The 56,818-nt window shown below is 46.5% G+C and carries 57 protein-coding genes and 1 tRNA gene (1 of these 58 cut by a window edge); 36 read left to right on the forward strand and 22 right to left on the reverse strand.

From position 1 onward, the window contains the following. On the forward strand, positions 1-257 hold a 257-nt coding region (locus Q0537_RS03850), incomplete at its 5' end, for a hypothetical protein (protein ID WP_299225248.1). On the opposite strand, the gene Q0537_RS03855 is transcribed toward Q0537_RS03850, so the two are convergent. From Q0537_RS03855 to Q0537_RS03865, 3 genes are all read right to left on the reverse strand, one after another. Beyond that, positions 223-537 (reverse strand): hypothetical protein, encoded by a 315-nt coding sequence (locus Q0537_RS03855; protein WP_299225250.1) that lies wholly within the window; start codon positions 535-537, stop codon positions 223-225. The two genes, Q0537_RS03850 and Q0537_RS03855, sit on opposite strands and share 35 nt — an antisense overlap. Before the next feature lie 350 nt (positions 538-887). Continuing rightward, the gene (locus Q0537_RS03860) at positions 888-1,037 is read right to left on the reverse strand and encodes a hypothetical protein (RefSeq protein WP_299225252.1); all 150 of its coding nucleotides are present in this window, start codon (positions 1,035-1,037) and stop codon (positions 888-890) included. Positions 1,038-1,286: 249 nt separating this feature from the next. After that, positions 1,287-2,552, reverse strand: a complete 1,266-nt coding sequence (locus Q0537_RS03865; RefSeq protein ID WP_299225253.1) for a 3-isopropylmalate dehydratase large subunit — start codon at positions 2,550-2,552, stop codon at positions 1,287-1,289. A gap of 97 nt (positions 2,553-2,649) precedes the next feature. Here Q0537_RS03865 and Q0537_RS03870 point away from each other — a divergent pair, with 97 nt between their 5' ends. The 14 genes from Q0537_RS03870 (at position 2,650) to Q0537_RS03935 (ending at position 14,614) form a co-directional block, all read left to right on the forward strand. After that, positions 2,650-3,174: a nitroreductase family protein gene (locus Q0537_RS03870; protein ID WP_299225256.1), complete on the forward strand. Its 525-nt coding sequence runs from the start codon at positions 2,650-2,652 to the stop codon at positions 3,172-3,174. 5 nt (positions 3,175-3,179) lie between these two features. Beyond that, on the forward strand, positions 3,180-4,502 hold the full coding sequence (locus Q0537_RS03875) for an NFACT RNA binding domain-containing protein (RefSeq protein WP_299225258.1): 1,323 nt from the start codon (positions 3,180-3,182) through the stop codon (positions 4,500-4,502). Positions 4,503-4,551: 49 nt separating this feature from the next. Continuing rightward, on the forward strand, positions 4,552-5,316 hold the full coding sequence (locus Q0537_RS03880; RefSeq protein WP_005872778.1) for a phosphatidate cytidylyltransferase: 765 nt from the start codon (positions 4,552-4,554) through the stop codon (positions 5,314-5,316). After that, positions 5,310-6,410 (forward strand): 1-deoxy-D-xylulose-5-phosphate reductoisomerase, encoded by a 1,101-nt coding sequence (gene dxr, locus Q0537_RS03885; protein WP_299225260.1) that lies wholly within the window; start codon positions 5,310-5,312, stop codon positions 6,408-6,410. The genes Q0537_RS03880 and dxr overlap by 7 nt, the downstream gene beginning before the upstream one ends. Before the next feature lie 77 nt (positions 6,411-6,487). Beyond that, the gene (locus Q0537_RS03890) at positions 6,488-7,075 is read left to right on the forward strand and encodes a hypothetical protein (protein WP_299225262.1); all 588 of its coding nucleotides are present in this window, start codon (positions 6,488-6,490) and stop codon (positions 7,073-7,075) included. Positions 7,076-7,080: 5 nt separating this feature from the next. Further along, positions 7,081-7,434, forward strand: a complete 354-nt coding sequence (locus tag Q0537_RS03895) for a DUF3137 domain-containing protein (RefSeq protein ID WP_299225365.1) — start codon at positions 7,081-7,083, stop codon at positions 7,432-7,434. Positions 7,435-7,811: 377 nt separating this feature from the next. Further along, positions 7,812-7,887, forward strand: a tRNA-Val gene (locus tag Q0537_RS03900). A 189-nt stretch (positions 7,888-8,076) separates the two neighbouring features. Further along, a complete protein-coding gene (locus tag Q0537_RS03905) occupies positions 8,077-8,199 on the forward strand; it encodes a hypothetical protein (RefSeq protein WP_299225264.1) in 123 nt (40 codons plus the stop codon). Positions 8,200-8,415: 216 nt separating this feature from the next. Next, complete coding sequence (locus Q0537_RS03910) at positions 8,416-8,970, forward strand: hypothetical protein (protein WP_299225266.1); 555 nt, start codon at positions 8,416-8,418, stop codon at positions 8,968-8,970. Positions 8,971-9,156: 186 nt separating this feature from the next. Further along, a complete protein-coding gene (locus tag Q0537_RS03915) occupies positions 9,157-9,729 on the forward strand; it encodes a hypothetical protein (protein ID WP_299225268.1) in 573 nt (190 codons plus the stop codon). 821 nt (positions 9,730-10,550) lie between these two features. Then, positions 10,551-12,620: a TonB-dependent receptor gene (locus Q0537_RS03920; protein ID WP_299225270.1), complete on the forward strand. Its 2,070-nt coding sequence runs from the start codon at positions 10,551-10,553 to the stop codon at positions 12,618-12,620. A 119-nt stretch (positions 12,621-12,739) separates the two neighbouring features. Further along, entirely contained in the window at positions 12,740-13,531 is a 792-nt protein-coding gene (locus tag Q0537_RS03925; RefSeq protein ID WP_299225272.1) for a class I SAM-dependent methyltransferase, read from the forward strand. A gap of 139 nt (positions 13,532-13,670) precedes the next feature. Continuing rightward, the gene (locus tag Q0537_RS03930; protein ID WP_299225274.1) at positions 13,671-13,796 is read left to right on the forward strand and encodes a hypothetical protein; all 126 of its coding nucleotides are present in this window, start codon (positions 13,671-13,673) and stop codon (positions 13,794-13,796) included. Between the two features lie 59 nt (positions 13,797-13,855). Then, positions 13,856-14,614, forward strand: a complete 759-nt coding sequence (locus Q0537_RS03935; RefSeq protein WP_299225276.1) for a DUF996 domain-containing protein — start codon at positions 13,856-13,858, stop codon at positions 14,612-14,614. A gap of 122 nt (positions 14,615-14,736) precedes the next feature. Here Q0537_RS03935 and Q0537_RS10390 read toward each other — a convergent pair whose 3' ends face one another. Genes Q0537_RS10390 through Q0537_RS03945 form a run of 3 tightly spaced genes read right to left on the reverse strand, consistent with a single transcriptional unit; the run spans position 14,737 to position 16,476 of the window. Next, entirely contained in the window at positions 14,737-15,228 is a 492-nt protein-coding gene (locus Q0537_RS10390; protein ID WP_366811220.1) for a hypothetical protein, read from the reverse strand. Next, positions 15,225-15,866 carry a hypothetical protein gene (locus Q0537_RS10395; RefSeq protein WP_366811221.1) on the reverse strand — a complete coding sequence of 214 codons (642 nt, stop codon included), beginning with the start codon at positions 15,864-15,866 and terminating at the stop codon, positions 15,225-15,227. The genes Q0537_RS10390 and Q0537_RS10395 overlap by 4 nt, the downstream gene beginning before the upstream one ends. A gap of 55 nt (positions 15,867-15,921) precedes the next feature. Continuing rightward, the gene (locus Q0537_RS03945) at positions 15,922-16,476 is read right to left on the reverse strand and encodes a manganese efflux pump MntP family protein (protein ID WP_299225278.1); all 555 of its coding nucleotides are present in this window, start codon (positions 16,474-16,476) and stop codon (positions 15,922-15,924) included. Positions 16,477-16,562: 86 nt separating this feature from the next. Between Q0537_RS03945 and Q0537_RS03950 the strand changes: the two genes are divergently transcribed. Then, entirely contained in the window at positions 16,563-17,192 is a 630-nt protein-coding gene (locus Q0537_RS03950) for a hypothetical protein (protein ID WP_299225280.1), read from the forward strand. 45 nt (positions 17,193-17,237) lie between these two features. Further along, on the forward strand, positions 17,238-19,127 hold the full coding sequence (locus Q0537_RS03955; protein ID WP_299225282.1) for a DMT family transporter: 1,890 nt from the start codon (positions 17,238-17,240) through the stop codon (positions 19,125-19,127). On the opposite strand, the gene Q0537_RS03960 is transcribed toward Q0537_RS03955, so the two are convergent. After that, entirely contained in the window at positions 19,071-19,874 is an 804-nt protein-coding gene (locus Q0537_RS03960; RefSeq protein WP_299225284.1) for a metal ABC transporter permease, read from the reverse strand. The two genes, Q0537_RS03955 and Q0537_RS03960, sit on opposite strands and share 57 nt — an antisense overlap. Continuing rightward, positions 19,867-20,634: an ABC transporter ATP-binding protein gene (locus Q0537_RS03965; protein ID WP_299225286.1), complete on the reverse strand. Its 768-nt coding sequence runs from the start codon at positions 20,632-20,634 to the stop codon at positions 19,867-19,869. Before Q0537_RS03965 ends, Q0537_RS03960 begins: the two co-directional genes overlap by 8 nt. Positions 20,635-20,733: 99 nt before the next feature. Here Q0537_RS03965 and Q0537_RS03970 point away from each other — a divergent pair, with 99 nt between their 5' ends. From Q0537_RS03970 to Q0537_RS03980, 3 genes are read left to right on the forward strand one after another with little or no spacing between them, the layout of a single operon-like run. Continuing rightward, entirely contained in the window at positions 20,734-21,642 is a 909-nt protein-coding gene (locus tag Q0537_RS03970) for a class I SAM-dependent methyltransferase (RefSeq protein ID WP_299225288.1), read from the forward strand. Beyond that, a complete protein-coding gene (locus tag Q0537_RS03975; protein ID WP_299225290.1) occupies positions 21,605-22,477 on the forward strand; it encodes a cytochrome c peroxidase in 873 nt (290 codons plus the stop codon). The genes Q0537_RS03970 and Q0537_RS03975 overlap by 38 nt, the downstream gene beginning before the upstream one ends. Then, entirely contained in the window at positions 22,467-24,887 is a 2,421-nt protein-coding gene (locus Q0537_RS03980) for a GGDEF domain-containing phosphodiesterase (RefSeq protein WP_299225292.1), read from the forward strand. Before Q0537_RS03975 ends, Q0537_RS03980 begins: the two co-directional genes overlap by 11 nt. A gap of 573 nt (positions 24,888-25,460) precedes the next feature. On the opposite strand, the gene Q0537_RS03985 is transcribed toward Q0537_RS03980, so the two are convergent. From Q0537_RS03985 to Q0537_RS04000, 4 genes are all read right to left on the reverse strand, one after another. Beyond that, on the reverse strand, positions 25,461-26,984 hold the full coding sequence (locus tag Q0537_RS03985; RefSeq protein ID WP_299225294.1) for a succinate CoA transferase: 1,524 nt from the start codon (positions 26,982-26,984) through the stop codon (positions 25,461-25,463). Between the two features lie 990 nt (positions 26,985-27,974). Next, the gene (locus Q0537_RS03990; protein WP_299225297.1) at positions 27,975-28,493 is read right to left on the reverse strand and encodes a hypothetical protein; all 519 of its coding nucleotides are present in this window, start codon (positions 28,491-28,493) and stop codon (positions 27,975-27,977) included. A 138-nt stretch (positions 28,494-28,631) separates the two neighbouring features. Further along, a complete protein-coding gene (locus Q0537_RS03995; RefSeq protein ID WP_299225299.1) occupies positions 28,632-29,189 on the reverse strand; it encodes a sel1 repeat family protein in 558 nt (185 codons plus the stop codon). 138 nt (positions 29,190-29,327) lie between these two features. Next, positions 29,328-29,759 carry a redoxin gene (locus tag Q0537_RS04000; protein ID WP_299225301.1) on the reverse strand — a complete coding sequence of 144 codons (432 nt, stop codon included), beginning with the start codon at positions 29,757-29,759 and terminating at the stop codon, positions 29,328-29,330. A gap of 346 nt (positions 29,760-30,105) precedes the next feature. Here Q0537_RS04000 and Q0537_RS04005 point away from each other — a divergent pair, with 346 nt between their 5' ends. Further along, positions 30,106-30,840: a hypothetical protein gene (locus tag Q0537_RS04005; protein WP_299225303.1), complete on the forward strand. Its 735-nt coding sequence runs from the start codon at positions 30,106-30,108 to the stop codon at positions 30,838-30,840. Between the two features lie 81 nt (positions 30,841-30,921). Here Q0537_RS04005 and Q0537_RS04010 read toward each other — a convergent pair whose 3' ends face one another. After that, positions 30,922-31,932 carry a DUF475 domain-containing protein gene (locus Q0537_RS04010; RefSeq protein WP_299225305.1) on the reverse strand — a complete coding sequence of 337 codons (1,011 nt, stop codon included), beginning with the start codon at positions 31,930-31,932 and terminating at the stop codon, positions 30,922-30,924. 87 nt (positions 31,933-32,019) lie between these two features. Between Q0537_RS04010 and Q0537_RS04015 the strand changes: the two genes are divergently transcribed. The 8 genes from Q0537_RS04015 to Q0537_RS04050 all read left to right on the forward strand — a co-directional run bounded on the left by Q0537_RS04015 (position 32,020) and on the right by Q0537_RS04050 (position 38,793). After that, positions 32,020-33,339: a Na+/H+ antiporter NhaC family protein gene (locus Q0537_RS04015; RefSeq protein ID WP_299225306.1), complete on the forward strand. Its 1,320-nt coding sequence runs from the start codon at positions 32,020-32,022 to the stop codon at positions 33,337-33,339. A gap of 241 nt (positions 33,340-33,580) precedes the next feature. After that, the gene (locus Q0537_RS04020) at positions 33,581-34,024 is read left to right on the forward strand and encodes a copper resistance protein CopD (protein ID WP_299225308.1); all 444 of its coding nucleotides are present in this window, start codon (positions 33,581-33,583) and stop codon (positions 34,022-34,024) included. 597 nt (positions 34,025-34,621) lie between these two features. Next, the gene (locus tag Q0537_RS04025; protein WP_297943219.1) at positions 34,622-35,431 is read left to right on the forward strand and encodes a transporter substrate-binding domain-containing protein; all 810 of its coding nucleotides are present in this window, start codon (positions 34,622-34,624) and stop codon (positions 35,429-35,431) included. Positions 35,432-35,452: 21 nt separating this feature from the next. Next, positions 35,453-36,256 (forward strand): transporter substrate-binding domain-containing protein, encoded by an 804-nt coding sequence (locus tag Q0537_RS04030; RefSeq protein ID WP_299225310.1) that lies wholly within the window; start codon positions 35,453-35,455, stop codon positions 36,254-36,256. Positions 36,257-36,321: 65 nt separating this feature from the next. Beyond that, on the forward strand, positions 36,322-37,125 hold the full coding sequence (locus Q0537_RS04035; RefSeq protein WP_299225313.1) for a transporter substrate-binding domain-containing protein: 804 nt from the start codon (positions 36,322-36,324) through the stop codon (positions 37,123-37,125). A 15-nt stretch (positions 37,126-37,140) separates the two neighbouring features. Continuing rightward, entirely contained in the window at positions 37,141-37,944 is an 804-nt protein-coding gene (locus Q0537_RS04040) for a transporter substrate-binding domain-containing protein (protein WP_299225315.1), read from the forward strand. 21 nt (positions 37,945-37,965) lie between these two features. Then, complete coding sequence (locus Q0537_RS04045; protein ID WP_299225317.1) at positions 37,966-38,472, forward strand: hypothetical protein; 507 nt, start codon at positions 37,966-37,968, stop codon at positions 38,470-38,472. Between the two features lie 18 nt (positions 38,473-38,490). Further along, complete coding sequence (locus Q0537_RS04050; protein ID WP_299225319.1) at positions 38,491-38,793, forward strand: hypothetical protein; 303 nt, start codon at positions 38,491-38,493, stop codon at positions 38,791-38,793. A gap of 106 nt (positions 38,794-38,899) precedes the next feature. Here Q0537_RS04050 and Q0537_RS04055 read toward each other — a convergent pair whose 3' ends face one another. From Q0537_RS04055 to Q0537_RS04080, 6 genes are all read right to left on the reverse strand, one after another. Then, a complete protein-coding gene (locus Q0537_RS04055) occupies positions 38,900-39,073 on the reverse strand; it encodes a hypothetical protein (RefSeq protein WP_299225321.1) in 174 nt (57 codons plus the stop codon). 60 nt (positions 39,074-39,133) lie between these two features. Then, entirely contained in the window at positions 39,134-39,337 is a 204-nt protein-coding gene (locus Q0537_RS04060) for a hypothetical protein (protein ID WP_299225323.1), read from the reverse strand. Positions 39,338-39,485: 148 nt separating this feature from the next. Continuing rightward, complete coding sequence (locus Q0537_RS04065) at positions 39,486-40,424, reverse strand: D-2-hydroxyacid dehydrogenase (protein WP_299225325.1); 939 nt, start codon at positions 40,422-40,424, stop codon at positions 39,486-39,488. A 579-nt stretch (positions 40,425-41,003) separates the two neighbouring features. Next, positions 41,004-42,188 carry a glutathionylspermidine synthase family protein gene (locus Q0537_RS04070; RefSeq protein ID WP_299225327.1) on the reverse strand — a complete coding sequence of 395 codons (1,185 nt, stop codon included), beginning with the start codon at positions 42,186-42,188 and terminating at the stop codon, positions 41,004-41,006. Positions 42,189-42,557: 369 nt separating this feature from the next. Further along, positions 42,558-43,145, reverse strand: a complete 588-nt coding sequence (locus Q0537_RS04075) for a UPF0323 family lipoprotein (protein WP_297996142.1) — start codon at positions 43,143-43,145, stop codon at positions 42,558-42,560. After that, positions 43,142-43,777, reverse strand: a complete 636-nt coding sequence (locus Q0537_RS04080) for a DNA-binding protein (protein ID WP_299225329.1) — start codon at positions 43,775-43,777, stop codon at positions 43,142-43,144. Before Q0537_RS04080 ends, Q0537_RS04075 begins: the two co-directional genes overlap by 4 nt. 278 nt (positions 43,778-44,055) lie before the next feature. Here Q0537_RS04080 and Q0537_RS04085 point away from each other — a divergent pair, with 278 nt between their 5' ends. Beyond that, positions 44,056-44,679: a TetR/AcrR family transcriptional regulator gene (locus tag Q0537_RS04085; RefSeq protein WP_297897019.1), complete on the forward strand. Its 624-nt coding sequence runs from the start codon at positions 44,056-44,058 to the stop codon at positions 44,677-44,679. Between the two features lie 335 nt (positions 44,680-45,014). Then, the gene (locus tag Q0537_RS04090; protein ID WP_299225331.1) at positions 45,015-46,355 is read left to right on the forward strand and encodes an FAD-dependent oxidoreductase; all 1,341 of its coding nucleotides are present in this window, start codon (positions 45,015-45,017) and stop codon (positions 46,353-46,355) included. Between the two features lie 203 nt (positions 46,356-46,558). On the opposite strand, the gene Q0537_RS04095 is transcribed toward Q0537_RS04090, so the two are convergent. The 3 genes from Q0537_RS04095 to Q0537_RS04105 form a co-directional block, all read right to left on the reverse strand. Beyond that, entirely contained in the window at positions 46,559-47,116 is a 558-nt protein-coding gene (locus Q0537_RS04095) for a hypothetical protein (protein ID WP_299225333.1), read from the reverse strand. Between the two features lie 31 nt (positions 47,117-47,147). Beyond that, on the reverse strand, positions 47,148-47,876 hold the full coding sequence (locus Q0537_RS04100; protein WP_299225335.1) for a hypothetical protein: 729 nt from the start codon (positions 47,874-47,876) through the stop codon (positions 47,148-47,150). 121 nt (positions 47,877-47,997) lie between these two features. Continuing rightward, a complete protein-coding gene (locus Q0537_RS04105; protein WP_299225336.1) occupies positions 47,998-48,324 on the reverse strand; it encodes a hypothetical protein in 327 nt (108 codons plus the stop codon). Positions 48,325-49,595: 1,271 nt separating this feature from the next. On the opposite strand from Q0537_RS04105, the gene Q0537_RS04110 reads away from it, so the two are divergent. From Q0537_RS04110 to Q0537_RS04130, 5 genes are all read left to right on the forward strand, one after another. Next, positions 49,596-50,441, forward strand: coding sequence for a universal stress protein (locus tag Q0537_RS04110; RefSeq protein WP_299225338.1), 846 nt, complete (start codon positions 49,596-49,598; stop codon positions 50,439-50,441). A 290-nt stretch (positions 50,442-50,731) separates the two neighbouring features. Continuing rightward, positions 50,732-53,101 (forward strand): TonB-dependent siderophore receptor, encoded by a 2,370-nt coding sequence (locus Q0537_RS04115; RefSeq protein WP_299225340.1) that lies wholly within the window; start codon positions 50,732-50,734, stop codon positions 53,099-53,101. Positions 53,102-53,485: 384 nt separating this feature from the next. Next, positions 53,486-55,663 (forward strand): SbmA/BacA-like family transporter, encoded by a 2,178-nt coding sequence (locus tag Q0537_RS04120; protein ID WP_299225342.1) that lies wholly within the window; start codon positions 53,486-53,488, stop codon positions 55,661-55,663. Positions 55,664-56,155: 492 nt separating this feature from the next. Then, positions 56,156-56,284, forward strand: a complete 129-nt coding sequence (locus Q0537_RS04125) for a hypothetical protein (RefSeq protein WP_299225344.1) — start codon at positions 56,156-56,158, stop codon at positions 56,282-56,284. Positions 56,285-56,546: 262 nt separating this feature from the next. Then, positions 56,547-56,818: the 5' portion of a chemotaxis protein gene (locus Q0537_RS04130; protein WP_299225346.1), read on the forward strand. Its footprint extends 217 nt past the window's final position; the window shows 272 of its 489 coding nt (coding positions 1-272); it begins with the start codon at positions 56,547-56,549; its stop codon lies off the right edge, out of view.

The following is a 56,818-nucleotide window of genomic DNA, read 5'->3' on the forward strand; positions in this document are numbered from 1 at the left end:
ATAAGTTATGGGGTCTTCTTAAAACAATTGTTAATGAAACTCACGATTCAAGAATAAGTGAATTTATTATAGCTATAGAACCATACGTTAATGATTTTTCAAAAATAGACTTAACCGGAGAGACATTTAGATATCCATACAACCAAGATTATACCAAAAAGCATTTGGAAAATATGTCCGTAATTGGTTTATATAATTTTTATCACAAATTTAATAAATTATCTAAATATATGACTGATTTTGACTGTTTATTTTAAACTGATTTATTGCATAGACTTTTTGTTTAAGATACAATTCAATATAATGTCTTGCAGAAAATAAGATTGGGTATATAGCCGTATCAACATACCAATAATTAGCATTTTCTGGAACATCTTTGCGGCAATTGACGGATTTTAAAACCGATTCAAGCATCACCAGGGTGGCTGCCTGATAACCATGGATATAAGTATTAATATTTATCCATCCGTTATTGCCTACACAAGCATTATAGTCAACGTTATCTTGTTCCTTTTGAAATAAGTTAGCAGTCTTCATTTGTTGCCTTTCTTAATATAATATACATTTGAGAACCTTTATTGCTTTTTTGACTCCTTTTTGTCATTATCTGGTGCCTGGACTATTTCGCCTGCCTTCAGTATTTCCTAAAGGCTGCAGAGCCAGTAGAGCAAATACATCTGTCAAAATCAGAATACAAAATTTAAGCAGTAAAATTACCAATTTATAAAATCTAGAGCTGATTTTTGCAGCCGCAAACCAAGTTTGCTTTAACAAAGTGACAAAATATTTAATTTTATCTAGCATTGATTAAATTTAAATCCACTCATAAGCCTTAAAATTTTACAGATCTCGCCAGCGCTAAATTTAGCCGAGCGATTTAATCAAATTTACTTTGCCAGCTCAAAAATATCTTTGATATTTTCCTTCGTATAGAGCTTGTCTTTGCGCCAGTTTACCGCGTAGTCGTGGGCTAAATTTACCACCTTGTCTAGAGTTTCGCCCTCTATGCCGACGATTTTTATGGCAAACGAGGTCAAATTTCGCCTACCCGCGAGTAAAGTCTACGTATTTCGGGTGATCGCAGCCAGTTTGCTAGCAGGCCCTGTCGCACATCTGCACTTAGTCGCAGCCTGCTTGATTTTTTCGCTGGGCTGCCGTATTTCTCACTACATACGTGGCTCTTGCTGTGTTTATGGTGCTTGACATCTACACCGCGATCAAACAATCAAGTCCACTAAGTCGCATATAAACAAACCACATTGCCATTAAGTTTTAAATTCTAAATTTTACAAATCCCTCGGGTCGGCGATCTTGCCTGCGACGGCGCTGGCTGCGGCGACGGCGGAGTTTGCCAGATATACTTCGCTGCTGCGATCTCCCATGCGGCCGACAAAATTTCGATTAGTCGTGCTTACGCAGCGCTCGCCCACGCCTAAAATCCCCATATATCCGCCCAGGCACGCGCCGCAGGTCGGGTTGCTCACGACCGCGCCCGCCTCGACGAAAATATCCCAGAGCCCCTCTTTTTGCGCGGCCAAAGCAATCTTTTGCGTCGCAGGCGTGATGATGAGGCGGGTTTTGCGCGCAACCTTGCGACCTTTTAAAATTTGCGCGGCGATCCGCAGATCGGAGAGCCTGCCGTTGGTGCAGCTGCCGATAAAGACCTGATCGACGGCGATATCATCGCGCACCGCCTCGCGCACGCTCTTGCCGTTGCTAGGCAGAAACGGATACGCAATCACCGGATCAAGCTTGCTAACGTCGATCTGCAAAATTTGCTCATAGTTCGCGCCCTCGTCGGAGTAGTGAAATTTCGGCTCGGCGCGCAAGCTTTTATCCGCCAAAAATTCCTTCGTGATCTCATCGACCGCGACGATGCCGCTCTTGCCACCCGCTTCGATCGCCATATTGCAAAGCGAAAATCTGCTATCCATATCCAGATACTCCAGCGCGTCGCCGCAGAACTCTAAAGCCTTATAGCGCGCGCCGTCCACGCCGATGAGGCGGATCACTTCTAGGATCAGATCCTTGCCGTAGATGTGCTGCGCGGGCTTGCCGTGAAAAATTACTTTGATAGTAGGCGGTACTTTAAACCAGTTCCTGCCCGTTATCATCGCAAAAGCAAGATCGGTGCTGCCCATACCGGTCGCAAATGCCCCCAGCGCGCCGTGGGTACAGGTGTGGCTGTCCGCGCCGATGATGACGTCGCCGGGCACTACGAGCCCCTTTTCAGGCATCAGCGCGTGCTCGATACCCATATCTTTTTCGTCGAAATAGTTTTTCAAATCGTGCTTGTAAGCAAACTCGCGTGAAATTTTAGCTTGGTTTGCGCTTAAAATGTCTTTCGTAGGGATGTAGTGATCCATCACGATCGCAAAGCCGTCCGGGTTGGCGAGCTTTTTTGCGCCGCTAAGCTCAAACTGCTTGATCGAAATCGGCGTCGTGATGTCGTTGCCGATGACCATATCGATGGCGCTTTCGATGATCTGTCCCGCAAAAACCGCCTCGCCCACGTGCTCGCTAAAAATTTTCTCCGTGATCGTCTGCTTCATAAAATCTCCTTCGTATCGGTTAAATTTGCGCGATTTTAGCTAAAAAATCATAAATTTTTGCAATTTTATGTATAATTGAGCCGCAAGGAGCGAGACGATGGAAATTTTAGATATTTTTGCAAACCGCAGAAGTGTAAGAAAATACGCGCAGGGACCGCTTGAGGACGAGGCACTGGATAAAATTTTAAAAGCGGGCCTGCTTGCGCCGTCGGGGCATGCACGCCGCCCGTGGGAGTTCATCCTCGTGCGCGATAAACGGATGCTTGAGCGACTAAGCGCGTGCCGCAGCAGCGGAGCGAATATGCTAAAACAGGCTGCGGCCGCGATCGTCGTGATCGCAGATGAGCAGAAGCAGGACGTCTGGATCGAGGACTGCTCGGTAGCGCTAGGCTACATGCACCTTGCCGCAAGCGCACTAAATCTCGGTAGCTGCTGGGTGCAGGTAAGATTGCGCGCCGCTGCGGACGGACGCAGCTGCGAGGAGTTTTTGCGCGAGGCGCTGGGCTTTCCGCTAAATTTCAAAGCAGAAGCGATACTAGCCCTCGGCGTGCTGCAACGGCACCCGAGCCCGCACGATCTGCAGAAGCTAAATTTAAGCAAAATCCACAAAGAGAAATTTTAACGCATATGAAGTATCAAAACTTAATTCAAATTTGCGACTATCTACGCGCCAAACGCTTCCTTTCGCACATTAAACGCGTAGGAGATAACCTTTTTAAAGTCTGTTTTGACGGCAATGAGACGCTGTTTTTCGATATGAATAAATCGGGCTGCAATATCCACGAAAATGACGCTTTTACCGAAGGCAAGGTTTACGCGGCGCCCTTTGATGTGCTACTTGCCAAGCGCTTCGTAAAATCGCGCATCACTTCCGTTAGCGTGCCAGAAAATAATAGAATTCTATGCCTTAGCGTGAGCCAAAACGCAAGCTACAAAACCCAAAGCTCAAATATCTACTTCGAATTTACCGGGCGCTTTACAAACGTAATAATCACCGATGAAAACGATGTGATTTTAGAGGCGCTGCGGCACTTCGAGACGGAATTTAGACAGATCAAGGTAGGAAGAAAGCTCCGCCATCTGCCGCCTGCAAATATTAAAGAAGCCCCCGTGCCAAAAATTTCGGACTTTAGGGCATTTTTTCGCGCGGAATTTAACGCGCTAAATGCGGATCGCTTAAACTCACTCAAATCCGCAAAAATCACGGCGCTAAATAAAAAGCTAGACTCGGTGCGTGAGGCTTTAGACTCTTTGCAAAGCAGCGCCGAACTACTGCGAAGCGCCGAGCTTTTAGGTGCGAAAGCCGCCTTGCTAAAAGAAAATATCTATAAAATTCCAACTAGCGCGCGAGAATTTACGCTGCAAAAAGGAGATGCCAAAGCGGTAGAATTTAAGCTACAAAAGCCCGCAAGCGCCGCTTTAGGCGAGCTTTACTCCGAGGCAAAGCGTATGCGCCAAAAGGCTGCTAATATCCATATCGAAGAGCAAAATTTAAAGGAGAAACTCGCGTTTTATGAGAATTTAAAATCGCTCATTCTCGCCGCACAGGATGCACACGAGATCGAAATTCTAATGCCTAAGCGCACACAAACTAGGCAAAAAAGCAAGGAAAAAAATAGCGAATATGTAGCGAGCTTTTATCTCGGGGATTTTAAAATCAGCGTCGGTAAAAACGAAAAAGGCAATGAGTTCTTACTAAAAAATAGCTCCAAATCCGACTATTGGTTTCATCTTAAGGATATTCCAAGTGCACACGTCATCGTAAAGACAAATAAGCAAAATCTAAGCGAAGAGGTGATTGAATTCGCCGCTAAAATTTGCGTGAGCTTCAGTGCAAGCGGCAGCGGAAAATATCTCGTCGATTACACTAAACGTCAAAATGTCAAAATCAACGAAGGTGCTTTCGTAAACTACGTAAATTTTAAAACAATCAGCGTTTTAAAGCCGTAATAAGCGAGCTTGCGATATAATTGCTCAAAATAAATTCCAAGGAAATTCTATGAAGCAAAGAATAATCACGGCAAGCATTTTACTCGCCGTATTTTTGGCTCTAATTCTCATAAACGCCAGGTGGCTAAATTTCGCCGTATTTGCGCTGATACTCGTGCTTGCGTTTTTTGAAAGCCTCAAGTTATGGGGTCTAGAGGAAACTAGCAAAAAGTGGCTCGCGCTGGCGATCGCGTTTTTTGCATTGCTACCATTTACGCAGACCGACGAACCTTTCGTCTCAGCGCTAAAAGTTAGCATCCTGATGATCCTATGCGTCGCCTCTGTCGTAGCCTTTACCAAGGGCCCTAGCCTGAAGATCACGCTTCCTTTCATCTATCCCGTTGCGCCGATATTTTTTATGTGGGCGGCCTATGATGATTTCGGGGAAGTTTTTCACTTCGTTTGGCTGATCTTTATTATCGTAGCTAGCGATAGCGGCGCATATTTTATCGGAAGAGCCTTTGGCAAAACTCCGCTAAGCGCTAGCTCGCCAAATAAAACCGTAGAAGGCGTGCTAGGTGGTCTTGCGCTCGCGCTTATAGTTAGCCTCATTTATGCGCGCATCTTTACCAATATGCCACCGCTTGAAATTTTAGGAAAAACCATCATCATAGCAATTTTTGGCGTATTCGGCGATCTGTTTGAAAGCTACCTAAAACGCGCGGCGGGTCTTAAAGACAGCGGCGCGCTCTTTCCCGGACACGGCGGGATTTTAGACCGCATCGACGGCTATATGTTCGGCGCGATCGCGATGGCGATAGTCTATTCATGGTAGTTTTAGGCTCTACGGGCTCTATCGGCACAAACACCCTAGACGTAGCCGCTCGCAGCGGCAGTATGATCGAAGCGCTTAGCTGCGGGCGCAATATCAAGCTTTTAAACGAACAGATCGCAAAATTTCACCCAAAGCTCGTCTGTATCGCGGACGCGCAGCAAAAAAGCGAGGTAGATCACGAGCGCGTATTTTGCGGCGCAGATGGAATTTTGCAGATGCTTGCGGAGTGCAAAAGCACGACCGTGGTAAACGCTCTCGTAGGCTTTGCGGGCATGATGCCCAGCCTAAAAACCCAAGAGCTCGGCAAAAGGCTCTGTCTAGCTAACAAAGAAAGCCTCGTCGTCGGCGGGAAATTTCTGCAAACGGATAAAATTTACCCGATCGACAGCGAGCATTTCGGACTGAAATTTTTACTTAGCAACGCCAAAATCCCCGTTTCGCGCCTAATCATCACGGCTAGCGGCGGCGCATTTTACGACGTGCCGCTAACGCAGCTAGGCTCGCTCACGCCGCAAAACGCCCTCAAGCACCCCAACTGGAAGATGGGCGCGAAGATCACGATCGACAGCGCTACGATGGCGAATAAGCTCTTTGAGGTGATCGAGGCGTTTTGGCTCTACGGCATGCGCGAGATCGATGCGCTTATCGAGCGCACCTCGCAGATCCACGCGCTGGTCGAATTTGCGGACGGCTCTACGACGGCGCATATTAGCAGGGCCGATATGCGGCTAGCCATCGCGCACGCACTGCTTGGCGGCGACGTACGGGAGCAGATCACCGCGCCCGTGGATCTGTGCGCCCTGCGGCCGATAGAGCTTAAACCGATCGACGAGATGAAATTTCAAATCTTTACCCTCAAAGACGCGCTGTTAGCGAATCCCGATCTCGGCGTCGTCATCAACGCCGCAAACGAAGCGGGCGTAAATGCATTTTTGCAGCAGCGGTGCCGCTTCGCCGACATTGCGCGCGTAGTACTAAAGTGCGCGGAGAAATTTAACTCGCCTAGCGTAACGGACGCGGACGCGCTTACGGCGGTGGATGCGAGCGTGCGAGCGTATGCAAACGAGCTGCTGAAATTTAACGGGGAGCTTTAAGCCTAGCTTTGCCTGCTTAAATTTAGAGTTTAAATTTGAGCTATCTTGCCGCAAGCGGTGAAATTTAGGATCGAAAATTGTTGGACGTACAAACTATCGTAAATTTGGAAAAAGAGCGCCGCAAGCTGCTGCAAAGCCGTATAAAATGGAAAATAATAAGCCTGCTTAAAGCCTGTGCGATATTTATCCCGCTGATTTGTTTGATGATATACAAGGTCCGCGGAGAGAAAATATCTTTTGAGCTGCTATCGGAAATTTTATTTGATCTAATAATGCTGTACTTTGCATATAGGTTCTTTTACGAAAAAACCTACAAAGTCAAAACGCGAGAATTCGCGCTACAATACAAAGCCCTCTACATAGCACCCTACGTCGAAAATCTAGGATACAAATACAACAGATTCGGTGCCATAGCTTTGGAACAAGATATTGAGCATAGCGGGCTTTTTGGAGAATACGCGAACTTTGGCGGAGATGATTTGATATTCGGAAACATAGACGGCGTAGATTTTAGCTTCGGCGATATTTGGCTATCAAAAGACTTCGATAAAAAATTTTTGGTTTTGGCGTCTAAAAAGAAATACATTGAACCGTTCCAGGGTCTTTTTTTCGTGGCGGATTTTCATAAAAAGATCGATCTGATGTTTTTATTCTCCCCAGCATAACGAAGCTGCAAACCTTCGCCTCCGAAAGCAATGCGTGGCTTCGCAAGATGGATAACGCAAAATTCGACAAATCCTTCGCGGTCTATGCGAAAGACCCGCTCGCCGCTGCGTATGTGCTAACGCCGGCGCTGATGGAGAAAATTTTATTTTTAAAAGTGCTTACGAAATCATACATTGAACTTAGCTTCAGAAAAAACAAAATTTATATAAAAATACCTCGTCTATACGATAGCTTTGAGCCTGATCTAAGTAAGCCGATACGAGGCGACAAGCTCGCGAGCAAGATACAAATCGATCTGGACGCGATGCTACAAATCGTAAAAATTCTAAAGCTGAATGAAAAAATTTGGACGTCTTAACGGGCGCAAGGCGGAGCGAGGCAAGCGGGCGAAATAAGACAGGGCAAGGCAAGTAGATGAAACGAGGCGGGGCGGGGAAAAGCGACTAGATAAAACAAAGCGGAGCAGAATAGGCTGCTGAGGCAAAACACGCGAGCGCCGCGCAAGCGCGATAAAATTCCGCACGGGATTGCGAAATTTTAGTAATAGGATAAAATTCCGCGCGGGATTGCGGCAAAATCGTGAAATTTCGCGTAGAATTTCGACGGGATTTGATGTCGCGGCGAAATCTTGTATAGAATTTCGGCAAGGGTAAATAGAATTTCGGCGGAATTTTACGAAAAATTAAAATTTGCTTGCTATTGAGAGATTTTTTTGATATACTGCCGTTTCTTTTTGGCCCCGTAACTCAGTTGGTAGAGTGTCACCTTGACATGGTGGAAGTCGTTGGTTCAAGTCCAATCGGGACCACCATTTAAGCTATTTTTAAGTTTTAATCACTTCATTTTCGCGCACAGCTCTTATCTTAAATTTAGTTATTCCAACCCCTTTCATTTTTATTTTAGATATAATTTTTCCAAAATACTACGAGATCGATTAGCCGATCGATGAGGTAAATTCATTCGCCAACCGATTAAATTTAAAAAGGAGTATCGGCGATATATGGGACAGTGTGTTATAAAAACCTTAGACTACTGCGCAGAAAAGGGACTGCAGCTACAATGGGAAAAGGACTTCGCGATCTCCGTCAATGCTCTAGGAAACGAAGTTACTATAAGGGCGTAAAAGCGGACTTATATCTCTTGCCAGGCATTTGCTTACTTTAGCGCAAGATTCTGCGCCGAAACATTCGCATATACATCTGGATGAGTATAATTCGCTTGAGGAGGGCTCGGCGGAACTTATATTGGAGAAAATATGAATACGAATAGCATCAATGTAGATGGAAAAAGTTATTATCCTCCGCGATTGAAGTGACGGGATCATATTTGACGGCGCTCGATGAATAACGGCGTAGTGCGTGAAAAGGAGAATAAATCAGTGCTACCGAATAAAATTTATATAAAAGACGATCCTCTAACTATCGATGACGAACTTATGGGGCATGAGTATCATAAATTAGATATTAAAATTCTAGAAGACAAAAAGCTTGTGGTTTTGGGTTTTACTACGAATTTGGCTATGTATTATTTCGCAAAAAACATTTTAACATCATCGTATAATGAAAGGGTCTCATACCTAGAGCTTTTTCCTTATGATACAGTGAACGGAGTGCGATTTGCAAAAAATAGCGCTCAACTATGCATAGATATAGAGAAATTTATCAAAATGGACGAAGCGGAGTGTTATATAGTGGACGATATGGGTGAGTATAAATTTGAGCTGGATTTTAAAACATTCTACCAAAGCGTTACATTTTATTTCCCTAATACGGAGGATTACATAAATTTCGCCAAATATCTGCTAAGTATGAGTATCTACAATAGAAAAAATAGGGTAAAATTTTATAGCGAAGATTATACGTTGATTTTACAATATTCCAGGTTTGTTATATGAGAAATTTCGAACTATCAAAAATAAAATTTCTCTCATAGAGCCAAAATTTAAGGATCAGACGGCATGACGCAAAACACGATGAATGAAGCAGATCGTAACGAAAAGGAGCGGCAAAATGCTAGATAGAATCGGCTCCTGTTGTATCGGCATGATGGCAACTATCTCAAAAGCCTATAGGAATAAAAAATGAGCGCTAGAATAGGTTTAATACTTTTGGGTGCATTTTTTGTATTTGAAAGTATTCTTGGCTGCTTTAGCGGAAAGATGTATTTTAAATACCGAGGCTGGAGCGCAGTTGAGCCGGTCTATATTATCAAAATTTTTATCATCGGCGTATTGTTTGTTTCTGCAGGAATTTTCATAAACAAAAAAATAGGTAGAGTGATTAATGCCTTGATAGGCTTAAACCTTTTAATAATATCTATAGAAATTTTTACAACGCAAGATCCCACAGGAATACAAAGCAAAATCGGATATCCTTTTCTTATCTCGGGATTTTTGGTTTTACTTATTAGTATCTCGTTTTTTTACCTCGCCTTCCGCTCTGAAAAGAACATAAAAAGATATCCGAAGTATATGTGGTGTAAGGACTGCTTTAAATTTTACATGTACGAGGACGTCAAAGATACGGATCAAATTTGCCCGGACTGCGGCAAAAAGCTTACGGAGTATAATGACGGCGACTACTGGCGAAGAAACGCTCCTCATCAAGGCGCTAAAACTCCGAAGATCAAAAAGCGTAAATTTAAAAAGCGATGAAATTTTGATTTGTTATAGAGGAATATATAAAAATGCTAAATAGAATTTTTGCGCTAATCGGCTTTTTTGCTTTTTTCGCATGGGGACTGGTGGCCGCTTTATTGGGAAAAGTCGATATAAAGCCTGGCTTTATGGCATCGGTAAAATTCGATAGCTCGCATCTGCGTATCATCATAGGAATTTTATGCTTTGCGGCGTGCGCTTTCTTTTTATATCTCGCCTTTCGCTCCGAAAAAAAGCATAAAATATTATCCTAAATTTATGCGTTGCAAAGGGTGCCTTAAATTTTATAATTTCTCGGACGTTAAAGATAGGAGTGTTTGCCCTAAATGCGGAGGCGAGCTGCAAGATTATGCCGAGATAGAAAAGTGGAATCAAGCGGAAAAGAATAAAAAGCTTGAGAAATATTTTAAATTTGAAAAAGAGTGGCTAAAGAGGGTGAGTCATGATAAAAATAATTGATGCGCAAGCAAAATCAAAAAGGCCATATGGAAAAAAATGAGCACTAGGATAGGTTTAATACTTTTGGTCGCATTTTAGACGGGTATGATTTTAGGGATTTGGCTAAATTTCAAAATTTCAGCTAGATCCGCTTTGCGAATTTGCCTTTTTAAAAAAACGCTGCTAAAGAATCTAAATTTAAAACTGAAATTTTATCGCGCCCAGCAAAACGCTCGAAATTAAAATTTCATCCAATCTCCGCCTAAATTTTAAAAAATCTATCTTTAATCTTTGAAATTTATTATTATTTAATCAAGAGGAATTATAATATAGCATTTGCAAATCATTCGCAAAATTCTAATTTTAAATAGGAGAGAGTGATGTTTAAGAAATTTTATCTTTCAAATGCCGCGATCGCGCTAAGTTTGTGCGCCGCATTGCAACTAAACGGATCCGAAAACAACGCTACGTCCGCAAATATCGCGCCTAGCGCGAGAGCCGTAAATTCCGCAGCTCCTAAAAACGCTTCCGGCGCGAACGCCACAAAGCTGGGTACCATCGTAGTTACCGCGACAGGTTTTGAGGACACGCTTAAAAACGAGGTTCGCAACGTCTCCGTTATCACCGCGGAGGATACGGAAAACCGCGGTTACCGTGATCTGCGTGAGATTTTAGAAAAGGCGCCTGGGGTTAGCTTTAACGGCAGATCGGTTGATCTACGCGGGCAGGGCGCGAAGGCCAATACCTCCGTCAAGGTCCTTCTTAACGGAGTCGCGCTCAATATGATTGACACGACGCCGACGACCATCCCGATCGATTTAGTTCCGATCGAAGATATCGAGCGCGTGGAGATCATCCCTGGCGGCGGTAGCGTGCTTTACGGCAGCGGCACCAGCGGCGGTGTGATAAATATTATCACAAAAAAGGGCGTCAGATACCCGTACGCCAATATCTCGACCAAGATCGCGTCGTATAACTACAATGATCTAAATTTAGGCGTTGGCGGCAGCGTGAGCGACAATCTGTTTCTAAAAACCGCCGTTAAGGGCTTTAAGCAGCGCGGATACCGCAAGGGCGAAAGAGAGCGAGGTTACTATACATCATTTGGACTAAATTACAAAATTTCAGATGATCAAAGCCTATCTTTTAATCCCAGCTTTTATCGCGCTAGGACGCATGATGTACCGGGTTTAGGGCTTGCCAAACTTAAAGCGGATCGCCGCCAGCAGGGAGGCGAGAGAACCTTTACTAAAAGCACACGATTAAATTTTGACTTGGATTATGCGGTGAAATTTGGCGATAGATTTGAAGCAAATTTACAGCCTTATTATCAAGATATTAGAATTTTGCAAAAGGGCTTTGTAATGAAAGATCGCAAAGAAGGGGCGAATTTAAAGGGCAAGTTTACCTATGATAACGACGAGCTCATAGCGGGATATGATTATCTTAAAAATAAGGGCTTCCGCAGGATCGATTTTAATACCGCAATAAATCCTATGATGAGCCTTTCACAACTTACGATCTTTGATATGCAAAAACAGACGCACTCGGTTTATGCCTTAGAAAAGCACGACTTTACGGAGCTATTTTCGCTTAGTGCGGGCGGGCGCTTTGAACGCGCCGAATACAAAGTAGATCGCGAGGTCTCTACGACGATGCGTAGGATGGGGCGCATCTTTCACACTCAAGACAGCACGCACGTAACGGACGATAAAAACAACTATGCGTTTGAGATCACGCCGAATTTTAAATATTCTAAAGACGGCAATGTCTATTTTAAATTTGAGCGAGGCTATATCTCGCCGGGTCCTAATCAGCTCATCGATAAGCTAAGTTCTAGCGGCCCTTACGTGCTTAATAACCTCAAATCCGAAACCTTTAAAACCTACGAGATCGGCATGAAGGATCTAATCTATGGGCAATACGTAAGCGCTACGATCTTTTGGACCGATACGAAAAACGAGATCGTAAACGAGCTACTCGGTAGCGGCTTTAATAGCGGTTGGCATTTCATCAATATCGACGAGACGCGCCGCAAGGGCGTGGAGCTGTATGCGGAGCAAAGTCTGCTTTCAAATTTAAAGCTCAGCGAGACCTTTTCATACGTGGACGCCAAGATCCAATCCGGCGCGAATAAAGGCAAGCAGGTTCCGCTAGTGGAGCGCTCGAAGTTCGTTTTGGGCGTCGATTATGAGCCGATTAGAAATTTAACGCTGATGAGCGATTTTAAATATTTCTCATCATCGCACGACGCCAACCACGATAGGATCGATTCGCGCACGATCGTAGATCTGGGCGCTGCGTACCGCTTCGCAAGCGGATTTTTGATAAGCGCCGGAGTCAAAAACGTCTTTGACGAGGAGTATAATTACAACCAAAATTTACGCGCAGACGTCTATACTCCGGCTCCCGGGCGCAACTACTACGTGGAGTTTAAATACGCCTATTAGCGCGCGTTTAAATTTAAGCGAGGTTTGAGCTGCGAAATTTAAAATTTACGGGCGGAATTTAAAATTTCGCCGCGACGTGCTTTGCCGCCGCGAGATTAAATTTAATAAAAGGAGCAAAGATGAAACCGGACTATAAAAACTGGGTGCCTAAGGGCATGATCGCGAGCTTTGCCGCAGGTGCGGGCATAGCGTTAGTTTTGTTTTTGATTTTCGGCGTTTGCGGCGCTTTTGTTGGCGGCGTGCTGAGGTGGTTTCTTGCGGGGCTTTTCGGCGCAGCGGCGCTGGTTTTGATCGGCTTTACGATCTACTGCGTCGTGTGGTACCGCACGTTTGATTACGGCGGCAAACGTCAGCTCTCTCGCGCGATCGTAGAGGGCACGGCAAAATACGTAGATCTACCTGAGGGCGGGCGCGGGCTAGACGTAGGCTGCGGCAGCGGCGCGCTAACGATCGCCGTGGCTAAGCGCAACCCGCACGCATCGGTGCTAGGCGTCGATCGCTGGGGCTTTGAGTATGCGTCTTTTAACAAGCAGCTGTGCGAATCCAATGCGCGCGCCGAAGGGGTGCAGAACATCGGCTTCGAGCAGGCCGACGCCACGCAGCTACCCTTTGAGGACGGCAGTTTCGATGCGGTTACAAGCAACTACGTCTATCACAACATCATGCGCAAGGACCGCCAGGCGCTGCTTTTAGAGACGCTCCGCGTGCTTAAAAAGGGCGGCAGCTTCGCAATCCACGATCTTTTCTCGCGCGGAAACTACGGCGATATGGACGCTTTCATAGCGCGACTTAAAGAGCAGGGCTATGAGCAGCTCGAGCTCATAGACACGACGCAGGGGCTTTTTATGGGCCCGCGCGAAGCCAAATGGCTGATGTTAGGCAGCTCAAAGCTTCTGGTGGGCAAAAAATAAAAAGCCTTTGTAAATTTTGAAATTTGAGTTAATTTAGAATTCCTAGGCGACGGATTTAAATTTAAGGCCGATCGCTTTTATGAAATTTCGCTTTTAAATTTTGAAATTTTATGTTTTGGGCGTGCGGCACGGCGTGAGTTTGCGCGTAGAATTACGCTATGATAAGATTAAAATTTCACGCTGCGAAAGAGCAGTGAGTAAGACGATCCTTCGGGTAAATTTGACCGCGGATAAAGCGGATTTGATGCTGAACTACTATCTTTAAGATAAGCTTTTGTTTAAAAATATATAATTCACATTTCATTTAATTTCAAAGGAGAAACTGTGAAAGGAACTATTTTGGCTAAGGGCATTATCCTTGCCGCAGATGAGAGCCGCTACTCATACCAGCAAGAGGATGTGAAATCGGCAAATGAGGAAGGCAAACCAGTCGTTTTGAGTCAAGGCGATGAAGTTGATTTTATCGCAGAGGGGCAAACTGCAAAGGAGATATACCTTACAAAAACAAAGCTCATTAACGTAGATTTCTCTAATTTTTCTCTTGGGGATGATAATTTATCAACCATCAGAACGCTTGGACTAGCGGGATCGGCGCTACCGATTTTAGGCGTTATTCCGTTTATCGGTTTAGTTTTCGTTATCGCAGGTTTTATATGTATATTGCTCGCTATCATCAAGCTTTCAAATAAAGCTGCCAGCCCTACGCTTAAGAAAAACTACATCATTTATCTAGTAGCCACCGTCGTAGCGACCATACTTATCTTTATAGGTGCGACTATGGGGGTGTTTGCGCTGATAGGCGCGAGCGCTAAATATGGCAGTGCTAGCGGTATCGGCATAGCCATCGGCGTCATTTTCTTCATCGCCGGCATAATCGGTATGATTTATGCGTTTTTTAAAGAATTCCAAGTTTATAATGAGCTTTCAAGAATATCGGGCGATAAATTTTTCCTCTATTACTTCATTTGCACGGTCGTCGGTGCGCTAACGGTCGCTATCGTTATCGGATATTTTATACTGTTAGCGGCGTTTATCTTACAAATCATCGCTTGGTATAGATTGCGAGAGATTAAGGCGGCTTAAATTTTTGTATTTTTGATCGGCAGGTAAATTTACGCAAACAAAACCCCGCCGATAAATTTTAATTTTGCGAGTTTATGCGCAAATCCGCATTGTAAATTTAATGGCTCCGTGATATTTTAAATTTAAACGCGATATAGACTAAAGCAGCCGTAGTCGGTGCGCACGGCCAAAACTTCCTCGCCGTTTATGCGCTCAAATTTCGCCTCGCAGCGCTTCACGACGTGCGAGAGCTCGAAGCTAAGCTGCAAATTACCGCTTTTTAGATCGATGATGCGGGCTTTGTCGTAATTAATCAATGCGAGCCGTGAAACGTCCGCACTAATGCAAAGCTCGTCCGCCTCGGCGCATTCAGCTCGTAGCCACGCAGGATTAAGCCACTCGCCGCTTGCAACGTCAATGCAAACTAGCTTGCTCGCGTAGCGCTCCTTGCCCAGCACCGAGCCGTCCGCCAAAAAGCAAATTTTATCAAAAATGCCGAAATCGCCTTTTATCTCGTTTAAAATTTCGCCGTTTAGCGTGCTTAAAATTTTGATCTCGTTTTGTTTGCAATGAAGCGCCAGCCGCGCGCCGTCATCGCTAATCGCGGCGCACAAGGTCGGTGTATAGCTTTTCATTCGGATCTGTACTCGGCTAGAGGCGAAATCTCGTCGCCGCGCAAAGTAAAAATTTGACCGAACATCGCAAACGACGCCATATCTTTCGCCGCACAAACGAAACTCGTAAATTCTTTGCTATTTTTAAAGCTCAACCATTGAGAGAGATCGCTAAATTCGCCGCTTGCGGGATCAAATTTAAAGATAAAATGATCCAGATCCAAAAGCAAAACCTCACCCGCACGCTCCGCCCGCCATGCAAGCGGCTTTGGCAGGACGATCTGCTGCTTTACGGCGCCGCTCGCGTCCAGCCTGATGAGAAAGTCATCCAGCGCGCCGCCCTCTTTGTAGCCGCCGCATTTATAGACGAAAAGATCGTCTCCCGTGCCCGCAAAGGCCAGCGCGCCCGTGTAACCGCCGCCGATATAGATGTGCAAACTCGCCTCGCCCGCTTTGGCGTCTGCGTTTTGCAGGACGTAGCCTTTCTTTAGGCTCTCCCACTCCTTTTTCACGCAGGCTTTTTGCGCCTCGTCCGCGCCGGCAAACTCCTTTTGCGTCTGCCTCGTTTTGCCGTTTTTGACGCTCTCGCTGATTAAAATTTTGCCCTCGACGCGCAAATTTAATCGGTCGCCGCTGGTTAAATTTATCAAATTTTTCATTTTCGCTCCTGCGGATTGTTTTGAAAATTATCGCAAAAACCCGCTTAAAGGCCGCCTAAATATCGATAACGCCGAGGTGCGAGAGCAAAATTTTAACCCCGATTAGGATCAAAATCGCGCCGCCTAAAACGAGCGCCTTTGAGTGCAGGTATTCGCCCGTTAGCTTGCCTGCGTAGCACGCCGCGACACACAGCGCGAAGCAGACGAGCCCGATTACGCAACAGGCGTAAAGGATGTTTATCTCGCCAAAGGCAAAGGTCACGCCCACGGCTATAGCATCGATGCTGGTAGCGATCGCACCCAGCACCAGCTCCTTCGTGCTTAGGCGTAGAGCTGGCTCGTCCTGCTCGCGGCGGGATTCCGCGATCATCTTGACGCCTAAAAACGATAAAATTCCAAACGCGACGAAGTGATCGATCTGCGCGATAAATTTTACGAAATTTATCCCCAAAGCGTAGCCCGCAAGCGGCATTATAAACTGAGCCGCCGCGTAGAAAAACGCGATGCGCACGATCTGCGCAAATTTAAAATTCGGATATTTCGCGCCGTTTGAGATACTAAGCGCGACGCTGTCCATCGCAAGCGCAAAAGCGATGAGTAAAAGCTCCATATTTAGCCCTTTTGGTATTATAAAAGCGTTGATTATACATTAAAATTTCTGAAATAAAATGAACAATCTTAAATCGGGAAAAAGCCTTGCTTAAAAATCTAATTCTTTGCCTTTTGCCGCTCATAGCGGCTGCGAGTTGGGAAGAGGTCGCCGTAAAGGGGCTGGACGTAGTCATCAGCGCAAACGTGGGCGATAGCGAAAATTTCAAAAGCTCGCTAAGTACTCTGATCGAACGCGCTGCAAATGAGTACGAACGCACTGGCGTACAGGATTACGAGCTTGATCTGCCTAGCTACATTACCGAGCGTGCGGGCAAAAAAAGCATCGCCGTGCAAAATATGCGCCGCCTGGCCACTCAAAAGCTAAATCCGGCGATCGAGCCGCTAAAAAATTTGATACTTACTAAAATCAAAGAGATGCCCGAGGCCGATACCAAGGCGGTTATGAGCGGCGAAGTGCTGTTTAGCCACTATCTACGCACAAACGCCTTTGATGAAATTTACGATATTTTGCTGCCGTTCGCGCGCGCTCTGGGCTCGGACGCGGGCTTTGCCAAAAGCTACAAAAACGCCGTGGGCAAGGAGATTGCGGATGATTTCGGCAGCGAATTCAGTAGCGCCTTCATCAACGAAAGCTTTGATTTTTTGAGCAAAAACGAAAGGGAGTTTCGCAAAAACTCGGGCGCGATTTTAAACGCGATAAAGACGGTCAGATAGGCGCGCAACTACGATAAGATCTCGGCGAAATTCTACTTTAAATTTATGAAAAATTCTATCTCGGAGCTCGCGGAAAATTTTAATTCAAAATCCGCTTTAAATTTTATTTTAGATCCGGTGCGCGAGCGCGCGAAAAACACAGCTTTAAATTCTGCTTCAAATGTGGCGTTTACGTGCGCGAAAAATACAGCGCCTGGCGGTGCGGTAAATTTCGCTCCCGCTCCCTACCTCAAAAGAAATTTCAAATTTCAAGACGCGGCCGCCGAGTTAAATTTCATCTGCAAAAGAAATTTAAAATTTTATCCCGTTTCGGTCGGTTTTGCCGTATGCAATCGTGCCTCGGCCAGTTTTGCCGCGCGCAATCTCGTCGCGCTCTATTCCGCTCCGCGCGTCAAAAATCCAGGGAGAAAATTCGCTTTAAATTCCGCGGCTATTGCGCTAAATTTAAAGCCCGCGCAGGATATGAGCCGCACCGAAAATAAAGCTTTAAATTCTGCAAAATCTCCCGAAACAAATCCTTGCGAAAATTCCGCAAGAAATTTCAAGCGAAATTTTATATTAAATTTTACGGAAAATTCCATTCATAGCGGCGCAAATAGCGCGAGTTCGCTAAGCCGTGCAAGCGTCGTAGACGATCCAAATTTAAGCTCTGCAAAAAGCCTTGCTGACGCCCATACGCGACGCTCAAAGAAAAATTTTACTGGGGTTCTTGCAAACGATCCGGACTCCGCTCATACGCCGCAGAGCTTTGGATTGAAAAATTTTGAGGCGCGGAATTTTGCGAAGAAATCCAATTCGGCACAGAATTCTAGCTCCGCTCGAAGCTTAAATTCCGCGCAGAATTTCGATTTCGCGCAAAGCTCTGATTCTACGCAGAGCCCTGCTGCTGCGCAAAATTCTGCCTCTACGCAAAACTGCACGCAAAGCTCGAATTCCGCGCAGAGTTTCGGGCAAAATTCTAATTCCGTGCAAAGCCGCGCGCAAAACCCCGTTCCGCCTAGCAGGCTGTGGGACCTGGGGCTACTTTTCGTGGCGATCGTTTGGGGATGCACTTTCGTGCCGGTTCAGCGCGCGCTGCATAGCGGCGACGTTTTTAGCTTTTTGTTTTGGCGCTTTTTGGCGGCGAGCATTTTTACTTACCTCGCCTGCCTGCGCTTCGGCGTCAAATTTGACCGCGGCACGATAGGGCGGGGCGTGTTTTGCGGGCTGATGCTGTTTTGCGATTTTTCCTGCCAGACCATAGCGCTTGATTATGCGCTATCATCGACGGTGGCGTTTATTTTGGGGCTAAATGTCGTCATCGTGCCCTTTTTGATGCTTGCGTTTTTCAGCAAAAAGATCGGTGCTAGCGCCTTTGGCGGCGCGGTCGTGGCGCTTTTGGGGCTGTATTTTTTAAGCGGAGCAAGCGGCGCGGTGGGATTTGGCATAGGTGAGCGGTTGACGCTGATTTCGGCGTTTGCATACGCGCTTCACATCGTATTTACGGGCGTCTGTGCGCGCAAAAGCAATCTCTACGGCTTTGTGATCGTGCAGTTTATCTGCGTCTGCGTCTGCGCGCTGATCGCGGCGGTTTTCACTCCGCACGCGGAATTTGAAGGCGAGATAAAGGTGCTAGGAAATTTAATCTTTTCGCCGAGCTTCGACTTCGTTTTTGCGCTGGTTTTGACCTCGATCTTTGCCACTGTCGCGGCGTTTGTGATTCAAACAATGGCGCAAAACCGCGGCGTAAGCGAGATAAAAACGGTGCTGATTTTCGCGCTGGAGCCCGTAAGCGCGGGCATTATGGGGTATGCTTTCGGTGAGAAGCTAAGCGCGCTTCAAATTTTGGGTGCGGCGCTGATACTCGCGGGCATCCTGCTTAGCGAGCTGGGCGGGATTTTAGGCGCGAAGTTTGCTAAAGACCGAGCTTGCGAAAAAGCAGACCGAGGCGACTAGGATGATCGAAGCGCCGCTGGTTAGATTGAGCTTAAAGCTCAAAATAAGCCCCGCCGCGCAGAAAAGCGCTGATAGCGCGCAGCTTATCGCCATCATCGAGCCTAAGTTTTTTGAAATTTTTTCGGCGATAAAGGGCGGGATCGTCATCAGCGAGATCACTAAGATTAGTCCTACGATCTGAATCGACGCGACCACCGCGAGGCTCGCCATCACCACGAGGACATAGTAAAAGACGCTCGTATTTACCCCACGCAGCAGGGCGAATTCCTTATCGAAGCTGATCGCTAAAAACTGCCTGTAAAAGCACGCCGTAAGCGCCGCAAACGTCGCGTCGCAAATGCCGATGAAGATTAAATTTTCGTGATTTATCGCTAAGATCGAGCCGAATAAAAAGCTCATCAGATCGGATTTGTACCCAGGCGTGAGATCGGCGAATATTATCCCCAGCGCCATTCCAAACGCCCATATCGCGCCGATTACGGCATCGAAGCGCTCGGTATTTCGCAGCGTGACGTAGGCGATGAGCAGCCCCAAAAACAGCGCAAATACGCTAGCTCCCAGTACGGGCGAGATGCCTAAAAATAGCGCGATGCCGATGCCGCCGTATGCGCCGTGCGCGATGCCGCCTGCTATGAAGCTCATGCGATTTATCACGACTAAAGAGCCCACGACGCCGCAGACTATACTGACCAAAAGCCCGCCGAGTAGGGCGTTTTGCATGAAATCATAGGATAGAATTTCAGCCATTTTTGCACTCCTTGCAGCAGCATTCGTTAAGCGCGAGATCGACGGCGCAAAAGTGCCCGTGCTCGCGTCGCAGGTGATCTAAAAATTCCGCTCTGCCCCCCGGATCGATCTCGTGGGTGTGCGCCGAGCCGTTTGCGACGTAAAGCGCGCGGTTTGCGTAGTTTAGCGCGAGTTGCACGTCGTGGCTGATTAAAATTATGCCGCAGCCGCCCTCGTTTAGGGATTTTAAAAGCTCGTAAATTTGAACCTGCCCCATCGTATCTATGCTCGCTAGCGGCTCGTCAAGAAGTAAAATTTTAGCCTTCGCGCACAGCGCCCGCGCGATGTAAACGCGCTGTCTCTGCCCGCCGCTAAGCTCGCTGATACGGCAGTCAGCTAAGCTTTGCATACCTACGCGCTCCAAGGCTTGCATGGCTTGCTCGCGCTCGGATTTTGAGTAAAAGCCGAAAATTTTCTTATCTATCAGCCCCATTAAAACGACTTCGAGCACGCTGATGGGAAAGCTTTTGTTTATCGCGATGAACTGCGGTACGTAGCCCATTTGCGCCCTGGCAAGCGCGGGCGATCTGCCTAAAATTTCGATCGTGCCCGAGCTTGGTTGTAGCAGCCCCAAAAGCAGCTTCAAAAGGGTGCTTTTGCCGCCGCCGTTGGGCCCGAAAATCGCCAAAAAATCGCGCAGCTCGTAGCTTAAGTTTATATCTTTTAAAATTTCGCGTTTTTCGTAAGCAAAGTTTAAATTTTTTATCGTCACGTCCGCCATGAACGCCCTTTCGCCTAGATTTTGAAAGCATTTATTATAGCCCAAATTCGGAAAAATTGCCAAATTTTGCTATTATTACAAAAAATTTAAAGGCAAGCGGTGGAGAAAATCGGCGAAAAAACACATGAAAATAGCTGGGATAAAAAGTCCGAAAGTTACGCTAAATTTAGCGGCGAGTTAGGAGATTTCGGCAAGCGGGTGTTTGAGATACTGCGCGGCTGGGGGGTGAGCTTTGCGGGTAAAAGCGTGCTTGACGTGGGCGCCGGTACGGGGGTTTACTCGCTGTATCTCGCGTCGCTGGGCGCCAAGGTCACGGCGATCGATAGCTCGGAGGGGATGCTGCGCGAGCTAAGGCGCAGCGCGGGGGAGTTTGGCATCAGCTTGCAAAACGTATTAAATTTAAGCTTTGCGGAGTTTTGCGAGCGGCTGAGCCGCGATGGTTTTGCAAATGCGGCGGGCGAAAATTTTAAAATTTATCCGCGCTCGCAGAGCGAAATTTCAAATGTGCAAGCTCAAGAAGTCCGGGCTTTAAATTTAAAAGACGCTGCGAGCAAAACCCACGAGAGCGAAAATTTTAAAATTCCCGCAGTTTTTGATATCGCGTTTCTTACGATGAGCCCTGCACTGAAGAGCACGGAGGATTTTGAGGCGTTTTTGGCTTTAGGCGAGCGAAAAATTTATCTAAACTGGGCGAGCGAGCGCAATTCATCGATGCTTGCGCCGCTTTTTGAGCGCTTTGGCACGGGGCATAAAAGACTTGCTACCGCCGCCGAAAAGTTCGAGGCGCTACTAAAGACGCGCGACATCAAATTTAAAAGCGAAATTTTAACTGAAAAGCGCGAGCAAAAACGCAGCCTGCAAGAAGCTGTGCAAAACGCCGCATGGCACCTACATATGGACGGCGCGAAGGCCAGTGAGCGCGAGATCGAGGAGATTTTGAAAAAGCGGGCTAAAGGCGGGATGATAAGCGATGAGATCGAAGCGAGTTTTAAGCTGTTTTATATTTAGCCTGGCGCCGCTTTTGGGGCTTTGCGGCAATCTTTTCTCGCCGCTTGAGATGCCTAAATACGACCCGCAAAAGGCGCGGCTGGGCGCAAAAATTTTTACTGACGTAAGATTTAGCAGCAAAGGCCGCTCCTGCGAAAGTTGCCACAACTTCTATCTAAACGATTCGGGTGCTTCGGTGCGCGATGGACGCGTGCCTACGCTCATAAATTCTTATTATTTTGATCGCTACTTGGGCGATTATAATTTCGCGGGCTTTGAAGCGCGGATCGCGGCATCGGTTTTTAGCGAGAATGAACTGGATGCGAGCGAAGATAGAATTTTAGAGCTTATCAGGAAGAATTTAGCCTACAAGCAGGCTTTTGAAAGTGCTTACGGCGAGGCGAATACGGCGAACTTCATTGATGCGTTGAAGGAATTTTTAAAGTCCAAAACGGCGATAAATTCCAAATTTGACCGATTTTTGCGCGGCGAGGTTAAGCTAAATGATGCCGAATATAACGGATATGTGCTTTTTGTGCGGCTATGCTCGGCATGTCACAACGGCGTTAGCCTAGGCACCGGCAGCTTTACTAAAATTCGTCCAAGTTCAGAAGAGGAGGATGTGCCTAGGCATAGGTTCACTTCCGACGGATTTGAGTTGCGCCGCGTGCCTAGCTTGCGCAATATCACGCAAACCGCGCCTTACGTAAACGGGCAGATGGATTTGCGTCTTGCGGTGCGGCAGATTGCAAAGGATCTGCTAAAATACGATCTTAGCGATGGGGAGCTTGATGCTTTGATGAGCTTTTTGGCTACACTTAAGGGCGAGATGACGGAGGCGCAGGATGAAAGATAAGATAATGTGGACTTTGATGGTGGGGATTATGATATTAGGCATAATCATCGCCGGGAATTATTTCTCGTCGCTAAGAGATGTAGCGAGATTTAGCACGATTTCGCGCGAGCTAGCTTTGATCGATAATGCCGATAACCGCCTAAATATATTATTTGATGCAAAAATCGCAAGAAGGGACTTTTCGATTGCAAATGCCGATATGCGCGGCATCTATCAGGTGCTGCAAGCTCTGCAAAAAGACAAAATCATCGATAAAATCGGACTTAGCAGCGATGTGCGCGCGATCGGAAGCGCTTTTAGCGATAAAATTTCACTTTTGGACGAGCTTGGGGCTTTAAATTCGCAGAATTTAATCCTTTTTCAAAGTCTGCAGCAAAAATTTTTATCCAGTGGCACAAATGCGCAAAGAGCAAATCTCTACTCTCAAATTTTAGGGCTTAATTATAAAAATCGCTCCGAGATCTCTGCTTTAAAAAGTGCGCTAGAAAACGCAGATGCGTCAAGCCCCGACGAAGCTGCGTTTATAGGAATTGCGCGGCAAATTTTAAGGAATTTTGAGCGGCAAAATATCATCGTAAGCGATAATCTCTCGTTGCTCAACGAGCGCTTCGCAAGCCTGCGCGAGCGATTTTCTTACGCTAGTGAGGAATTCTACGGCTCGTTTATGCAAATGACGATGCTTTACACGGCGGTGTTTTTGTCGTTTTTACTGCTTACTTACATCATAAATTCCGATGCTTTGCGTAGTAAACGCGCCCTTGCGCCCTATCGCGCGCTATGCGAGCAAGCAGGCGAAGCGATAGTTTTAGCAGATCAGAGCTTTAAAATTTTATACGCTAATAAAAGCGCGCTTAGCTTAAGCGGCTACGAACAAAGCGAGCTGGAAGGAAGCGATCTTGGAGTTTTGATGCCCAAAGATAAGGGGACCGAACTTCCTGCGATGGTAAATAAAAGCGCCAAAGATACGCGCCTGCTCCGTAAAAACGGCGAACTAGCCGATGTGGGCCTAAGGCTAGCAAATATCGCGGCTGCATCCAAGCCGCCGCTATATGCGCTTTACGCTCATGACATCGGCGAGCGCGAGATTATGAAGCTAGCTCTTGCGAACGCGAAGGAGAGCTTAAACAATCAAGTCTATATCGATCATCTTACGGGCCAGGGCAACGAAGCAGCGCTATACGAGCTAATAAACGCCGAAAAAACGGGCGTAGCGATCTACATAACTATCGTAAATTTTGCAAATTTACGGCTTTTTTACAAGGCGGAGACGACGAATGAAATTCTGCGCTCATTTGCGCGCACGCTTGCGATGTGTATCGAATCGCACGAGATCAAAGCCAGTATCTTTCGCATCCAATCGGATGAGTTTTGCCTATTTTACGAGGGACTAAATGTCGCGCGCGACGTGGAGATCATAAATAAATACTTCACCGACAAGGTTTTTAATCTCCATACGACCGAGGGCTTTGCCTCCGCGCCTTTAAATATCACGATGGGCGTAAGCGAGCGTGCCGACGTAGCGGGCGGCGCGAATAGGGTCTTTCAGGCGGTTATGGCGATGTATGAGGCGCAGAGCAAAAACGAGCACGTGGGCTTTTACTCGCGTCCAAATGCGATTGAGGAAAAATATCTGCAAAATCAGATTATGATCAACACTATTCAAAACGCGATCAAGAAAAATCAAGTCTTTGTGCTTGTCCAGCCCATATTTGATATCACCCACCGCGATCCTAGTGGTAACACCTACGGCACCGAGGGCGGTGATTATGTCCCGTTAGTATATGAAATTCTAATCCGTCTAATCGACCGCTCGGGCAAGACGCGCTGCCCGGGTGAGTTTATCGATATCGCAAAGCAAACCTCGCTCTACATACCGCTAACTCAGGTAGTAATAAACGAAGCTTTTCGCTTGCTAGACCGCTTCGCGGGAACTTGCTTTAGCATAAATCTTTCATATTTTGACATCGCAAACGAAGGTATCAAGGAGCTTTTAGAGCGCAAGCTCGCATCCAGCCCAAATGCTTCAAATCTATTTATTGAAATTTTAGAAAGCGAGGAATTTGACGATTACGAGAGCCTTAGAAGCTTCATCGCCGTAGCCAAAAATTACGGCTGCAAGGTCGCGATAGACGATTTTGGCAGCGGATACTCCAACTACTATAGAATTTTAACTCTCGACGTGGATTACATAAAGATCGACGGAGCGCTCATCAAAAACATCGCAAACGACAAAAACTCGCGCGCTATCGTCGAAACCATCGCTAACTTCGCGTGCAAGCAGGGCTACGAGCTCATCGCCGAATACGTAGAAAACCACGAAATTTCAATTATCTTAGAAGAGATGGGGATTAAATATATGCAGGGCTACTTCTACAGCAAGCCGATGGAGCCTTCGAGGATAAAATTCTAATCTCATCTCGCTGCGACTTTATAGACCGCCTTTTTAAATTTATAGCCCAAAGATCGCATTCGTAAGGCGATAAATTCTGATTTAGCAAGCCGCTGCTTTAATACGGAATTTATCTTGGCAAATACTGCGCGAAATTTATTGCGAACTTATGGCGCACCTTATAAGCTAGGATTGCCGTAAAAGCTTGCGCATGGCAAATGAAATGAGAGCTAAATTTAAAATTTAATGGCGGATCTATGGACGAAATTTTGCGAAGTTCAAAATTTTAAAATTTTAAGCCATAGAATTTTAAAATTTGAAATGCGCGAGCTGCAAATTTAAGGCTAAATTTTAAAATTCCGTAGCGATAAAATTTTAAATTCCGCGCCTTAAACCCGCCTGCAAATTTTAAAATTTTACGGCGCAAATTTCGATCTATTCGTTTTATAACATTTCGCGCGAGCTTTACAAAATAAAATTTTAGTGCGCCTCGCTCTAAATAACGATAGAGCTTTCAAATGCAGGCGGAATTTTAAGTGCAAACTTCCCGCTTCAGCAAAAATGGGTTTAAGCTTTAGGCTTTAGCGCATTAGCTCAAGCAAATTCGCTCCAAGCCTTCATGCTCCCCGTATCCTTAAATCTTTGATGCCACGACAGCGCCTCGCTTAGGATGTGCGGAGTATGCCCAGCACAGGGCTGCGCACATGCCCGCTCAAAATAATCTCTCAGTGCGTCTTGGTAAGTGGGATGTGCGATACTTATCATCGCGCGAGCCCGCTCACGAGGGCATTTACCGCGCAGATCGGCGATACCGTATTCGGTGATGATGACCTGGGTGTCGTGCTCAGTATGATCGACGTGGCTTACGAATGGCACGATAGCGCTGATTGCGCCGCCTTTAGCGAGCGATGGGCTCAAAAATAGCGACAAATATCCGTTGCGAGCGAAGTCACCGCTACCGCCAATACCGTTTTTCATCTGCGAACCCATGACGTTAGTGGAGTTTACGTTGCCGTAGATGTCCGCCTCTAGCATGCCATTCATCGATACGACGCCGAGCTTTCTGATGAGCGCTGGCGAGTTGGAGACATCTTGCGAACGCAGTATGATGTGCTTGCGGTAGAAATCGATGTTTTTTTGAAATTCCTCGACACCTGCGGGGCTAAGCGATAGCGCCGTGGCACTTGCAGTGCCTACGACGCCTCTTTTGATGAGATCTAGCATGCCGTCTTGGATCACCTCGGAGTAGCATTGCAGCCCTTGATAGCCAGCATTTTGTAGTGAGCTAAGCACGGCATTGGCGACGTTGCCGATGCCCGATTGTAGCGGCAGTAGCTTCTTTGCGGGAAGTCTGCCACAAGCCTCCTCGTTTTTTAAGAATTTTACGACGTTGCGGCCGATCGCACTTGAAATTTCATCCACGGCGGTAAAATTATTGACGCGATCATGCGTCCTAGCCTCTATTACAGCGACTACTTTGGCAGGATCTACATGCATATAGGGGCTGCCTACACGATCGCCTACGTGCTTGATCGGCAGATCCTCAGCATGCGGCGGCAGGCGCAGATCCGTAACGTCGTGAATGCCCTCCAGCTCAAGCGGCTGATAGTAATTCACTTCTAAAATAACGCGATCGGCGATATCGAGCCAGGCTTGATTATTGCCTAGCGACGTGGACGGCACGAGCTCGCCGCTTTCTTTAATCGCCACTACTTCGATCACAGCAAAGTTTAGATGCGGAAAAAAGCCCGCCTTAAGCTGCGCGGCAAGGCTTGATAGATGCACGTCCGTGTATCGCACGGCGCCGCTATTTATCGCACGGCGCATATCGGCATCCGTAAAAAACGGCACGCGAAAGCTCACGGCACCTGCTTTTGCCAAAACTCCGTCTAAAAGCGGATCGGTCGATGCGCCTGTAAAAATTTCGATTTGATAGGGCTCGCCTTTTTCGTGCAGCGCTGTCACTCGTTGTGCCAGAGCTTGTGGTAGCGCTAGCGCGCAGCCCGCCCCAACAAAGCCGCTAAAGCCCACCGATGCGCCGTTTGGGATCAGCTCGCAGGCTTTCTCGGCGCTCATAACTTTTGATTTTAGATATTCGTTTTGCACGCGTGAGTTCATTTTCCGTCCTAGCCGTGATTTGGGCGAAATTATAATATTTTTGCGCTAAATTTCAAAATCTAAAATTTCGTGCACGAGCTAGGCCATAGAGCAAAATATGAGGCGCGATCGGTTGGGATACGCCGCAAACGCTTCCGATCAGACTTTTTGCTTCGGCGGTTTGCAATACCCACTTGCGCGAGCACCCCGTAAATAGGGTTTTAAGCGTGATTAGAGCTTAGTCTGATGGTCTCGCTGCGATACTGCAAACAACTTATCGCGCGCCGAATTTTGCGGAATTTAGGCGCAAAATTTACGCATAATTTGTGGCCGCGATATTTAAATTTAAGCTTCCTTTTGCAATTTAATCGCTCGCCGCACTCAAATTTAAATCCCCGCCTCGCAATTTTAAAATGGATGTTTTGAAATTTATCGCTCGTGACGTTTAAATTCCGCGCCTAACACAAGCCTTGAACTCATATTTGAAATTACATCGCTTGCGATGCACGCATTTGCCCGTTACGCTTGAATTTTAATCCGCATTAATTGAAATTCTAGCTGCTTAAAATTATCGCCTCCTCGCACAAGACGGCAGTTTAAAATTCCAATTTCGCGCTTTTTTTGGGAGGGCGGCTCGACGTAGATACGTAAAATTTTGATAAATTTTACGCTTGCGAAATTCTAAAAAATTATATCATCGTCACTACTAAATTGCAGATTTGTTTAAATTCTAGTTCTTAAAATTGTAACTCCAGCTGTTACACGGGATTTTTAATTTTAAAGTTGTAGCCCCAGCCGTTACACGAGATTTTTAATTCAAAGAGCCTTGCCGCGTAAATTCTAATCTCTCTGAGCCCAAAAATTGACGCCGCTTAATACATGAATTTAAAAGCGTTTTAGAATTCAAATTTAGCCCGCCTTGTTACCATTTTCGGTCGAGCTCTATAAAATTTCGGCAAATTTTATACTCGCGGAATTTTAAACTCTATCGCCGTGAAATAGAGCGGAATTTTATCTCTGCGGCTTGCCGTCGCCGAATTTAGCGACTATCTCCTCGCTGCAGCTCTCCTTGGGCGCCCAGCCTTCGCGCTTCATCCGCGCCAGATTGTCGCACGCCTCCTGCGAGCCGCCCTCGCAAAGCTCGTCGTATATCACGAGGCTGCGGCACTGCCCGCTCGCGAAGCTCTCCAGCGCCGCGGCATTGCCTAGGCAGGCTCGCTCGCGCAGATCGCTCATCGCGCGCCCGCCCGCGCCGTCCGTTTTGCCTCCCTGCTTCCGCTCAGCGAGGGTTGCGAGCTCGCACGCGCCTGCGAAAAAGCCCTGCGCTTTTAGGCGGTTTCGCACGACGCCGCGACCGCCCAGCTCGTATCTCATCGCCGCTTCGTAGCATGCGGCGGCGTCCTTTTTGCTGCATTTTGCTAAAAGCGCGCTAGTTTTTGCGCCGCTAAATTTAAACTCTTTGGCTTCGCCGTCCGTGTTTGCCAAACTAAGCGCCAGCGCCGCCGCCAGCGCAAGCTTTAAAGCCTTCATCTCTGCTCCTTTTTTCGTTTATCTGCCGCTCGCCCCGATTTACTGCTTCATTGCACCGCATCCGTCGCCCGCTAAAATTTAAAAGGTTCACGCGCCTTATTTGCGATCGAAGCTTGGAATTTTATCGCCTCTGTCGCGCTAATTTTTCGGCAGCAGATCGAGCACCGCGCAGGCGCGCTTGTTGTGCATTTTGCATGCCTTATCTAGCGCTTGCCCCGAGAGCTCAAAACTTTGAGGAGTGCCGATTCCTTGGAGATATTTGACCGACAGCTCGTAGCAAGCTTCGCTACTGCCGGCATCGCACTGCTCGCGAAAAAGCTCAAACGACGCCACGACGTCCTTCTCCACGCCCAAGCCGCGCCCTAGCGCATCTGCGTAGAAAAAGCACGATAGCTGATCTTTTCGTTCGCAGCCGCTTTTCAGACCGCGCGCGACGCGATCGCAGGAGCCTTCGTCGCTTTTTACGATGCAGCTTTGCAGATCCGCCCGCGAAATTCCGTCCGTTTGGATGACCGCATCGGCGCTGCTTTGCGAGCCGGCGCTTGCTTCGCCGCTCTTTATAAAGTGCGCGTTTTGCGTAGCAGTCTCGCCGATACTCGTTGTTTTGCTCGCCGCAGAAATTTTATCCGCCCGCGCGCTCTCGCCACAGTTTGCCGCAAGGGCGCAAAATAGCGCCAAAAATAGAAATTTTTTCATACCCGCCTCCGTTAAATTTAGTGCCATTTTAATTAAAAATGCTGAATTTAATAAAAATGCGCCTCTGCTCTAAATTTTAGCTTTGTGTCGCAGCGTGTTTGAAGTGCGAAATTTAAAGCACGCCGCCAAAGCGATCGATCACAGGCTCTTTAGCGCCGCAAGTACGTTTTGCGCGTCCTGTTCTGGTTCAGCGATTCGGCTAAAGCGCTTTATCTCCTTGCCGTCTCTAAAAATTAGGGTTTGGCGGTGGTAAAATTTCTTCCCGTCGCCGGTAGTGAAGGTTTCGAGCCGAAGCGGCGCTTCAAGCTCGAATTTTTCGTCGTTTATGAACTCAAACGAGGCGCCCGTAGCGCGCTTAAACTCGCTCGTGCCCGCCTCACCCATGCTGCCTACGGCGATAAGCTCGAAGCCTAGGGCTTTTATCTGCGCAAGCGCGCTCTCGTAGGCCTTGCACTGAAGCGTGCAGCCCGTAAGCCCCGCCACGTCGCGCAACTCTGCGGGCAAAAATTTGCCGCTGCCGCCCATTTTCGGATAGGTAAAAACCACGCAATTTTTCGGTAAATTTATCATCTCTCGCCTTTTGATCGAAATAAGGTCGCAAAAATAGCATAAAAAATCTTAAACCCGCTTAATGGATGAAATTTTGCAGCTTCTGGGTATCATTGACGAGCTGTGTTTAAGCAAGGATTTTTGGCGGCGCAAACGAGAGCGGTGAACCCGTAAGTGGAATTTTACTACCAAATAAGCGGGAGTTAAAAAGATTGCACGACAAAGGTCTCGGTTCCGCGCGGCGCTATCGTTAGGTGATTAAATTTTATGCTAGCTTTGAGTAGAATTTTAACCGAATCGCCCTTATTCGGCTTTAAGCAATAGCGTTATAAAATAATCGAATAAAAAATCATAATAAGGAAAGCAAATGATAAATGATGACTTTAAAAGATGGGCTTTGAATTTCGGCAGTTGTGACGGCGGTGATATAGGCTCGCCGAAAAACCCTAGTATTTGGCTTTGCGGATTAGAGTGGGGAGGTGGTTTTAAAGAAGAAGAACTACAAAATATTTTTAAAAATAATGATTTAAAAATTCCTGCCATATACGAGGATTGTAAGGAAAATTTAAAATACCAGTTTAATATAAAAGCTATAAAACTTTTGGCGGCAATAAACGGTGAAGAAAATCATGTCAAATTTAATGAAACTTTTAAACCGTTTTCGCGAGGCGGCAAAGGATACTTTAAGATGAATTTATATCCTTTATCCTTTAAAGATACTAATCACAGCAGATGGACTGAAGCTATTAGCAAAGAAACGGGTTTTAAAGATAAAGACGAATATATTAAATGGATTAGATTAAACAGATTTCCGATATTTAACTCATGGGCAAAAGAATATAGACCAAAGATAATTATTTGTACGGGCATAAGTTATAAAGATGACTTTATTGTAGCGTTCGGCGATCAAAATACGCAGCTACAAGAAAGAAATTTCAAGGATTACAAGAAATTTTTCTATTTTAAAAATAGCTACGGAGCGCTGGTTGTGATAATTTACTTTTTAGGTGGTCGTCACGGGCTTAAAAGCGATGAAGAAATAAGACAAACGGGTAAAGAAATAGCTAAAATTTATGAAGCGTATTTATCGGAATTGGATTAATAAAATTCTCCATATAACTTGGATATTTAAATAGATTTTGTTAAACCCCATATTTTGGTTTCGTTTTGTTATCATAGAATTTTACTCGTTGTTTCCGGCGATCGTTTCGATTAGTTTGCGTTTGTTTCGGCGGTTGTAAAGCACCGACGAAAGGAGCGATAGCGCGATGAATAAGATCCCCACGGTGCCCGTTATGATCTCGCTTACTTCAAATTTCAGCTTGGCAAACATTATAAACGCCAAACACGCGATAGCGTAGTGCGCGCCGTGCTCCAGATAGGCAAAGTGCGACAGCGTGCCGCGGGCGATGAGATACAGAGTGATGGAGCGCACGAACATCGCGCCGGCGCCGAGACCTAGCATGATGATGAAGATATTATCGCTTAGCGCAAACGCCCCGATCACGCCGTCGAAGCTAAAGCTCGCGTCCAAGGTTTCTAAATACAAAAAGCCCGCAAGGCCGTTTTTTACGCCGTCCGTGCCGAAAAGGCGGTCGAAGCAGGAGATGAGCAGATAGAGCAGGATCGCGCCGAAATACGCCGCGCCGAGCGTCGCTGAACCCGTTTTAGCAAGCAGCACGAGCCCCGCGGCTAGAGCGATCAGCGTGGGCGCGTTTGGAATGCGCTTTAAAAATCGCACTACAGCGTTATTTTCGATTATGCCTAGCCAATGTAGCTCGCGCTGCGCATCGAAGAAAAAATCGCAAAAGACCATCAGTAAAAAAGCACCGCCGAAAACGTAAATTTGCGCTTCGTTCTCGCTTAAAATTTCATGGTAGCGCTGCGGTTGCTTAAGTGCCAGCATGAGGGTTTGCCAAAGTCCTAGATGCGCGCTTGCGGCGACGATTAGCACGGGAAATAAAAATCTCATCCCGAAAACCGCGATCGGAATGCCCCAGAGGATAAATCTGCTCTGCCACACCGGCGCCATATCTTTTAGCACCTTGGCATTGACTACGGCGTTGTCGAAGCTAAGGCTGATTTCCAGCGCGCATAAAAGCGCGCAGATATAAGCGGCACCAGCGCCGCCGATATAAAACGCGATAGCAAGCGCAATTAGGCTTACTACAAAAGAGGAGTAAAAATATTTCATCGCTGTCCTAGCCGATTTTTTGCGCGATTTTAGCAAAATTTAGCCCTAAATTCTATATAATTGCAAAAATTCCAAAAAAGGCAAAAGATGCTTACCAATCCCGTATTTATCAGTATCTGTGTGATGTGCGCGCTATGCTTGCTGAGGTGCAACGTAATGCTTGCGATCCTAATCGGCACGATCTGCGCCGTGCTCTCAAGCAAGATCCCGCTGGGCGATGCCATAAATTTATTCATAAACGGCAACCCCGAAAACGCCGGGAGCCTCGGCATGGGCGGAAATTTAGAAACCGCACTTTCGTATCTGCTGCTAGGCGTCATCGCAAGCGCGATCTCAAAGACCAACTTAACGGCGATCTTGGTGCGCGCGGTGGCAAATTTAATCAGCGACAAAAAATATATCTTTATCTTTTCGATCGCCTTCTTTGCGTGCTTTTCACAAAATTTAATCCCCGTGCATATCGCCTTTATCCCGATTTTGATCCCGCCGTTAGTCAAGATCATGAACTCGCTAAAGATCGACCGCCGCGCCGTAGCGTGCGCGCTGACGTTCGGCTTGCAGACGCCGTATATGGCGCTGCCGCTGGGATTCGGACTTATCTTTATGGGGCTAATCGAAAAAAATATGAACGCAAACGGCATCGCGGTAAGCCTTGGCGACATATCAAGCGTGATGTGGCTAAGCGCCGTGCCGATGCTCGTGGGTCTCATCCTAGCCGTGATCTACTACCGCAAGCCGAGGGAGTATGCCGAAACCAAACAGAGCCTGGATGCTCATTTTAGCGAGCTTAAGATGGGTATGCGCGAATGGGGTGCGCTAGCGGGCATCGCGGTGTGCTTCGCGGTGCAAATTTGGATCAAATCCCTTCCGTTTGCCGCGCTTAGCGGAATTTTGGTAATGCTTGCGAGCAAAGGCATCGAGTGGAAGAAGCTGGATAGCGTATTTGACGAAGGCGTGCATATGATGGGCTACATCGCGTTTTTGATGCTGATCGCTGCAGGATACGGCACTATCTTAAAAGAAACCGGCGGCGTGAATGAGCTGGTGCACGTAGCGAGCACTTTAAGCGGCGGCAAGCTCGGCGGTGCGCTGTTGATGATCGGTATCGGACTGCTAGTGACGATGGGCATAGGCTCGAGCTTCGGCACGATCCCTATCATCGCTACGATATACTGCCCGCTAGCCGCGCAACTGGGCTTTAGTACGGCGGCGACGATCTTTATCATCGGCGTGGCCGCGGGTATCGGCGATGCGGGCTCGCCTGCGAGCGATAGCACGCTTGGACCTACCGTGGGGCTGAATATCGACGGCGGGCATAGCCACATCTGGGATACCTGCGTGCCGACCTTTATTTTCTTTAATATCCCGCTGATCATATTCGGCATAATCTTTTCGATGATGCTTTGAAATTTTATAAAATTTAGCCGCGCGGTGATGCCTGTAAATTTATAAATTTACGAGCGCGTTCATTTTTAAATTTAGCCGCGCGACTTTACTTTTAAATTTGCCTGCGCGATTTTGCCAAAATTTATTTGCGTCGCTCGCACGATCGGCTTAAATTTAACCGCTCGCGGCGCGTTGATAAAAATCATTGCTAAAATTTAAAATTTCGCATAAAATGGGCGAAATTTCATAGCAAGGAGCGGTGGTGGAGCAAATTTATCCTTACGTGCAGATCGTCCATCTTATCTGTGCCATTATCTTTTTGGGCTACATATTTTTCGACGTCGTGATTTTTATGCGGCTTAAAGGCGCGCTGGGCGCGGATTTTGAGCGCATTAAAAAGGCGATCGGCTCGCGCGCGATTAAGATCATGCCGGTTTGCCTTTTTACATTGATAATTACCGGCGGAATGATGATGAGCCGCTGGGTCGGAAGCGCTAATGGCGGGTATTTCGGCACGCCGCTTCAAAAAATCTTTATGCTAAAAGTCACGCTCGCGCTCATCGTCGCCGTGTGCGTAGCGATAAATTTAAGCTGCCGCGCGATGGGAAGGCCTGCGTCTGAGTTTTTGCGAGCAAATATCCACAAAATCGCCTTTGTATTCGGATTCATCATCGTGCTTTGCGCCAAGCTGATGTTTGTAGTATGATTTATGGCGCAAAATTTAGCGCTGGCGGCGTGACTTTTATCGCGAAATTCTGCAGCGTGGCAAAGATTTAATTTTGCTTGCTTTTAAAATACGACGCTTGCTAAAAATTTTAAAATTCCGTTTTGCTGGGCGGAGCGTATAAATTTAAGAATTTTAAATTCTTCTATGTCTGCGCTAAAGCGCGAAATTTTAAAATTCCACTCCTTTTTTGTGCTGTTTTGCCAAATGCAACCTGCAAGATTTAATCTCATAAAATTTTAAAATTTCATCGCGAGTTTTAAAGCGCTCATAAAATTTCTCACCCAATTCTGCAGCTTTAAAATTTTGTAAAATTCTAAAATTTTAAAAATTTTAAATTTTACTGCTAGGACGCGGATGAGAATTCTAAAAAACTCGCGCAAAATCGAAGTAAACAATGAAAAAGCGAATTTATTTGGCGACTTTACTTACTATTTAATAATCATTAAAGATATAAAAAGCTAAAATTGCTTTTCGCCTGCGGGCGAATTTAATGTCTGCTTGCCATTCGCGCGGGATTTTGAGGTTTCCCGTAGCCGTGGCAATGGTTTTGAAATTATTTATGAGAAAGGAAAAAAGATGAAGAAATTTCTCTTAAGTCTGCTCGTCGCAGCTTTGGCCAGTAGCGCGCTTTGCGCAAGATCGCTCTCCGAGATCAAAAGTAGCGGAGTGCTTAGAATAGGCGTTTATGACGCACAGCCGCCGTTTAGCAAGATAGAAGACGGCGTGCATCAGGGCTTTGAGGTCGATATGGCAAATGCCATCGCTAAAGATATGCTTCCATCGGGCGGAAAGGTGGAGTTTACCTCCGTGCTTGCAAATCAGCGTATAAAATTCCTACAAGAAGATAAGGTGGACGCAGTTATCGCAACTTTTACCGTAACTCCGGAGCGCGAGAAGCAGATCGATTTTACGACCCCGTATTTTAGTGTCAATATAGGCATTTTGACCCGCATCGAAGATAAGATTAAATCCCTAAACGATTTACAAGATAAAACTATTTTAGTTCTTAGCGGCGGTACTGCAGAAACATACTTTGAAAAGCAAGGCTATAATATCGCTAGATGCGATAACGCAAACGCCTGCTATAAGGCGCTAAAAGCCGGACAGGGCGACGGGTATGCCGATGATAACTTAGTCGTGCTGGCTTATCCGGTATTAGATAAAAAGGTTGAAGTAAATATCAAAAATTTAGGCACTTCGGATTTCTTAGCCATCGGCGTGAAAAAGGGCAATTCGGAGCTTTTGGATTTTCTAAACGGCGAGCTAATCAAGCTAAGCAAAGAGGGCTTTTTCAAAAATTCGTTCGATAATTTTATCGAGCCTTACTACAAAGGAACTGCAGAGAAAAAGTATTTCTTGCTAGACGATCTTTATAGCTTGCTGTAATTTTTAAAGGGGGGGGGCGCTATGAAAAAGATAATCCTAGCATTGATGCTGGCTGCGTGTTCGCTTTTTAGCAACACTTTGACTCAAATCAAAGAAAAAGGGGTTATTCGCATCGGTATAGATGGCTCGTCTCCGCCGTTTAGCGTCGCTAAAGTTGGCGAATATAGCGGCTTTGAGATACTCTTAATAGAAGGGCTTGTTAAAGAAATTTTCGGCGATAAAGGCGGCAAGATAGAATATGTCGTAACGGTAGGCGATGATCGCATAAAAGCGGTGCAGGATAACAGAGTCGATTTAGATATCGCGCTTATCTCGGTTACGAAAGAGCGTGAGAAGCTGGTAGATTTCTCCGATCCATACTTTAGCGTAAATATCGGCGTGCTAACTCGTAGCGACGATAATATCAGAAAGGTCTCCGATCTAAACGGAAAGACTATATTGGCGCAGCCCGGCACTACTGTGTTTGATTACTTTACGAAACAGGGCTATAACGTAGTACCGTGTGCGAGCGCGAATGAATGCTTCAATGACCTAAAATCGGGTAAGGGTGACGGATACGCAGATGATAATCTGCTTGTGTTCGCTTACGCTGTAGTCGACCGCAAAGTCGAAGTAAATATCAAAAATTTAGGCTCGACGGACTTCCTGGCCATCGCGGTGCAAAAAGGCAATACTGAGCTGCTTAACGCGGTAAATGCGGGACTAATTGAGCTAAGTAAAAAAGGGTTTTTTACAAAAATTTTTGATGAGAGTATTGAGCCTTTTTATAAAGGCACCGTCGATAAAAAGTATTTCTTGCTGGACGATCTTTATAGCTTGTTTTAATTTAAAGTGGCGATGGACGGAATTCTATTCGCTGGCAAAATTTTAGTAAAATTTAAAGGAATTTTATGAAAAAGATTATATTTGCGTTGCTAATCGCTTCGTGTTCGTTATTTGCTAACTCTTTAGCGCAGATCAAAGAAAAAGGACTCATTCGCATTGGGATAGACGGCTCACTGCCGCCGCTTAGCGTCTCCGAGGATGGAAGATATAGCGGTTTTGAAATTTCGCTTATCGAAGAGCTCGTGAAAGAAATTTTCGGCGATAAGGGCGGCAAAATCGAATATGTCGTAACTCTAGGCAATGATCGTATCACAGCCGTGCAAGATAACAAGGTCGATTTGGATATCGCGGCGATTACGGTTACGAAAGAGCGCGAGAAACTAGTGGATTTTTCAAACCCTTACTTTAGCGTAAATATCGGCGTACTAACCCGTAGCGATGACAATATCAAGACAATAAGCGACCTACAGGATAAAGAAATTTTAGCTGAACCGGGCACTACGGCTTTTGATTATTTTAATAAGGAAGGCTTTAAAGTTATCTCATGCGCTAGTTCTAGCGAATGCTTCCGCGCGCTAAAATCCGGTCGCGGCAGCGGCTATGCGGACGATAATATGGTAGTTTTGGGCTATTCGGTCGTAGATCGCAAGGTAGAGGTAAATATCAAGAATTTAGGCACGTCGGACTTTTTAGCTATCGCGGTGCAAAAAGGCAACGATGACTTGCTAAACGCCTTAAACGACGGGCTTGTCAAGCTCAGCAAAAATGGCTTTTTCAAGAAAATTTTTAACGACAGCATCGATCCTTTTTACAAGGGCAAGGCTGAGAAAAAATATTTCTTGTTAGATGATCTTTATAAAATGTTTTAATTCAAAGGACAAAATATGAAAAAAATTCTACTAAGTATTTTGCTGGGTGTTGGCGCGCTTTGCGCTAATTCCCTAGCAGATATCAAACAAGCAGGCGAAATTCGCATAGGCTTGCAAGATTCCCAGCCTCCGTTTAGCTTCGATGATAACGGCACGCTAAAAGGCTTTGAGGTTGACTTGGCAAACGAGCTAGTTAAAAATCTATTTGGCAATAAAAAGATTAAAATCGACTTTATCGCCGTAGCATCTAAAGATCGCGTCCCCTCGCTAGAGCAAAATAAAGTAGATCTCATCATATCCAAGCTTACCGTCACAAAAGATCGCGTTCAGAAAGTCGATTTTTCTTACCCGTATTATTCAGTGCAAATTGGCGTGCTAAGCCGTAAGGATGATAATATTTCAAGAATAGATCAGATCGCGCATAAAAAAATTCTAAGCGTTAAAGGCACAACTGCCGAGGAGCACTTCAAAAACGCGGGCTATGAGATTGCGACATGTGCCGACGCGAATGAGTGCGTCGCTAGGCTAAAGGCTGGCGAGGGCATAGGCTTTGCCGACGATAATACGGTCGTACTCGGATACGCTAGAAACGACGCCGCACTTGATGCAAAAATCATCAACCTCGGCAAGGTAGATTATATCGCCGTTGCCCTATCTAAGGGCAATACCGAGCTACTTGATGCGGTTAATAGCAGCCTGGTAAAAATGTATAAAGCGAAATTTTTCCATAAGGCTTTTGACGAGGATATCAAGCCATACTACGGTGGCAAGATCGATAAAAAGCACTTCACGCTCGATGAGGTTTATAGCTTGTTTTAGGCTATAAAAAAGGAGTTAAAAATGAAAAATAAAACATTTATATTAACGTTTTTTATAAGCGTTTTTGTTTGTTTAAATTTGAACGCCTATGAGGTTAATTCCGATGTCTTTCATAAAGAAAGAAATGATACTACTAAAGAAAAAGTAGATTGCTCCGATCCTAAAAATAGACCTCGCGCGATTGCTGGAATTTTAGTAGGGGGTAAGAAAGAATGCTATTTAACTGCCGAGCAAGCCAAGCGTAATCTTGATGGCACTATCGGACGTAACCCAGTAACGGGCAAAGTAACCTCAAAAGCAAAGCTTTTGGGCGGAGATAAAGCGACTAATAATCTTGAAAAAGCGCAGATGGATTATGGTAAAAAAAAGGTTGAGCTAGAGGAAGCGGAGAAAATTTATGCCGAAGACGCTAGCGTTAAGAATTCCCGCCGCGTAGATAAAGCACGCAAAGCCTTTGAAAAGGCACAAAACGATCTAAAGGCGGCAGAAGAGATTAAAGAGAAAGCCGATAGACGCAAGGGCGAATAATAGTGTAAAAGGTAAAGAATGTTTTACGAGCTAAAAAATAAAGATAGGGTTATTTTAAAATTTGAAGTCGGCGCAATACAAACGCGAGCTTTAGGTAAAGAGATTGAAGAGCAGACGATACTAAACGTATCTTTATTGGACGACAATCTACCTATGGCTATCGATAAAGAGGATTTAAAAAAGTCTTTGAAATCGTGGATAGATAATAGAAAAATCCCTGAAAATAGAAAATTTGTAAGAAGCGTCGTGTCCTCTTACGCCGAAGAGGGTAAAAACGATTTTATGGCTTATGTAAAGGTATCTTTGGCTCTTAGCCTTTAAAGGACACGATCTATGCTTAATAACGCTAATTTTAAAGTTGCCGATGATGAATTTAATAAAATCGCCTCTTTGATTGAGAAAATTTCAGCGACAAATTTGCGTCGCGCTACGTTGATATCATAAATTCATCTTCATGCGCCGCTGTCATATGCGCCGTAAAATTTTCGCTATCGCTGTCCGTGCTTTGTAAAATTTCAACCTTAGCCGCTCTAAAGAAGCGGTAAAAGTTGCCGAGCCCATGATCACATTGAGGCAAAAATACATAGGGCTTCATTTGCATGAAATTCTAAGCGGTAACTCGGATTTGAATCTCACGGAATTTCAAAAGCGCCGCACGGCTTTAAGCGTGTAAAATTTCAAGACGTTGCAAGCCCGCGGAGTATGATTTTGGCGCCGCCGTCACGCTAAGAACCGCAAGTATCCGCTCGCAAGGCGCGCCTCTGTTAAATTTTATATCCACAGGGCTTGCGGGCGTATTTGTCAGTCTGTCGCTTAGGTAAAAATTCAAATCATGTTGTAGCGTTAAAATTTCAAACCCCGCCATATTTGCACCGCGAGAATTCCAAACTTGCGGCTTATTCTGCTATTCTACAAAAGAGTTATACCTACACTGCGAATAAAATTTTAAACCTTTTCGCTGTAGGGTCGCAATCTGCTCCTCGCGGACGAAATTTTAGATCGCGCTGCAAGAGCTACGCTTCTGCGGAGGCGAGAAAATCCCTAATATTCTGCGCGATCATTTTTATTAGCCGTTTGCGGGCCTCGATGCTCGCCCATGCGATGTGGGGCGTGATGATGACGTTGCGGCGATTTTTTACTCGCAGCAGCGGATGATCCGCCCTCATCGGCTCTGTTTGCAGCACGTCAAGCGCCGTGCGCAGGCCTCGCTCGTCCACGGCGCGAGCCAGCGCCTCCTCGTCCACGATGCCGCCGCGGCCGAAATTCATCAAGATCGCCCCCTCTTTCATCTTTGCAAGCTCCGCCTCGCCGATCAATCCCGCCGTTTTTTCATTTAGCGGAGCGTGGATCGAGATGATGTCGCAAGCTCTCAAAAGCGCGTCCAGGCTCACTCTGGCAAACTCGCCGTTATCGTTCGCGCCGCTGGTGGAGTAGTATCTCACGTTCGCGCCGAACGCGGCGGCGATGCGGGCGACCTTTGCGCCGATCTGTCCAAGCCCGATGATGCCGAACTCTTTGCCGTAAATTTCGCTGATGGGCGCGTCAATGTGAGTAAAAATTTCGCTCTCGCACCATTTGCCGCTGCTGCCGTAATCTGCGTAGTATCCGAGCGCGTTGGTTAGCGCAAACAGCGACGCGAATGTCTGCTGCACGACGCTGTTCGTCGAATAGCCCGCTACGTTTTTCACCGCGATGCCGCGAGCCTGCGCTGCCTGCATGTCGATATTATTCGTGCCCGTGGCGCTTACGCAGATCAGCTTAAGCGTGGTTTGCGCCATGATCTCATCCGTGATTAGGACTTTGTTGGTGATGACGACGTCCGCGCCGGCTAGGCGCTGTGCGGTTTGCGCGGGCTCGGTCATCTCGTAGCTTTCAAACTCGCCCAAGCCTGCGATCTCGCTAAGATCGGCATCGCCTCCAAGCGTCGCGGCATCCAAACATACGATTTTCATATTTCCCCCTTTGCGTTTTAAAATTTAAGCCGCCCGCGCGGCTAAATTTAGTTGTTAAATTCCGTCGCGCGGTCGGATCGCGGCGCTTAAGCGGTAAAATTTAGCCTCGCGAAATTTGGCTATTGCGTAAATTTGCTCTAGTGGAATTTTACTATCGCGAATTCTGTCTTCGCGAAATTTAATGCTTGCAGCGCGCGGAGCGTTAAATTTTAAAATTTTAATCCGCGCCGAAGCAATCGATAAAATTTTACCGCCGCTGAAACCTACGTCTAAATTTGAAATTTCAATTTACGCCGAAGCGAGAGATCAATTTTTGCCGCTCGCGCTTAAATTTTAAAATTTAGCTCGTATAAATCTTGCTCTGCGCGGAATTTTAGTTCGCGCCGATTTAACCTGCTCGAAATTTTATCCGCGCGGAATTTTGGTCGCGCCGTTACGTTAAATTTTACCGTAGCCTCCTAGCGTTAAATTCCGCTGCTGCCGAGCGATAAAATTTACTGCCGCGAGGGCTTTGCCACAAAATTATCGCCAAGAGCCGCCGCCCTAAAATTTCTCAAATTTTTAAAATTTGCCGCGCCGCTACTTTGCATCCTCGATGTAGTGCCCCACAAATTTTGAGAGATTATTGAGTATCTCGCCGCCCTTGCGGAAGCCCAGCGCGCAGCCTTCATAGGCGAAAAACACCCCCGCTTGGTAGCTCTGGGCGCGCTCGTCTTTGTTTAGCTCGTAAAATTCCTGATATAAAAATTTCTGATTTCCGTATTCGCCTCCGTTTTCCTCTATCTTTTTGCCGTCGGCGTCGAAAATCGCCACGTTCGCCCCCTCGCGCGCCAAAAACGGCTTTTTGATCATCTTTTTGCCGATGATCGGTGAAAAGGAGCTTTGCAGCAGCAGCGGGTGGTTCGGATACAGATCCCACAGGATTTTCATAATCCCCTTGCTTTGGAAAAGCAGCGTGTATGCGGGGTTTAGGATGATCGCCTTTTGATTTTGCACGATGTTTTTTAAGATGAGCGCAAGCTCGCCCTCCTCAATCGCGATCGCTTCCCAAGGGATTAGCTTGAACCAATACTCGTAGTTTTCGCCGTCAAAAAACACGCCCTCTTCGTCGTTAAATTCCACCTCGTCCACGTAGGCAAAGCGCGTCTTAAAGCCCGCATCCTCCGCGGTCTGCTGCAAAAGCTTCGTCGTCTTTTCGTCCTCGATGTTGCCCGCGACGCTGCTAAATAGAATTTTCCACCCCTCGTAAAATTTAGAAAAATCCTCCAGCTCGCCGTCAAGCACCACGAGCCGCTTGAAATTATCGCGCAGTGCGTCGTAGAGGTCGTTGAACTGGCTCGCCTCGTCCATGCCGTTTTCTTTCAGCATCGCCCACTGGATGATCGCCGTCTCAAACACCGCCGTTGGCGTGTCGGCGTTAAATTCTATCAGCTTGATAGGCTTGCCGTCCAGCCCGCCCGCGAAATCAAAGCGCCCGTATAGGTGCCAGTGCACCTCGTTTTCCCAGCTTTGTTTGATTAGATCTACGAGGTTGAAGGGGATACCGAGCTCGTGGAAAAGGTTATTGTCGATGACATACTGCGCGGCTGCAACAAACATCTCGTATAGCTCGTTCGCCGCTTCGTAATACGCATCCGCCTCCGCGGCGCTCACGCGCACGATCTCATCGCTGACGTAAGGGGTCTCGTCCGCGTCCGTGTGCCAGTAAAAGCCGAGCCTTTCGAGATATTCGTTGCTTAACGGCGTTATCTTTTTTAGTTGCATTTTTATCCTTTTTTTAAAATTTTAATTCATTTGCGCCGCGATCTTTGTGGCTTTTGCGAGCTTTTGATACGCATACGGCTTCGCGTAAATTTAAAGCGCGCAAGGCGCACGATAAAATTTAATCGGCGTAGATTATCGCGGCGATCGTGCGTAAATTTAAGCCGCTCGAAAAGATGCTCGCGGTTAAATTTAAACGGCACGCAGACGGTGCGGATCATGCGCGGCAGAAGCGATGAAATTTAGCCGAATTTTGCAGCGCGTTTTTGAAAAACCTGCGTCAAATCAATGCTAAATTTGGCGCAAATTTTAAAATTCTACGCGCTAAATTTAACTAGCCGTGCAAAGCTGCCGTTATATTTCAAAGCGCGCTTAGCCGCCGAAAAATCCGCCGCTCTTGCCGCTCTTGCTTCCGCCGAAAAACCCGCTCTTGCCGCTTCGCGCCTTGGCGTTTTGCTGCTTTGCTTGATTGAAGCTATCGACGCTTCTAGAATATGCGCTCGGGCTTTTGTAGGCGGTTTGGCGCTGGCTTTGATAGGCGGGGTTGTTAAACAGCTTGCCACCGATCCACGAGCCGATGATGGCGCCCGCGGCGCTTGCCAAGATCGCTTCGCCCAGGCTCATGCCGCCGCTGCTAAGCTGCGCGTTTTGGTTCGTTAAATTTGAAGTGCCGGCGTCGATTTTAGCGTTTTCTTCGGCTAGAAGGGCTTTAGTCTCCTCATCGCTTAAAATTCTCTCCGTGCCGTCGAGCGATTTTAGGATGATCTGGGTTTTTTCGCTCGGAAATTCCTCTAAAATTTTATATTTTCCCGGCGCGACCTCTTCGAGCCGCACGAGCGCGCCCTCTTGTAGGCGGACGTTTTGCTCCTGCCCCCTATCGTCGCAGCCCGCTAACGAGCCTGCCATAACGAGCCCGAAGCCGCTTACCAACGCATAGCTAGCGATTTTGCGTAGTTTCATTTGGATCCTTTCAGTGATTTTATATCTAGGCTTTGATTTATCAAAAGCTCGTTTCCCTCGACGCGGATAAACTCGCTCTTGCCGATGTTTTCGATGATTAGGCTTTGCGCTTTGAGGCGCTTTTTGCGTTTGAGCGATTTTACGAATTTTGCAAGGCTCGTCCATTCGCTACGATCGAAGGTTTTTTCTTTGATTTCGACATCGTAGGGTTTGGCTTCGCGGCTTTTGCTCGAAAGCAGCGGTTTATCGAAAAATGACAAAAAATACCTGAGCTTCTCGTCGCGCTCCTTATACATCAGCTTGATTTCATCTTTTGAGGCGATTAAAATTTCCTCTTTTTCTTTGTGAAGTCTGTCCTTATCGCTTTGCAGCGCTTCGATTTTACCTTTTAGCTCGGAGATTTCTTTGATGAGATAGTCGATGAAGCTTTGAGTGCCAGCTGTGCCGCCAGTACGCGTGCTTTTTGCAGAGCTTTGCGAAGCGGGCTCGCTTTGCATTTCATCATCTAAAAGCACGTAGCGCACGCCGCTGCTTTCCTCGGCACGCAAGGAATTTCTACGGATGCGGTTGTAGACGGCTTCTTTTGAAATTCCTAAAATTTCGGCTGCTTCGCCGATCGAGACTTTTTTCATACAAAGATGCCTTTTAGCGTTTTAGGTAATTATTGCTAAATTTGCCTAAAATAGGCATTAAACGCTTCGTTTACAAAGATAGATTCCGCCTTGCCGCAGCCGGCGCGCGATAAAATTCCGCTCGCTTGCGCCCGCACGATATAAAATTTCGCTTCGCTTGCAAAGCCGCGTAAAATTATTTTTTGCTAAGCTTTTAGAATTTTAGCCTAATAATGTTGCTTAATTAAGTATATTTTTTATACACTTACAAAAAATTTTAGTATTTCAAAGGAGGCGAAATGCCCGAATCGCCTAAATATAAAAAATCCGAAATTCGCTGCAAGCTCATTTTAGACGCGGCGCTGGAGCTGTTTTTAGCCAAAGGTTACGAGGCTACGAGCTTAAGCGATATTATCGAGCTTAGCGGCGGCTCGCTATCGTCGGTTTATAAGTATTTTGATAACAAAGAAAGCCTATTTTTGCGCATCATCGAACTGCAAAGCAAAAAGCTTGATGAGCGAATGAACGAGCGCATGCGAATCAACAAAGACCTAAAATTGCGTGAGTATCTACAGGAGTTTGCAGGGATTTATCTGGAGTTTCTTTTCGCTCCGGAAGCGATAAAATTCTACCGACTGATACTTTTCAGCGGCTTTAACGGAGCACTTAGCGAGAGCCCAAAAATCTTTTTAAAAAGCGGCGTACTAGGTTCGCCGAATGCGCTGGATGAGTATTTGGCGGCGCATGCGGACGAGTTTGCGCCCGGACGCACGGCAAAAAGCCTGGCGCTATATTTTTGCTTTTTACTTAGAGAGCCGCATTTTAGCAGGCTGCTATTTTTCGACGAAAAGCTAAATTTTAAAGCGAGCGAGCTAATCAAGGACCGCATCGATATGTTTTTGCTCGGCGTAAAAAAGCGCTAATGGCGGAATTTTACGGCGTAAATTCCGCGTTTTTTGCACCTTTAAATTTTATGAGCGGTTTGGGACTTGGATTTTGTAGCTTGGATTCTATCCGTTACCAAGCGCTATAAAATGCCACGTATCCCGCGCTTAAAATTTTAATTCTATTGATGCAAAATTTTTGAAACGATTAGAGCTGAAATTTTTATTTTCCGTATTAAATTCCGTGCCGTAGTTAGAATTTTGCCGTTAAATTTCGCGCCTCTTGTCTGCGCCTTTAAATTTGTGCCACTCAGATTTTAAATTTAATAAAACCTCTTATAATCCCGCGAAATTTCAGATCAAAAGGATAAAAAATGGATTATGATATCATCGTAATAGGCTTTGGCAAAGCAGGCAAAACCCTTGCCGCAAAATCCGCCGCACTGGGCAAAAAGGTCGCTCTCATCGAGCGCTCGCCGCAGATGTACGGCGGCACCTGCATCAACGTAGGCTGCATCCCGACCAAGCGGCTAGTTACGGCGAGCAAGGAAGCAGGCTTCGTAAATTTCAGCGTGCTCGGAGAGTATTTCGTGCTGAGCATGCAGAAAAAGGACGAGCTCGTAGAGGCGCTGAGGGCGAAAAATTTAGCCATGCTAAAGGGAAGCCCAAATATCGACGTAATCGACGGCGAGGGCTCTTTTGCGAGCGCCAATTCCGTGCGCGTGCTAAGTCCTGACGGACAAACGCGTGAAATTTCGGCAGAAACGATCGTCGTAAATACGGGCTCGAGGGAGGTCGAGCCTAGCTTTGAGGTAAGCTCGCAGATCGCTTATAGTAGCGAAAAAATTTTAAATTTAAAGATCCTCCCGAAGCATCTAGTAATCGTCGGCGGCGGATTTATCGGGCTTGAGTTTGCCTCGATGTTTGCGGGATTTGGCTCGAAAGTTAGCGTGCTTATGCGATCGAAATTTATGAAAAACGAGGATGAGGACGTGGCCGCCAGCGTCAAATCCGCTCTGCAGACCCAAGGCGTAGAGATTATCGAGGGCTGCGAGTTTTTGAGCTTAAAGGGCGGGGAGCTAAAATTTAACCTCGCGGGCGAGAGCGAAACGATCGCGGCGGATGCGTTTTTATACGCCCTTGGGCGTCGCGCGAATACGAATGAGCTAAATTTAGCCGCTGCGGGGGTGCAGACGGACGCGCACGGCAATATCATCACGAATGAGCATCTGCAAAGCTCGGCTGCTGGCATCTACGCAGCAGGCGACGTGCGCGGCGGCGAGATGTTTACCTACACGAGCCTGGATGATTTTAGAATCATTTTTAGCGCGCTTTTCGGAGACGGCGCGCGCACTACGAAAAACCGCGCACCGCATGCAAGCGTTCTGTTTACCCGCACGCCGCTAGCTCGCATCGGTCTTAGCGAACGCAAAGCAAGAGCGAGCGGACGCGAAATCAAGGTGTTGAAGCTTTCAATGGCGGCGGTGCCCGGCGCCAAGGTCGTAGCGCACGACGAGGGAATGATGAAAGCGGTCGTGGATGCGGCTAGCGGCGAAATTTTAGGCGCGGCGCTTCACTGCGTAAACGCACACGAGATCGTTAATGAGCTGGCGATCGCCATGGCACTGGGCGCGAAGGCGGACTTCTTCAAAAATCAAATTTTTACGCATCCTAGCATCAGCGAGGCGCTGAACGATCTTTTCGGGCAGTTTTGAGCTTTTAAACCTTTTTGCGTTTAAAGCTTTGATAGCAAGCGGCGCTCGGGTTTGGCGATGTCCGGGCGCCCCAGCGCAAATCGATCGTGAAATTTAATACGCCGGAGCGAGTTAAATTTAGACTGGGTTAAATAATTTTAGCCCTTGCCGCCCGCGTCTTTCTTGGCTACCAAAGTTGGCTATAAAAGAAATGATTGAAATAGTTAATTGATAAAATATTCGCGTTTAGGAATAGCAAGATTACAATCTATTTGGCACTCGGTAAGAGTATGCGGATAAAATTTCTTCTCGCAGTTTATACAGGCAAAAACGATTTCGTCCGTCGCTTCGTTTAACATAACTCTGTAATCGCTAGGCGACCATTGCGGGCATTCGCACGCCAAGTCCAAATCCACGCTAACTACCAAGCTATCAAATACAATCGAGTTTAATTCCTCGTAGGCTAGTCTTAAGCTCTTTTGATCTTTCAATGCTCTAATTTTATTTATCAAGCGGTATTTGTCCGATTTGATGATCTTTACGCCAAAGAGATCCTTCGCTTTTCCGTCGCCGTAAATCGATAGCTCGGTCGGATAATCTTTAAAATTTAACTTTAAAAGTTCGTCTAAACCACAGCCGTCGTATTCTTTCATAAGAAACAAAATTTTATTTTCCATAAACCATGCCGCTATGCAATAGCATATTTGCTCGGGATTAAAAGGATGTAGATTTAAAATTCTATTTTCTAACGATAAACACAAATTTCTAATTTTGGGCTGCATTGTTTTATCCATTTAACGGCTAAATTTTAGATTATACTATCTCTACCGATATTTGAGCGTCGATTTTGCCGCCATTTTCTTTTAAAATTTCAGGAAACCCCAATTTTATAATCTGCTCTTCGGAGAGGCTATAAGAATAGTGGATATTTGACTCTATGCTCAGCGGAGCGACTATTTTTGCAACTTCGCTAAAAGGCAGCTTAACGTCCAATAACGCCACGTAAAAGGCTTCCGTATCGCTATCAAAGACATTTATATAGCAGCCTTTTATATTTTTATCGCCACTATTTGGAGCTTTGATTATTCTTTCATGGCCGGCAGAGGAACCAAAGAAGTATGAAAAACCGGGCTTAACCATATCAAGGTATCCAAAAGATCTCATCTGCTCTATGTTTAAGCTATAGCCATATACATAATAAGGATCGTCTGCATCCGATTTTACAATTTGTTTTATGTCTTCCAAATCAAGATCTATTTGCCGCGAATCGGCGTAGCTCTCATCGATACCGAAAGATGTTATATCATAATATGTCTTATAATACATATCGCGTATATGAAATTTAATTCGCTTATCGCTTAAAAGCTTTGGATCTATTTTTAGACCGAGTTTTTGCGCGTCCGATTTCGCAATCGATTCGGGCTCGAATATAAATTCTTTTCCAAAACGACCGCTTTGCCCTTTTGGAATTTTAAGTCCATACAGTTCTCGTCCATCTCTTACCGGAAAAAGATAACGGAAAATACCTTTTACGCTTTTCATTTTTGAATCCTTCTTATTTTATTTGCTTTCTCAACCCGCTTTAAATTTACGTTATGCTCGCTTGGATACTCTGCACGTATTGAAATTTTAAAATCCGCGCTAAGTATCTTTCGCCCGACGGCTAGTACTTTCTTTTTGCTATGTCATCTTTCTTTACGAAATACTCCGTTTCGTCGCAGGGATAGTAAATTTTACACCATTCGCCTTCGCAGGATTGGATAGGGATGACTATCTCATCATAATAAGCAAATTCCTCTTTATCTTCATAGAAAATTTTACGAATAACGCCATCTTTAAATTTATATATAATTTTTTGATCTATTTTTTCGCCGCATTCGCCGTAAAAGGCACCGTCTTCGTGTTTTGCAAAAGTGATTTTATGCCCTAAAATCGTAGGGCTGCACCCATATAGGCATAACGCGACAAAAGATATAACAAAATTTCTCATCTCTCCTCCTACTTGAAATGCGCCCTATCTTTTATTTGGATATATTAGGCTATTAAATACCGCTGTAGAAATTATGGCTGATACTAATGTCAAAATTTTCATCTTATTTTCGCCCCCTTTGTCGGAATTCTATTTATAACGTCTTATAATATTCCTTGCAAATACATACGTAATTTTAAAATTTTATACCTTAAGACTGCGCCTATCTTTTAAAATTTTATTCCTCATCGCGCTGATTTTGCACCCTCTTTAGCCACTTTTTTTCAAATTTATAATATTTCTCAAGCTTTTTATTCTTTTCTATTTGATCCGATTTTTCTATCTCGGCATAATCTTGCAGTTCGCCTCCGCATTTAGAGCAAATACTCTTATCTTTAATGCCTAAGAAATTTACTCATATTTCTGAAATTTTACCGTAATTCTCCTGTAAAATTTTACTTAAATTTGGCTTCAGTCGTTTAAAATTTTATCTCTTTAAAATTTAAATTTCAACTGTCGCCTGGCGTTTTAAATTTCGCCGTTTTTAAATGTACACCTCAAACGCCGCTTTAAAATTTATGCAGATGCAAGCAGGCGAGGAGCCGCCGCGATAAATTTAAAGTCAAATTTTATTTTTAGCTATCTTTCAATTTGTTTCTTATCTTTGGTGTATCAAAATCCCGCTCCGTTTCATTCGTAAATTTAAAACGTATATTAAAAACAAGCAGAGCCGATGAGCGAAAGAAATTTACAAATTTTAGGTTAGGGGGGGGCACATGCCTGTCGGTCATAACGCATGTATCCTATGTGCCGAGCATAATGGCAAATTTAGACGGCAACAAAGTCCCGTTTCTCCAGCCGCTCGCAGCCGCGAGAAACTGCACGATATAGCTTAGCTACGACTTGCTAAAGCCCAAAAAGGACTATCCGCTCGCCGCAGCAAATTTCCCAGGGATCATCTTTGGGCTATTAACCGCAATAACGGCGCTTTAAACCGCGCCTTTAGCGGCTTGATAAATTTCAAAATCGCCCGCGCCATACTTCTGCATGCCGCATCCGCAACGTTTTTTAGTCGCCCACTGCTACTACGTTGTAACTGCTCGCTAGTTGTCACGCCGAGCCTGAGCTAGCTTGCCACAAGCGCGCCCACGCCTTACAAACCTATTGCGGCACGGCTTTGAAATTTTGCAAAATCGCCCGCTCCGCATTCAAATCTAACGAATTTAAATAACTTTTATACAAAATTTGATAAGCTTATTTCGATTAAAATTTTATCTTTAAAAGGACGAAAAATGAAAAAGGTCATCACTTGCGTCGATCAAAATGCGCTTGCCCCGGCGGTTAGAGATTACGGAATTTACGTCGCTAAAACCTTGGGTGCCGAGCTCGTGTTTATTCACGTGGTTGAAATCCCGGAGCTTGGCGAGAATTTTTATGGGCTAGCCGCAGGCGGAATCGTCCTAGGAGAGAATGATATCCTTGCAAATAGCTACGGAAGTCCCACACTAGGCGGCGTGGATGCGGAGAAAGACCACGAAGAAGCCGAAGCGATGCTGGATGAATATATCTGCGCTGCGACTACTGCGGGCGTAAAGGCGAGTAAGATCATTAAAGATGGCGATTTTATCGACGTTATCGCTGAGTACAAGGACGAAGCTGAAATTTTTGTACTCGGTATCAAGGGCTCAAATAACGAGGACGTAGGCTTTAACGCAAGCGTGCTGATAAAGGAGCTTCACGTGCCGTCGCTGCTCGTGAATAAGGAATTTTCACCGATTAACTCCGTGCTCATCGCGTTTGACGGCACTGACGCGGCGAAACGCACGCTTGAGTTTATAAAGAGTTCAAAGCTTCTTGCGAGCGCACATAAGCATGTCTTGCACATCAATGCGGGTGCCGCAGAGGGTGAGCGGATGCTGGATCTAGCGCGCGAAATTTTAGGCACTCAAAACGCCACTTTCAAATTCATCCAAGCCGAAGTGCCCGCCGATGAGATCATCAAATATCGCCGCGCCAATAACCTCGATCTGATCGCTACCGGTGCCTTTACGAAGGGCTTTTTCAAAAAGCTCTTTTTAGGCAGCGTCTCCGAGGACATCTTGCACAATGCGCTTGTACCGGTGCTAGTGCTATCATAATCGCAAGACCAAACGCCGATAAACGCTAAATTCCGTCGCTTACGTTATTTTAAAGCGGCGGAATTTTAAATTTTTAAATCCTTTGTTTTTCAAATTCATATACTTTTTAAAATTTATATAAATTTTGCTTAAAAATTCGTCAATATATCTTATTAAATTCCGTTAAATTAGTAATTGCATATAAAATTTTATGATTTAGTTTATTAAAAATTTTATTATTATTTAAGAGGAATTGTAAGATAATCCCGCCAGTAAATTGATATAGATTATAAAATCTAAAAAGGATTTTTATGAAAAAGGGTAAAATTTTACTCTCTTTGGCGCTACTTTGCTCGCCGTTTTGGCTTACTGCGGCGCAAAATAGTGGCACTTCTCAAAACTCGTCCGTCGCGAGCTCCACCTCTAAAATTTCGTCATCGCAAAGCTCTGTGCAAAAGCCTGGAAGTCGCCCTACCACTGTAAATTCCATGCCGCAAAGCGGTAGCGCGGCAAATTCTACGCTGCAGGGTTTGGACGGCGATAATCTCGGCACCATAAACGTCACGGGCAAAGCCGATCTGTCCACTACCGAGGGCACCGGCTCGTATACGACGGGTAATATGAGCACCGCGACGGGGCTAAATTTAAGCATAAGAGAGACGCCGCAATCCATAAGCGTCATCTCCAATCAGCTTTTAAAAGATCTGGGCCTGCACAACGCCGAAGAGGCTCTTTCAAAATACGCCACCGGCATTTCGCTAAATAACGACGCAGGCGGCAATCGCATCGTCTCGCGCGGCTTTTATGTGGATAATATCCAAGAAGATGGCATCGCAAGCTCGGTTTCTAGCTCCGTGTTCGGGCCGCTGGGCTCATCGAAGGAATTTACCGATTTGGAATTCTACGATCGCGTCGAGGTTCTGCGCGGCGTAGCGGGCCTTACGCAAAGCAACGGCGAGCCCGGCGGCACGATAAATTTAATCCGAAAGCGCCCGAGCGATCAGTTCGGCTTTAACGCAAGTCTAAGCGGCGGTAGCTGGGATAATTATCGCGGCATGATCGACGTAACGGACGCGGTAAATCAAAGCGGTACGGCACGCGCGCGGTTGATCGGAATTTTAAGTAAAACGGGCTCGTTTAAGGACTATCCGCGCAACGGCTATCGCGAAGGCGTCGGCGTTTCGACGGAATTTGACGTGGCCGATAAGACGCTTCTTAGCGCGGGATTTTTGTGGCAAAAAACCGTCGGCGTCTATGACATTTACGGCGTGCCCGTTTTAGACAATCATGGAAATTTACTGAATTTACCGCGCAGAAGCTACTTCGGCTCGGATTGGGACAGAAGCGAATATAAAAAATTTAACGCCTACAGCGAACTTTCGCACGAATTTAGCGATGATCTGAAAGCCTATGCGAGGCTCAATTATACCGATAGCGACAGCATGTTAAAATTCGGAGCGCTCGGCGGGGCAAATCCTTACAACGGTACTACGTCGCATACGGTGCGATATAGAATTTACGATAACGACTCCAAGGAGATCGGGTTTCAAACGGGGCTAGACGGCAAATTCGAAGCATTCGGGCAGAAGCACGACTTTTTCTTAAACGGCTCGCTTAGCAACGAAAAACTTAATTGGCGCGAGACTAGGACGAGAGATTCATCTATGGCGTCGCTAGGGATGAATATTTATAACTGGGACCGCTCAAGGATCGCTCAGCCCGATTGGAGCAGTGCCGCTACGTTTAAAGACCGAAGCTCCACTACCATAAAGCAGCGCGCGATCTCGCTCGGGACTAGATTAAACTTAACCGACGATTTTCACTTTTTGCTCGGCGGGCGCTTTTCGAAAGTAGCCTATAGCAGGTATTATTATAATATTTTGCGCGGTACGGCTTCGCATAGCGCGAGCCCGAGCAAATCGGATTTTACGCCGTATGTGGGAGTGGTCTGGGATTTTGCGGATAATTTTTCGTGGTACGCAAGCTATGCCGAAATTTTTAAGCCGCAAGCCGCGCGCGACAAGGACGGTAAAATTTTAGATCCCGTCGTCGGCTATAATTTAGAAACCGGCGTGAAGGGAGAATTTTTTGACGGCGCGCTTAATACGAATGTCGTGCTGTTTCAGATCATTCAGAAAAATAGAGCGATGACCGACCCCCTTAATACGAACTATTCCATCGCCGAGGGCAAAGTGCGAAGCCGCGGCGTGGATGCCGAGGTGCAAGGCTCGCTCACTGAGAATTGGAAATTATTCGCAGGATATACTTTCAACCGCAGCGTCTATTTAAAGACGGAAAGAACCTCCGCAGCGGTCGATTATAGCAAGGGCGCAAACGCCAAACGCTACATTCCGAAGCATCTGTTTAAGCTCTATACGAACTATGAAATTCTGCTCGGCGAAAATCGTAAGATCGCCCTGGGTACGGGCGTGCGCTATCAGAGCAAAACCGCTTCGATATATCGCGAAAACGTTGCGTATTACGCCGCGCCGCAAAAGGCTTACGCGCTGTGGGACGCGAACGTCGGCTATCATTTCGACAAGCACTTTAGCGTAAATTTTGCGGTCAAAAACATCACGGATAAGAAGTATTTTCAAAACACGCAAAATCGCGTCGCTGGGCATAACAACTACTACGGCGAGCCGCGGAATTTTATGTTGACGCTTAATTATACATATTAGGTGCGGATGGAATTTTGCGCTTATGTGAATTTGGACAAACTCCCTCGCACGCGGTTGCGGATAAATTCCGCGCTTTATAAGAGCGCGGATGAAGCGGGTGCAGAGGCGAGAGGCTAAGCTTTGTCGCAAGTAGCACGTAGCGAGGCGGGTAAAATTTGAACGAAGCCGCGGGATTAAAATTTAACTCACGATTTGGTTGATTAACGATTGATTGGCGCGGGCGATCGCGGGCGATGCGGGCGATAAATTTAATCCCGCGAAATTCCGAGCAAATTAAACGCGCAGACTTGCGAGCATAAAATCCGCTCGCGAGCTTGCGGGATCAAATTTAATCCCGCGATCTCGCTGTAACCGGCGCTAAATTTTAAAATTTAAAGAGAAAATTTGAAAACGCTAAAGCAATTTTTTGAAATTCTACGTCCGCACTGGTTCGGCAAGGGTGCGGCGAAGCTGTGGGCGCTGCTGCTCGCGCTTGGTTTTAGCCTCGCTATCATCAAAATCAGCGTGCTGATGAACGCGTGGGACAAGCGTTTTTACGACGCGCTAAGCGAGCTTAAAGGCGAGCTCATTCCCGCGCTCGTGGGCGAATTTTTGCTCTACACGGCGCTCATCGTGCTTTTCATCGTCTGCAGCAGCTGGCTTCGCAAACTGCTCGTAATCGTCTGGCGCGAGCGGCTAAGCGCGATGATGGAGCGCAAATGGCTACATAACGCAAACTTCTACCGCACGAGCCTTGATGGAAATTTTAGCGCCAGGGGCGGATCAAATTTAGAAAAACCTGGCGACGTAAATTTAGATAAAAATTTAAACGAGCGCGCAGAGTGTTCCGCAGTCGAAGCGGACAGCGCGGTTTTGCATAGAGACGCAAAGGAGCTTGAAATTTTACCGAGCACGGCGGAGCAAAATACAGCAGGGCAAAGCGGCGCAAGCGAGAATGAAAATTTAAACGATCGTAGCGACGAGAATTTTAAAAATTCAAAAAACGCCGATAATACTAAAGCATATTTGGAGCAGGATACGGATGGCTTAAACGAATGCGTGGGCTCTGCGAGCGATCGCGCAGAGTATCTTGCAAGCGAGGCGAGCGGCACCGGTGTGAACGAAAATTTAAACCAGCAGCGTGAGGAAGATTTTAAAGAATATTGGGGACGAGATACGGGTAATTTAAACGAACGTGCGGCGTCCGTGAGGGCGCGGGCTGGGTGCCCCGCAATCGAAGCGGATGCCAAAGGTTCGTTTAAAGCTTCCGAAGACCGGGGAATTGCAAAGCTAGACAACCCCGATCAGCGTATCGCAGAGGACAGCTTGCTGCTCGTGCAAAAAAGCGTCGATCTCGTAAAATCGCTCGTCTATAATCTCGCCAAGCTCATCGCCTTCGTCGCGATCCTGTGGCAGGTCTCGAAGGTGCTGAAATTTGAAATTTTCGGCATGCACTTTGAGATCGAAGGCTTTTTGCTCTACGTCGCGCTCCTTTATACGCTACTTTGCTCGCTGATTACGCATCTCATCGGGCGCAGGCTTAGGGGGCTAAATTTTGCTAAGCAGCGCGCCGAAGCCGATTACCGCTCGGATCTGCTGCTCGTGCGCGAAAATGCAGAAGCAGTAGCCTTTATGCGCGGAGAGGATGCCGAGCGCGGCCGCTTCCGCGCGAGCTTCGGCGAGATCGTTAAAAACTGGCGTAGCATCATGAATACGGAATTTCGCCTCGAATGCTTTTCGGCAAGCTACCTAAAAATCACGAATTTAATCCCGATCTTTGCCTGCTTGCCGCTGTATTTGTCGCGCGCGATGAGCTTTGGCGACATGATGCAGGCGCGCTCGGCATTTTACAGCGTACAGGACGGATTTGCGTGGTTTATGGACTATTACAAACAGATCATGGAGTGGGCGGCGAGCGTGCAGAGGATCTATGAGTTCATCTCGCGCATGGACGACGAGAGCGCAAATCTGCGTGCTTGCGTCAAACAAAGCGACGAAAATTCTGCTCGTTGCGAGGGCTTGTCGGTCTTCACGCCTGCGGGCGAGCCGCTGATCGAGGATCTACGCTTCGAGCTTGCGCCCGCGCAGTTTATAATGCTGCGAGGCAAGAGCGGCGCGGGCAAAAGCACGGCTCTGCGCTACGCAGCGGGTCTTTGGCGATATGGCCGCGGCGAGATCAGTCTGCCGCGCACGGGCGTGATGTTTATCCCGCAAAAGCCCTATCTAGCGCCGCTTAGCCTAAAAGAGCTTATTTCCTATCCGCAGCCGCCGCGCGCAGCCGCCGCGGAATTTTTAGAAATTTTACGCCGCGTAGGGCTTAAGAAATTTGCCCGCATGCTAAACTCGCGCGCCGATTACGTTAAAATTTTAAGCGGCGGGGAGGCACAGCGGCTTAGTTTCGCACGTATTTATTACCACAAACTGAGCTTTGTTTTCGCAGACGAGATCACGTCCGCGCTCGATCCCGCCTCGGCACGCGAGCTGCTACTGGGTCTACGCGTGGATCTGCCGAGGCTTGGCATGCTAGCGATCGTGCATCAAGCGGGGCTTGAGGACATATTCGAGCGGATGATAGAGCTTTAAATTCGGCCGTTAAAATTTCACGCCGCACGGATTTCGCCTTTAAATTCATATCTTTTTAAATCCAGATTTATTAAAATTACTCATTTATACTAAGAGGTGATAAAATTTAGCCTAGGCGCTAAGTGTTCGCATACATGGGCATCGGCATCCGCGCGGCTAGGCGCTCGCGCGCAGTCGGCGGCATAGCACCGCCGTAAGTAAGTATTTACGGCGCAACGAGTAGTTCGGAAGTCGGTCGGCAGTGCGCGATCGCGGTTCTGTACGGAAATTTAAGTCGATAAAATTTAAACGCGAGATAGTCTGCTCAATGCAGGGTGTCTCGATAAAATTTTAGCTACGCGGTGAGCAGTTTGGAAGTCGGTAGACGGCGCGCTAATGAGCGGGCTGCGTAAGCGGTGCGATGCGTAGGCGTCGCGATAAGTCGGTAGCGCGTCGGATGGCGCGTAACACATCGGCGGCGCGGACGGCACGCCGTAGTCGAGAAGCGGAGCGGTGATACGTACCTACTTGGCGCCGTGTGACATAACCTTCGCTCGGGCAAATCATCATCGTAACGGCGCTACGATCGAAGCGAACAACGTTACCGTGGCGGCGGATCGGCAGCACAAGGGCGCGGCGTGATTGCGGCGGCGATAGCATAAAATGCCGCAATATGGCAATCGCGATCGACAGGATGCGTATGTAGGGAAAGCGCAGTGCAAGCAGCGCAAACGTCGCGATACGATGATGGCGATCTACGGAGCGTATAGGCAAGCAGCAGTGCGGGCGGCGCAATAACGCCGAGGCGATACGATAGCGGCGACCGACGAGACATAACACCGCCGTAGCGTTCGCGTGCGCTACGCCTAAGCCGCTAAATTTTAAAACGAAGCAAGGAGATTTTATGCTTAAAGCGGGGATTGTTTATAAATTTGCGCTCATCGTGCTAATAGGCTGCGCGCTTTGCATTTTGGGCTTTTCGGGCGCCTACTTTGCGCGCGGCGAATATGACGAGATGTGGATGAGCCTGCATAAGATCGCGGGATTGGGTCTGCTTTGCGTCGCGATCTTGCATATAATCACAAGGCGAAAGAAGCTCGTAAAGCTCTGGGGCGAGTTTTTGGACGTGGTTTTGAGCCGCAAAAATCCCGGTTTTTGCAATATGGATCGCATAAT

Source organism: uncultured Campylobacter sp. (genome assembly GCF_938017775.1).
Lineage (GTDB): Bacteria > Campylobacterota > Campylobacteria > Campylobacterales > Campylobacteraceae > Campylobacter_B.

What these genes read in the sequence shown, in the direction of transcription:
- Q0537_RS03915 (WP_299225268.1), top strand. Translation starts at nt 9,157, where the DNA reads ATGAGCGCTAGAATAGGTTTAATACTTTTGGGTGCATTTTTTGTATTT.
- Q0537_RS03995 (WP_299225299.1), bottom strand. Translation starts at nt 29,189, where the DNA reads ATGAAAAAATTTCTATTTTTGGCGCTATTTTGCGCCCTTGCGGCAAAC.
- Q0537_RS04055 (WP_299225321.1), bottom strand. Translation starts at nt 39,073, where the DNA reads ATGCAAATGAAGCCCTATGTATTTTTGCCTCAATGTGATCATGGGCTC.
- Q0537_RS04005 (WP_299225303.1), top strand. Translation starts at nt 30,106, where the DNA reads ATGATAAATGATGACTTTAAAAGATGGGCTTTGAATTTCGGCAGTTGT.
- Q0537_RS03985 (WP_299225294.1), bottom strand. Translation starts at nt 26,984, where the DNA reads ATGAACTCACGCGTGCAAAACGAATATCTAAAATCAAAAGTTATGAGC.
- Q0537_RS04080 (WP_299225329.1), bottom strand. Translation starts at nt 43,777, where the DNA reads ATGAAAAAAGTCTCGATCGGCGAAGCAGCCGAAATTTTAGGAATTTCA.
- Q0537_RS04090 (WP_299225331.1), top strand. Translation starts at nt 45,015, where the DNA reads ATGGATTATGATATCATCGTAATAGGCTTTGGCAAAGCAGGCAAAACC.
- Q0537_RS04060 (WP_299225323.1), bottom strand. Translation starts at nt 39,337, where the DNA reads ATGGCGGGGTTTGAAATTTTAACGCTACAACATGATTTGAATTTTTAC.
- Q0537_RS03975 (WP_299225290.1), top strand. Translation starts at nt 21,605, where the DNA reads ATGAGATCGAAGCGAGTTTTAAGCTGTTTTATATTTAGCCTGGCGCCG.
- Q0537_RS04035 (WP_299225313.1), top strand. Translation starts at nt 36,322, where the DNA reads ATGAAAAAGATTATATTTGCGTTGCTAATCGCTTCGTGTTCGTTATTT.
- Q0537_RS03965 (WP_299225286.1), bottom strand. Translation starts at nt 20,634, where the DNA reads ATGGCGGACGTGACGATAAAAAATTTAAACTTTGCTTACGAAAAACGC.
- Q0537_RS04030 (WP_299225310.1), top strand. Translation starts at nt 35,453, where the DNA reads ATGAAAAAGATAATCCTAGCATTGATGCTGGCTGCGTGTTCGCTTTTT.
- Q0537_RS03865 (WP_299225253.1), bottom strand. Translation starts at nt 2,552, where the DNA reads ATGAAGCAGACGATCACGGAGAAAATTTTTAGCGAGCACGTGGGCGAG.
- Q0537_RS03920 (WP_299225270.1), top strand. Translation starts at nt 10,551, where the DNA reads ATGTTTAAGAAATTTTATCTTTCAAATGCCGCGATCGCGCTAAGTTTG.
- Q0537_RS03910 (WP_299225266.1), top strand. Translation starts at nt 8,416, where the DNA reads ATGAATAACGGCGTAGTGCGTGAAAAGGAGAATAAATCAGTGCTACCG.
- Q0537_RS04105 (WP_299225336.1), bottom strand. Translation starts at nt 48,324, where the DNA reads ATGAGAAATTTTGTTATATCTTTTGTCGCGTTATGCCTATATGGGTGC.
- dxr (WP_299225260.1), top strand. Translation starts at nt 5,310, where the DNA reads ATGGTAGTTTTAGGCTCTACGGGCTCTATCGGCACAAACACCCTAGAC.
- Q0537_RS04115 (WP_299225340.1), top strand. Translation starts at nt 50,732, where the DNA reads ATGAAAAAGGGTAAAATTTTACTCTCTTTGGCGCTACTTTGCTCGCCG.
- Q0537_RS04065 (WP_299225325.1), bottom strand. Translation starts at nt 40,424, where the DNA reads ATGAAAATCGTATGTTTGGATGCCGCGACGCTTGGAGGCGATGCCGAT.
- Q0537_RS03905 (WP_299225264.1), top strand. Translation starts at nt 8,077, where the DNA reads ATGGGACAGTGTGTTATAAAAACCTTAGACTACTGCGCAGAAAAGGGA.
- Q0537_RS04070 (WP_299225327.1), bottom strand. Translation starts at nt 42,188, where the DNA reads ATGCAACTAAAAAAGATAACGCCGTTAAGCAACGAATATCTCGAAAGG.
- Q0537_RS04085 (WP_297897019.1), top strand. Translation starts at nt 44,056, where the DNA reads ATGCCCGAATCGCCTAAATATAAAAAATCCGAAATTCGCTGCAAGCTC.
- Q0537_RS03990 (WP_299225297.1), bottom strand. Translation starts at nt 28,493, where the DNA reads ATGAAGGCTTTAAAGCTTGCGCTGGCGGCGGCGCTGGCGCTTAGTTTG.
- Q0537_RS03925 (WP_299225272.1), top strand. Translation starts at nt 12,740, where the DNA reads ATGAAACCGGACTATAAAAACTGGGTGCCTAAGGGCATGATCGCGAGC.
- Q0537_RS03855 (WP_299225250.1), bottom strand. Translation starts at nt 537, where the DNA reads ATGAAGACTGCTAACTTATTTCAAAAGGAACAAGATAACGTTGACTAT.
- Q0537_RS04095 (WP_299225333.1), bottom strand. Translation starts at nt 47,116, where the DNA reads ATGCAGCCCAAAATTAGAAATTTGTGTTTATCGTTAGAAAATAGAATT.
- Q0537_RS04050 (WP_299225319.1), top strand. Translation starts at nt 38,491, where the DNA reads ATGTTTTACGAGCTAAAAAATAAAGATAGGGTTATTTTAAAATTTGAA.
- Q0537_RS03960 (WP_299225284.1), bottom strand. Translation starts at nt 19,874, where the DNA reads ATGGCTGAAATTCTATCCTATGATTTCATGCAAAACGCCCTACTCGGC.
- Q0537_RS10395 (WP_366811221.1), bottom strand. Translation starts at nt 15,866, where the DNA reads ATGAAAAATTTGATAAATTTAACCAGCGGCGACCGATTAAATTTGCGC.
- Q0537_RS10390 (WP_366811220.1), bottom strand. Translation starts at nt 15,228, where the DNA reads ATGAAAAGCTATACACCGACCTTGTGCGCCGCGATTAGCGATGACGGC.
- Q0537_RS04010 (WP_299225305.1), bottom strand. Translation starts at nt 31,932, where the DNA reads ATGAAATATTTTTACTCCTCTTTTGTAGTAAGCCTAATTGCGCTTGCT.
- Q0537_RS04025 (WP_297943219.1), top strand. Translation starts at nt 34,622, where the DNA reads ATGAAGAAATTTCTCTTAAGTCTGCTCGTCGCAGCTTTGGCCAGTAGC.
- Q0537_RS04100 (WP_299225335.1), bottom strand. Translation starts at nt 47,876, where the DNA reads ATGAAAAGCGTAAAAGGTATTTTCCGTTATCTTTTTCCGGTAAGAGAT.
- Q0537_RS04045 (WP_299225317.1), top strand. Translation starts at nt 37,966, where the DNA reads ATGAAAAATAAAACATTTATATTAACGTTTTTTATAAGCGTTTTTGTT.
- Q0537_RS03955 (WP_299225282.1), top strand. Translation starts at nt 17,238, where the DNA reads ATGAAAAATTCTATCTCGGAGCTCGCGGAAAATTTTAATTCAAAATCC.
- Q0537_RS03980 (WP_299225292.1), top strand. Translation starts at nt 22,467, where the DNA reads ATGAAAGATAAGATAATGTGGACTTTGATGGTGGGGATTATGATATTA.
- Q0537_RS03880 (WP_005872778.1), top strand. Translation starts at nt 4,552, where the DNA reads ATGAAGCAAAGAATAATCACGGCAAGCATTTTACTCGCCGTATTTTTG.
- Q0537_RS04075 (WP_297996142.1), bottom strand. Translation starts at nt 43,145, where the DNA reads ATGAAACTACGCAAAATCGCTAGCTATGCGTTGGTAAGCGGCTTCGGG.
- Q0537_RS04000 (WP_299225301.1), bottom strand. Translation starts at nt 29,759, where the DNA reads ATGATAAATTTACCGAAAAATTGCGTGGTTTTTACCTATCCGAAAATG.
- Q0537_RS04110 (WP_299225338.1), top strand. Translation starts at nt 49,596, where the DNA reads ATGAAAAAGGTCATCACTTGCGTCGATCAAAATGCGCTTGCCCCGGCG.
- Q0537_RS03875 (WP_299225258.1), top strand. Translation starts at nt 3,180, where the DNA reads ATGAAGTATCAAAACTTAATTCAAATTTGCGACTATCTACGCGCCAAA.
- Q0537_RS03870 (WP_299225256.1), top strand. Translation starts at nt 2,650, where the DNA reads ATGGAAATTTTAGATATTTTTGCAAACCGCAGAAGTGTAAGAAAATAC.
- Q0537_RS03945 (WP_299225278.1), bottom strand. Translation starts at nt 16,476, where the DNA reads ATGGAGCTTTTACTCATCGCTTTTGCGCTTGCGATGGACAGCGTCGCG.
- Q0537_RS04015 (WP_299225306.1), top strand. Translation starts at nt 32,020, where the DNA reads ATGCTTACCAATCCCGTATTTATCAGTATCTGTGTGATGTGCGCGCTA.
- Q0537_RS04040 (WP_299225315.1), top strand. Translation starts at nt 37,141, where the DNA reads ATGAAAAAAATTCTACTAAGTATTTTGCTGGGTGTTGGCGCGCTTTGC.